Annotated in this window: 56 protein-coding genes and 5 pseudogenes; 27 read left to right on the top strand and 34 right to left on the bottom strand. The window is 59.5% G+C overall.

The genetic code is table 11. The annotated features are described in order from the left end of the window. The first annotated feature begins 238 nt into the window (after window positions 1–238). The gene (locus BSG17_RS20595) at window positions 239–580 is read left to right on the top strand and encodes a hypothetical protein (RefSeq protein WP_244531645.1); all 342 of its coding nucleotides are present in this window, start codon (window positions 239–241) and stop codon (window positions 578–580) included. A gap of 301 nt (window positions 581–881) precedes the next feature. Here BSG17_RS20595 and BSG17_RS20600 read toward each other — a convergent pair whose 3' ends face one another. Further along, window positions 882–1,697 (bottom strand): DUF7839 domain-containing protein, encoded by an 816-nt coding sequence (locus BSG17_RS20600; protein WP_089827282.1) that lies wholly within the window; start codon window positions 1,695–1,697, stop codon window positions 882–884. 146 nt (window positions 1,698–1,843) lie between these two features. On the opposite strand from BSG17_RS20600, the gene cbiT reads away from it, so the two are divergent. From cbiT to BSG17_RS20655, 11 genes are read left to right on the top strand one after another with little or no spacing between them, the layout of a single operon-like run. Beyond that, entirely contained in the window at window positions 1,844–2,416 is a 573-nt protein-coding gene (gene cbiT, locus BSG17_RS20605; protein ID WP_089827283.1) for a precorrin-6Y C5,15-methyltransferase (decarboxylating) subunit CbiT, read from the top strand. Beyond that, window positions 2,413–3,282: a cobalt-factor II C(20)-methyltransferase gene (locus BSG17_RS20610; protein ID WP_089827284.1), complete on the top strand. Its 870-nt coding sequence runs from the start codon at window positions 2,413–2,415 to the stop codon at window positions 3,280–3,282. The genes cbiT and BSG17_RS20610 overlap by 4 nt, the downstream gene beginning before the upstream one ends. Continuing rightward, the gene (locus BSG17_RS20615) at window positions 3,279–4,145 is read left to right on the top strand and encodes a cobalt-precorrin-4/precorrin-4 C(11)-methyltransferase (RefSeq protein ID WP_089827285.1); all 867 of its coding nucleotides are present in this window, start codon (window positions 3,279–3,281) and stop codon (window positions 4,143–4,145) included. Before BSG17_RS20610 ends, BSG17_RS20615 begins: the two co-directional genes overlap by 4 nt. A gap of 3 nt (window positions 4,146–4,148) precedes the next feature. Beyond that, window positions 4,149–5,129: a cobalt-precorrin 5A hydrolase gene (gene cbiG / locus BSG17_RS20620; RefSeq protein ID WP_089827286.1), complete on the top strand. Its 981-nt coding sequence runs from the start codon at window positions 4,149–4,151 to the stop codon at window positions 5,127–5,129. A gap of 1 nt (window position 5,130) precedes the next feature. After that, window positions 5,131–6,036, top strand: coding sequence for a precorrin-3B C(17)-methyltransferase (locus BSG17_RS20625; protein WP_089827287.1), 906 nt, complete (start codon window positions 5,131–5,133; stop codon window positions 6,034–6,036). 2 nt (window positions 6,037–6,038) lie between these two features. Continuing rightward, window positions 6,039–7,010 (top strand): precorrin-3B C(17)-methyltransferase, encoded by a 972-nt coding sequence (gene cobJ / locus BSG17_RS20630; protein WP_089827288.1) that lies wholly within the window; start codon window positions 6,039–6,041, stop codon window positions 7,008–7,010. Next, window positions 7,000–7,251: a ferredoxin gene (locus tag BSG17_RS20635; protein WP_089827289.1), complete on the top strand. Its 252-nt coding sequence runs from the start codon at window positions 7,000–7,002 to the stop codon at window positions 7,249–7,251. The genes cobJ and BSG17_RS20635 overlap by 11 nt, the downstream gene beginning before the upstream one ends. Further along, window positions 7,244–7,960, top strand: a complete 717-nt coding sequence (locus BSG17_RS20640; RefSeq protein WP_089827290.1) for a cobalamin biosynthesis protein — start codon at window positions 7,244–7,246, stop codon at window positions 7,958–7,960. The genes BSG17_RS20635 and BSG17_RS20640 overlap by 8 nt, the downstream gene beginning before the upstream one ends. Further along, window positions 7,957–9,183: a CbiX/SirB N-terminal domain-containing protein gene (locus BSG17_RS20645; RefSeq protein ID WP_089827291.1), complete on the top strand. Its 1,227-nt coding sequence runs from the start codon at window positions 7,957–7,959 to the stop codon at window positions 9,181–9,183. The genes BSG17_RS20640 and BSG17_RS20645 overlap by 4 nt, the downstream gene beginning before the upstream one ends. An 8-nt stretch (window positions 9,184–9,191) precedes the next feature. Further along, the gene (locus tag BSG17_RS20650) at window positions 9,192–9,563 is read left to right on the top strand and encodes a DUF3209 family protein (RefSeq protein ID WP_089827292.1); all 372 of its coding nucleotides are present in this window, start codon (window positions 9,192–9,194) and stop codon (window positions 9,561–9,563) included. Beyond that, window positions 9,556–10,788, top strand: coding sequence for an outer membrane protein assembly factor BamB family protein (locus BSG17_RS20655; RefSeq protein WP_089827293.1), 1,233 nt, complete (start codon window positions 9,556–9,558; stop codon window positions 10,786–10,788). Before BSG17_RS20650 ends, BSG17_RS20655 begins: the two co-directional genes overlap by 8 nt. Window positions 10,789–10,805: 17 nt before the next feature. On the opposite strand, the pseudogene BSG17_RS28000 reads toward BSG17_RS20655, so the two are convergent. The 5 genes and pseudogenes from BSG17_RS28000 to BSG17_RS20675 all read right to left on the bottom strand — a co-directional run. Then, window positions 10,806–11,041, bottom strand: a pseudogene (locus tag BSG17_RS28000) (phosphomethylpyrimidine synthase ThiC); the annotation flags it as partial. 55 nt (window positions 11,042–11,096) lie between these two features. Then, complete coding sequence (locus BSG17_RS20660; RefSeq protein WP_089827294.1) at window positions 11,097–11,474, bottom strand: (2Fe-2S) ferredoxin domain-containing protein; 378 nt, start codon at window positions 11,472–11,474, stop codon at window positions 11,097–11,099. Then, window positions 11,474–12,259: a CbtA family protein gene (locus tag BSG17_RS20665; RefSeq protein WP_089827295.1), complete on the bottom strand. Its 786-nt coding sequence runs from the start codon at window positions 12,257–12,259 to the stop codon at window positions 11,474–11,476. The genes BSG17_RS20660 and BSG17_RS20665 overlap by 1 nt, the downstream gene beginning before the upstream one ends. Window positions 12,260–12,261: 2 nt before the next feature. Continuing rightward, on the bottom strand, window positions 12,262–12,450 hold the full coding sequence (locus BSG17_RS20670; RefSeq protein ID WP_089827296.1) for a CbtB domain-containing protein: 189 nt from the start codon (window positions 12,448–12,450) through the stop codon (window positions 12,262–12,264). A gap of 58 nt (window positions 12,451–12,508) precedes the next feature. Next, on the bottom strand, window positions 12,509–14,659 hold the full coding sequence (locus tag BSG17_RS20675) for an ATP-binding protein (RefSeq protein ID WP_089827297.1): 2,151 nt from the start codon (window positions 14,657–14,659) through the stop codon (window positions 12,509–12,511). Between the two features lie 34 nt (window positions 14,660–14,693). On the opposite strand from BSG17_RS20675, the gene BSG17_RS20680 reads away from it, so the two are divergent. The 7 genes and pseudogenes from BSG17_RS20680 (at window position 14,694) to BSG17_RS20705 (ending at window position 22,378) form a co-directional block, all read left to right on the top strand. Beyond that, window positions 14,694–18,581, top strand: a complete 3,888-nt coding sequence (locus BSG17_RS20680; protein WP_089827298.1) for a cobaltochelatase subunit CobN — start codon at window positions 14,694–14,696, stop codon at window positions 18,579–18,581. Further along, window positions 18,571–19,287 (top strand): precorrin-8X methylmutase, encoded by a 717-nt coding sequence (locus BSG17_RS20685; RefSeq protein ID WP_089827299.1) that lies wholly within the window; start codon window positions 18,571–18,573, stop codon window positions 19,285–19,287. Before BSG17_RS20680 ends, BSG17_RS20685 begins: the two co-directional genes overlap by 11 nt. 5 nt (window positions 19,288–19,292) lie before the next feature. After that, the gene (locus tag BSG17_RS20690; protein WP_089827341.1) at window positions 19,293–20,084 is read left to right on the top strand and encodes a cobalt-precorrin-7 (C(5))-methyltransferase; all 792 of its coding nucleotides are present in this window, start codon (window positions 19,293–19,295) and stop codon (window positions 20,082–20,084) included. Window positions 20,085–20,187: 103 nt separating this feature from the next. Next, window positions 20,188–20,493: pseudogene (locus BSG17_RS28005) on the top strand (CbiX/SirB N-terminal domain-containing protein); the annotation flags it as partial. A gap of 3 nt (window positions 20,494–20,496) precedes the next feature. After that, window positions 20,497–20,973: a sirohydrochlorin chelatase gene (locus tag BSG17_RS28010; protein WP_244531651.1), complete on the top strand. Its 477-nt coding sequence runs from the start codon at window positions 20,497–20,499 to the stop codon at window positions 20,971–20,973. 253 nt (window positions 20,974–21,226) lie between these two features. After that, a pseudogene (locus tag BSG17_RS28020) lies at window positions 21,227–21,432 on the top strand (cobyrinic acid a,c-diamide synthase); the annotation flags it as partial. Between the two features lie 139 nt (window positions 21,433–21,571). Continuing rightward, window positions 21,572–22,378: an SLC13 family permease gene (locus BSG17_RS20705; RefSeq protein ID WP_244531653.1), complete on the top strand. Its 807-nt coding sequence runs from the start codon at window positions 21,572–21,574 to the stop codon at window positions 22,376–22,378. On the opposite strand, the gene BSG17_RS20710 is transcribed toward BSG17_RS20705, so the two are convergent. Further along, complete coding sequence (locus tag BSG17_RS20710; RefSeq protein WP_089827302.1) at window positions 22,350–23,573, bottom strand: RNA-guided endonuclease InsQ/TnpB family protein; 1,224 nt, start codon at window positions 23,571–23,573, stop codon at window positions 22,350–22,352. The two genes, BSG17_RS20705 and BSG17_RS20710, sit on opposite strands and share 29 nt — an antisense overlap. Before the next feature lie 327 nt (window positions 23,574–23,900). Between BSG17_RS20710 and BSG17_RS20715 the strand changes: the two are divergent. Then, window positions 23,901–24,584 (top strand): annotated as a pseudogene (locus BSG17_RS20715) (DUF7282 domain-containing protein); the annotation flags it as partial. Window positions 24,585–24,724: 140 nt separating this feature from the next. Here BSG17_RS20715 and BSG17_RS28745 read toward each other — a convergent pair. Continuing rightward, a pseudogene (locus tag BSG17_RS28745) lies at window positions 24,725–24,892 on the bottom strand (HAD-IC family P-type ATPase); the annotation flags it as partial. Window positions 24,893–24,931: 39 nt separating this feature from the next. Between BSG17_RS28745 and BSG17_RS20720 the strand changes: the two are divergent. Beyond that, entirely contained in the window at window positions 24,932–25,465 is a 534-nt protein-coding gene (locus tag BSG17_RS20720) for an Rrf2 family transcriptional regulator (protein WP_089827304.1), read from the top strand. A gap of 35 nt (window positions 25,466–25,500) precedes the next feature. Here BSG17_RS20720 and BSG17_RS20725 read toward each other — a convergent pair whose 3' ends face one another. After that, window positions 25,501–26,751, bottom strand: a complete 1,251-nt coding sequence (locus BSG17_RS20725; RefSeq protein WP_089827342.1) for a cation:proton antiporter — start codon at window positions 26,749–26,751, stop codon at window positions 25,501–25,503. A gap of 602 nt (window positions 26,752–27,353) precedes the next feature. Here BSG17_RS20725 and BSG17_RS28975 point away from each other — a divergent pair. Further along, complete coding sequence (locus BSG17_RS28975; protein ID WP_449271721.1) at window positions 27,354–27,506, top strand: DUF7563 family protein; 153 nt, start codon at window positions 27,354–27,356, stop codon at window positions 27,504–27,506. 79 nt (window positions 27,507–27,585) lie between these two features. On the opposite strand, the gene BSG17_RS20730 is transcribed toward BSG17_RS28975, so the two are convergent. The 19 genes from BSG17_RS20730 to BSG17_RS20805 all read right to left on the bottom strand — a co-directional run bounded on the left by BSG17_RS20730 (window position 27,586) and on the right by BSG17_RS20805 (window position 46,144). Further along, a complete protein-coding gene (locus BSG17_RS20730) occupies window positions 27,586–27,999 on the bottom strand; it encodes a PIN domain-containing protein (protein WP_089827305.1) in 414 nt (137 codons plus the stop codon). After that, the gene (locus tag BSG17_RS20735; protein ID WP_089827306.1) at window positions 27,989–28,354 is read right to left on the bottom strand and encodes a hypothetical protein; all 366 of its coding nucleotides are present in this window, start codon (window positions 28,352–28,354) and stop codon (window positions 27,989–27,991) included. The genes BSG17_RS20730 and BSG17_RS20735 overlap by 11 nt, the downstream gene beginning before the upstream one ends. A gap of 451 nt (window positions 28,355–28,805) precedes the next feature. Beyond that, window positions 28,806–30,191 carry an FAD-binding oxidoreductase gene (locus BSG17_RS20740; RefSeq protein WP_089827307.1) on the bottom strand — a complete coding sequence of 462 codons (1,386 nt, stop codon included), beginning with the start codon at window positions 30,189–30,191 and terminating at the stop codon, window positions 28,806–28,808. A gap of 800 nt (window positions 30,192–30,991) precedes the next feature. Beyond that, window positions 30,992–31,726: a universal stress protein gene (locus BSG17_RS20745; RefSeq protein ID WP_089827308.1), complete on the bottom strand. Its 735-nt coding sequence runs from the start codon at window positions 31,724–31,726 to the stop codon at window positions 30,992–30,994. 2 nt (window positions 31,727–31,728) lie between these two features. Next, complete coding sequence (locus BSG17_RS20750) at window positions 31,729–33,159, bottom strand: APC family permease (protein ID WP_089827309.1); 1,431 nt, start codon at window positions 33,157–33,159, stop codon at window positions 31,729–31,731. A gap of 65 nt (window positions 33,160–33,224) precedes the next feature. Then, complete coding sequence (locus BSG17_RS28025; RefSeq protein WP_244531647.1) at window positions 33,225–33,347, bottom strand: TrkA C-terminal domain-containing protein; 123 nt, start codon at window positions 33,345–33,347, stop codon at window positions 33,225–33,227. 62 nt (window positions 33,348–33,409) lie between these two features. Next, entirely contained in the window at window positions 33,410–33,853 is a 444-nt protein-coding gene (locus BSG17_RS27615; protein ID WP_211609258.1) for an NAD-binding protein, read from the bottom strand. A gap of 122 nt (window positions 33,854–33,975) precedes the next feature. Further along, window positions 33,976–34,218 (bottom strand): potassium channel family protein, encoded by a 243-nt coding sequence (locus BSG17_RS27620; RefSeq protein WP_211609259.1) that lies wholly within the window; start codon window positions 34,216–34,218, stop codon window positions 33,976–33,978. Window positions 34,219–34,226: 8 nt separating this feature from the next. Next, a complete protein-coding gene (locus tag BSG17_RS27625) occupies window positions 34,227–34,400 on the bottom strand; it encodes a hypothetical protein (protein WP_211609262.1) in 174 nt (57 codons plus the stop codon). Beyond that, window positions 34,381–34,524 carry a hypothetical protein gene (locus BSG17_RS27245; protein WP_170864894.1) on the bottom strand — a complete coding sequence of 48 codons (144 nt, stop codon included), beginning with the start codon at window positions 34,522–34,524 and terminating at the stop codon, window positions 34,381–34,383. The genes BSG17_RS27625 and BSG17_RS27245 overlap by 20 nt, the downstream gene beginning before the upstream one ends. Window positions 34,525–34,597: 73 nt before the next feature. Beyond that, window positions 34,598–36,751: a hypothetical protein gene (locus tag BSG17_RS20760; protein WP_089827310.1), complete on the bottom strand. Its 2,154-nt coding sequence runs from the start codon at window positions 36,749–36,751 to the stop codon at window positions 34,598–34,600. Between the two features lie 107 nt (window positions 36,752–36,858). Then, on the bottom strand, window positions 36,859–37,416 hold the full coding sequence (locus tag BSG17_RS26395) for a PQQ-binding-like beta-propeller repeat protein (protein ID WP_244531648.1): 558 nt from the start codon (window positions 37,414–37,416) through the stop codon (window positions 36,859–36,861). A gap of 65 nt (window positions 37,417–37,481) precedes the next feature. Next, a complete protein-coding gene (locus tag BSG17_RS20770) occupies window positions 37,482–37,973 on the bottom strand; it encodes a DUF7995 family protein (protein ID WP_089827311.1) in 492 nt (163 codons plus the stop codon). Between the two features lie 219 nt (window positions 37,974–38,192). Further along, window positions 38,193–39,101: a cation diffusion facilitator family transporter gene (locus BSG17_RS20775; RefSeq protein WP_089827312.1), complete on the bottom strand. Its 909-nt coding sequence runs from the start codon at window positions 39,099–39,101 to the stop codon at window positions 38,193–38,195. A 443-nt stretch (window positions 39,102–39,544) separates the two neighbouring features. Beyond that, window positions 39,545–40,084 carry a hypothetical protein gene (locus BSG17_RS20780; RefSeq protein WP_211609263.1) on the bottom strand — a complete coding sequence of 180 codons (540 nt, stop codon included), beginning with the start codon at window positions 40,082–40,084 and terminating at the stop codon, window positions 39,545–39,547. A gap of 236 nt (window positions 40,085–40,320) precedes the next feature. Beyond that, window positions 40,321–41,055 (bottom strand): CPBP family intramembrane glutamic endopeptidase, encoded by a 735-nt coding sequence (locus BSG17_RS20785; RefSeq protein WP_244531649.1) that lies wholly within the window; start codon window positions 41,053–41,055, stop codon window positions 40,321–40,323. Between the two features lie 197 nt (window positions 41,056–41,252). Further along, window positions 41,253–43,433, bottom strand: coding sequence for a heavy metal translocating P-type ATPase (locus BSG17_RS20790; protein ID WP_089827314.1), 2,181 nt, complete (start codon window positions 43,431–43,433; stop codon window positions 41,253–41,255). A 125-nt stretch (window positions 43,434–43,558) separates the two neighbouring features. Then, on the bottom strand, window positions 43,559–43,987 hold the full coding sequence (locus BSG17_RS20795; RefSeq protein WP_089827315.1) for a universal stress protein: 429 nt from the start codon (window positions 43,985–43,987) through the stop codon (window positions 43,559–43,561). Between the two features lie 1,182 nt (window positions 43,988–45,169). Further along, complete coding sequence (locus BSG17_RS20805) at window positions 45,170–46,144, bottom strand: polysaccharide deacetylase family protein (protein ID WP_244531650.1); 975 nt, start codon at window positions 46,142–46,144, stop codon at window positions 45,170–45,172. 682 nt (window positions 46,145–46,826) lie between these two features. On the opposite strand from BSG17_RS20805, the gene BSG17_RS28980 reads away from it, so the two are divergent. Further along, on the top strand, window positions 46,827–47,036 hold the full coding sequence (locus BSG17_RS28980) for a DUF7577 domain-containing protein (RefSeq protein ID WP_449271722.1): 210 nt from the start codon (window positions 46,827–46,829) through the stop codon (window positions 47,034–47,036). 65 nt (window positions 47,037–47,101) lie between these two features. Here BSG17_RS28980 and BSG17_RS20810 read toward each other — a convergent pair whose 3' ends face one another. From BSG17_RS20810 to BSG17_RS20830, 6 genes are all read right to left on the bottom strand, one after another. After that, the gene (locus BSG17_RS20810) at window positions 47,102–47,584 is read right to left on the bottom strand and encodes a NosD domain-containing protein (RefSeq protein WP_170864895.1); all 483 of its coding nucleotides are present in this window, start codon (window positions 47,582–47,584) and stop codon (window positions 47,102–47,104) included. A gap of 4 nt (window positions 47,585–47,588) precedes the next feature. After that, window positions 47,589–48,767, bottom strand: a complete 1,179-nt coding sequence (locus BSG17_RS20815) for a twin-arginine translocation signal domain-containing protein (protein WP_342028361.1) — start codon at window positions 48,765–48,767, stop codon at window positions 47,589–47,591. 901 nt (window positions 48,768–49,668) lie between these two features. Continuing rightward, window positions 49,669–49,839, bottom strand: coding sequence for a hypothetical protein (locus BSG17_RS27250; protein ID WP_170864896.1), 171 nt, complete (start codon window positions 49,837–49,839; stop codon window positions 49,669–49,671). Window positions 49,840–49,869: 30 nt separating this feature from the next. Then, window positions 49,870–50,271: a type II toxin-antitoxin system death-on-curing family toxin gene (locus tag BSG17_RS20820; protein WP_089827318.1), complete on the bottom strand. Its 402-nt coding sequence runs from the start codon at window positions 50,269–50,271 to the stop codon at window positions 49,870–49,872. A gap of 456 nt (window positions 50,272–50,727) precedes the next feature. Then, window positions 50,728–51,102, bottom strand: coding sequence for a TRAM domain-containing protein (locus BSG17_RS20825; RefSeq protein ID WP_342028362.1), 375 nt, complete (start codon window positions 51,100–51,102; stop codon window positions 50,728–50,730). A 364-nt stretch (window positions 51,103–51,466) separates the two neighbouring features. After that, complete coding sequence (locus BSG17_RS20830) at window positions 51,467–51,721, bottom strand: hypothetical protein (RefSeq protein ID WP_139246743.1); 255 nt, start codon at window positions 51,719–51,721, stop codon at window positions 51,467–51,469. A 591-nt stretch (window positions 51,722–52,312) separates the two neighbouring features. Here BSG17_RS20830 and BSG17_RS20835 point away from each other — a divergent pair. The 4 genes from BSG17_RS20835 (at window position 52,313) to BSG17_RS20855 (ending at window position 56,850) form a co-directional block, all read left to right on the top strand. Then, entirely contained in the window at window positions 52,313–53,620 is a 1,308-nt protein-coding gene (locus BSG17_RS20835) for a tyrosine-type recombinase/integrase (protein ID WP_089827321.1), read from the top strand. A gap of 250 nt (window positions 53,621–53,870) precedes the next feature. Next, window positions 53,871–54,005, top strand: a complete 135-nt coding sequence (locus BSG17_RS28375; protein WP_280141206.1) for a hypothetical protein — start codon at window positions 53,871–53,873, stop codon at window positions 54,003–54,005. A gap of 268 nt (window positions 54,006–54,273) precedes the next feature. Beyond that, window positions 54,274–55,575 (top strand): TIGR00341 family protein, encoded by a 1,302-nt coding sequence (locus tag BSG17_RS20850; RefSeq protein ID WP_089827322.1) that lies wholly within the window; start codon window positions 54,274–54,276, stop codon window positions 55,573–55,575. Window positions 55,576–56,004: 429 nt separating this feature from the next. Further along, complete coding sequence (locus BSG17_RS20855) at window positions 56,005–56,850, top strand: universal stress protein (protein ID WP_089827323.1); 846 nt, start codon at window positions 56,005–56,007, stop codon at window positions 56,848–56,850. The last annotated feature ends 206 nt before the right edge of the window (window positions 56,851–57,056 follow it).

The following is a 57,056-nucleotide window of genomic DNA, read 5'->3' on the forward strand; positions in this document are numbered from 1 at the left end:
GAGGAACTCGGCTGGAAGGAAAAGCATCGGACGAACGGTGAAGGACTGCCACCAGGATACGAGCACAGACTCGGCTAAGCCGCCTCGCTTCGCCTGAAGCGAGGCTGGCGAACAGCGACAGCTGTCTTCGGAGACCGGTCTGAGCGACGTCCACAGCGGAAACCAACCAGATATGTGACTCTTTCTCGACTCTCCGTGGCGTCAGAAGTGTACTTCGTCTCGTATCGGCGTCCTCACCGTGTCAGACCGGCTCTTGCTGCCACCGCCATCAAGAGAGTGGACAACTAGCGACTTTACACTCGGCCGCTGGCTGTTCGTGGCGCTCGCGGTCGTCGGACTCGCGTTCGCCGCTCCCGTGGTCAGCGCACACGGCAACGAAACGACTGCAGACGACACATCCCCGTACGACGGGATCGCCGACGACTGGGCGGCCCGGATGGGGGCGCACATGACTGACCACATGGGCCCCGGTAGCGTCGAGTGGATGGAGTCGCACACGGGTGTGACCGACGACGAGATGGCCCAGGACATGGCCGACGACGACTACTACGGCGGGGTGTACGGGCAGGGTCACTGCTGACGACCCTGACCGTTTCGACCGCTTCGATAGAAGACTGCGACTCACTAACACACGACAATGACGCGACTCACCACTTACATGGGACGCGCTGCTCGTCGACTCGCGATACTCGCCGACGACGGGTCAGTCAACGACACAGCACGAGTACTGTGTATAGCTGGACTGAGTACTATCTAACGTGTCATTAATATACCAAACCGCGCAGTTCAGCAAGACGATTAACCGACAGTCACAGTATGTCGAGAGTATGAACGGTGGAACTTCACGTAGAGTGTATCTCGATCTCCGTTCGCGCTCCGAACTACGATTCAGCGACGTCTACGACTTCGTAACTGACATTCTGTTCGCGAAGGTTCTCTGCGTGCGAGGGGAGAACGTCCGTCGTGGCGAGAAGCAGGACATCGAGGCCCTTCGTGGCTGCTTCTTGGACGGCGGAGACAGTGCCGAACCGAATGTCTGGATCGAGATCCACGGCATCGGAAGCAGCTAACGCCTCTGTCCCGGCCGCTGCCACCAGATCGTGAGTGTTGGTGAGTTCGACGAGTCTATCCGGATCGACTGCCGAACTTCCGCCGTTTTGGACCTGTGGAACCGAGACGATTGTCACCATTCCCATGTCGTACTCCACGACACCATCAAAGCTGGTGACGCCGACATCTTGACCGACACACGCATCCGTGACTGCAACTGCGGTTGCGTTCCCCGTCGCACCTGACATCGCACGCAGGACACCGTCTCGCATCGTAAGCGAAACCGGCTCACCTTCACTGATGTCCGTCGTTGCAATGGCAGTCTCGATGTCGACCTGTCCGATAACGTTCTGGGAAACGTGTCGGACGAACTCGCGTAGCTCGTCGGTTTGCGAGATGAGCCAGTCGACACCTTCTTTGGTGACTTCGTACCGGCCTCGGCCGTGTTTGGTAACGTAGCCCTGTTCGACCAAATCTCGAAGATAGTCGCTGACGGCCTGTGCGGTGACCCCAATGGCGTCGGCGATCTCTTGCTGACTCACCGCGGGCTGTCGCTCCGCAATCTGTACCAAGATCTGATACCGGGTTGCGTTCCGTTTGCTCTGCAGAACGCTGGTATCGTCGCCCGATTCTACGTTCTTGGGCATACCAGTTCTCTGTACCGCCCGTTCAAGTAGCTTTGCGTCATCTCTAACTGGGTTGTTCTCAGACCTGATACGTCGCTACTTACGAAACTAAGGTTTCTCTAATACAACCAAAATTGTTTTACGGCCCAGTAGAGTTGTATACGGTGATGTCGCGAGTATCGCTCCCACACGACGCGAAGGCCGGTCCGACGAAGCCAGAGGTCAGGGCCGTCCTTCTCAGCAAACTCGATCTCGAACCGACCGATCACTTCGCAGAAGTCGGCTCGTGTACCGGGGCCGTTACTATCCAGGCGGCGCGCCGGGCCGGTCGGGTCACTGCACTCGAACGGAAGTCAGCACGACTATCAGTCACAGAGAAGAACCTCGCTGCCAACGACGTTTCCGCAACCGTCGAACTCCGTGAGGCGGAAGCACCCGATGGGCTCCCGACCGACGTGGATGCCTTGTTCCTCGGTGGCAGTCGAAACTACGAGGCGGTGCTCGATCACGTGGTCGACACTGGTATCGACCGGGTCGTGATGAACGTCTCCCGCCTCGAAGTCGCTGGCGCCGCAATCGAGGCGTTCCGCGAACGGAACCTCCTCGACGAAGTGGTCCAGTTCCAGGTGAGTCACGGCTACGACCTCGCCGGTGCGACGAGTTTTAACTCGGACAACCCGGTGTACATGCTGACCGGCGGTACGACCGACGTCGCAGCTGACGGAGGAGATAGCCGATGACTCTCTACGGCGTCGGCCTCGGACCCGGTGATGCAGACCTCGTGACTGTCCGCGGTAAACACGTTCTCGAAACAGCCGACGTGGTGTACACGCCCGGCCGCCTTTCGCGGTCAGTTGCGACCGAACACGTACCGGAATCGCGCATCGGCGATCTCTCGTTCCCGATGACACGCGACGAAGACGAACTTCGTCGTGCCTGGAAGGAGGCAGCCGAAGAAATCGCACCCAGGGCCCAGACGGGGACAGCTGCCTTCGTCACACTCGGTGACCCGAACGTCTACTCGACGTTCGGCCATCTGCGACGGACACTCTCGGCGTTCCACCCCGACGTCGACGTCGAGACAGTTCCCGGAGTGAGTGCCGTCACGGCGTTCACCACTGCACTCGGTATCGAAGTGGCCGCAGGGTCGAGTCTCACGCTTCACGAGGCTGCTCGCGGTGCTGCCCCTACGGATGCCGACCGGATGGTTCTGTTCAAGGTCACCGACGTTCCGACAACTCACGACCAACTCGTCGCCGCCGACTACGACGTCGTCTACGGTCGACGACTGTACATGGAGCAGGGCGAGACCGTCGTCACAGACGACCCCGAGGAGTTGACCGACCGAGACTACTACACTCTCGCTTACGCCGAGAAACGCGATCTCGACGTGACCCCGGCGACGGCAACGTTCGACAGCATGGAGTCAGAGGGCACATCGGATCGTACCGGGCCCGGGGCAGGAACTGACGACTCGAGCGAGTCTGCCGATGTGACTGACGGGACTCACGCTCAGCCTCATCAGCCAAGCGAGACCGAACGACAGGAACGAGCCGAGAGCGCTTCCTGTGGCGACGAGATTCCAGGGGAGGCAACTCTCAGATGACGGATCCACAAGAGGCCATCGACGCGGAGGCTGCGGTCCGGACGACGAAGCGCGACTCGCGAATCGAGGAGCGGACGGCCGGCGAGAGACAGGACGGCATCCCGTTCATTGGCGCCGGCCCGGGTGACCCGGGACTGCTCACGGTTACGGGGAAGCAACTGGTCGAAGCAGCAGATCTCGTGGTACACGCCGGGTCGCTCGTCAACAGTGAACTGCTCGAAGAGTACTGTGCGGACGCCGAGCAGGTGTCGAGCATCGGTAAGGACTTGGAAGAGCTGATTCCACTGATGCGGGACGCCTACGAGAACGGCCGCACGGTCGTCCGCCTTCACAGCGGTGACCCAGCGATTTACGGCGCCGCCTTAGAGCAGATGGATGCACTCGAACACGAAGGTGTCCCGACGTATCTCGTACCGGGGGTCACCTCGGCGTTCGCTGCCAGTGCGACGCTCCGGACGCAGCTCACCTTGAACGGCGTCTCGAATCACGTTGCCTTCACTCGACCACAGGGGAAGACGCTCGAACCCGAAGACGACCACATCGGAGAGTTCGTCGAGATGGGAGACGTGACGACGTGTGTCTACCTCGGGACCCACGCAGTCGCCGACACGATGGACCGACTGCTGGCGGACGGACACGACCCGGACACTCCGGTGACGGTCGTTTACCACGCCTCGTGGCCGGACGAGGACATCGTCGAGGGAACCGTCGCGACCATCGGTGAGAGACTCGAAGCCGCGGGCTATCGCGCCTCCGCACTGGTCATCATCGGTGCTGCCGCTCAGAAGACGGGGTACGAGCGTTCCTACCTCTACGGTGATTGGGCGAACCGTGGCACGAACGAGAGCGAAGCGGACGACTGATTCATGAGTACTGACACGAACGAGACTGACTCGGACGAATCGACTGGCCACTGTTCGACCCCCGACTCCGACGGGGAGGTGGCCGAAGAGATCGCGATCATCAGCTTCGAGCGAAAGCTCGAGACGGCGCGGGAGATCAGAGCAGGAATCGGCGACGAGTACGACTGCATCGACATCATCGAGTACCACGGAGAGGTGTTCGAAGATCACTGGGGAGAGTACGACTGTTTCGTCGGGCTGATGGCCTCGGGCATCGCGATGCGAAAGACTGCGCCGCTGCTCGACGACAAGTGGGACGACCCGGCTATCGTGGTCGTCGACGAAGCGCTGACGTGGGCCATCCCCATCACGGGCGGTCACCACGGTGCCAACCAGGTCGCCTACGACCTCTCGCAGTTGGGTGCTGTCCCTGCGATGACCACCGCGAGTGAGGCGGCAGGCAAACAGGGTGTCGAGAGCAAAGCGAAGGCTCTGGATACGCACGTCGTCAACGGTGACTCCACAGTTGCGACGAATCTCGCTGTTTTGAACGAGGAGCTCGGTCCAGTCGCCCGTCTCGACGGCCCTCGTGCGGTCCTCGTCGGCGACGACGTCACCGTTCTCGAGCGCAACGCCGACGACGGCGTGGTCCTCGGGACGGGTACCGTCTCGGGGGTGAAGAAAGCACGAGTACTCGACGCCTGGGAGGCCGCTCTGGGTGAGCTGGGACTTGGGTTCTCGGACGTGGACTTCGTCGCCACCGGCACCCGGAAGGAGGGTGAAGAAGGACTATACGAGGCCGCACAGGAGATCGGTGCTGGAGTCGTCCTCTTCGAGAAGGAGACGCTGGAGGAGTTTGAGGGGCCGTCACCGTCGCGGTCGAAGGAGCTGATCGGCTGGCCGGGAATCGCCGAAGCGTCGGCCATCGCCGGCGGTCGCGAACACGAACTCGCTCGGGAGAAAGAGCGGTTCGACGACGCCGTGACCGTGGCGGTGGGGCGATAACATGGGTACGATCGATCCTCCCGTCGACGACCGCGAGATGGGAACGCTCTACGTCGTCGGTATCGGCCCTGGGCTGCCGCACGCGATGACACAGCGAGCCAAGGATGTCGTCGCCACAGCCGACTGCGTCGTCGCGTCGAACCTCTACCAGGAGTTCCTCCGACGCGACGGAACGCTCCCGCCCGAGAGCGCAAAAGTAGAAACCGCACCCGACGGAGGGACGACGGCGGGAGACGAACAGGGTACCGTCCTCGAGCGACCCGGCGGCACCCGGCAGACCCTCGTTCGGTCGACGATGGGGCAACAGGTCGAACTGGCCCGCGAGGCGTTCCAGCGCGTCCGGGCGGGCGAAGACGTCGCCCACGTCTCGGGGGGCGATCCGAACGTCTACGGTAAGAGCGATCTGCTGTTCACGATGGCCGAGGCCGACGAGGCGTACGATATCCCTATCGAGGTCGTCCCTGGCGTGACGGCGGCACTCGGTGGGGCGGCGAATCTCGGGGCACCGCTGTCGAACGACTTCTGCACCGTCTCCCTCTCCGACAAGTGGCGCGGATGGGACGAGATCGAAGAGAAACTGCGCGCCGCAGCCATCAGCGGGTTCGTCATCGTTCTCTACAACTGCTGGCGGGACTACCAGCGGGCCATCGACGTGGTTCGTGAGGAGCGAGCAGACGACGTCCCGGTCGGCATCTTCAACGACGCCGGTCGCAGCGATGCCGGCCGAAATCTGGAGGACGAGACACACACCATCACGACCCTCGGTGAGGCGAACGACCACGACGACGAAGTCGGCGGGATGGGAACCTCCATCCTCATCGGCAACCACGAGACGACGGTCTGGGAGAACGACTACGCCGAACATCTCGTCACCCCGCGCGGCGGGCGTGACGTCGACGATTTCTAACAATGAGCACTGACGACACTACCGAGACGAGTACAGACACCGAAACCAGCTGTGGCGCAAACGGCGCCGAGAACGCGACTGACACCGAACCGGATTCGAACTGCGGGGCTTCCACTTCGTCGTCCCGGTCTGGATGCGGCAGTTCGAAGAAATCGACGACTGATGAGAAGGTCGAGTCGACTGTCGACGATTTCGACGCCGACCCCGGACGACTCGTCGCAGTGGGGTTGGGTCCCGGTCAACCGGACGGAATGACACAACGGGCTCGCGGGGCGCTGCTGGAGGCAGAGCACATCGTCGGCTACACTACGTACGTCGAACTCCTGCCGGAGGAAGTCACGAAGTCGGCCGACGAACTGTACGACACGCCGATGTGTGGCGAAGTCTCCCGCACAGAAGAGGCGATCGACCGCGCGCTCGCAGGAAACGACGTCGCGATCATCGGAAGTGGTGACCCGAACGTCTACGCACTGGCCGGACTCGCGCTGGAGATACTCGAGTCGAAAGGTGCGACCGCGAGCATGGTCGACTTCGAGGTGGTCCCGGGGGTGCCGGCGGCCCAGTCCTGTGGCGCACGACTGGGTGCACCGTTGGTGAACGATACCGTCAGCATTTCGCTGTCGGATCATCTGACGCCGATGCCGACCATCGAGTCGCGACTCCACGCAGCGGCGAAGGAGGGCTTTACCATCGCCATCTACAACCCCTGGAGCCGGAAGCGTCGGGAGAACTTCCAGAAGTGCTGTGAGATTCTCATGGAACACCGCGAGTCGGAGACGCCAGTAGGAATCGTCCACGGCGCGGGTCGCGACGATGAACAGGTCGACATCGTCGAACTCCAAGAGTTAGCTGACCTCGGCGAGACTGAGCTCGTCGATATGACGACGACCATCCTCGTCGGAAACGAGGAGACGTACGTCTGGGACGACCGGATGGTGACACCGCGAGGATACGAGTCCAAGTATGACTACTGACTATCAGATCCGACTCGACCGTGACGCCTGCGAGGGCGTCTTCGCCTGTCTCGTACGAGACGACCGCTTCGCCGAGGCGTCGGACGGTCTGGCGACGATAGGTGGCAGACAAGGAGGCAGCGACGAGGACGACGAGCTAGTCGTCACCTTTACCGACGACCGAGTGGCGGAGGCCAGACAGGCCGCTCGTGCCTGTCCCGTCGACGCAATCGACGTGGTGACGGAGGCAGCCGATGAGTGACACGAACCCTGAGTCCACGACGCGAGAACCAGTCGACGACCTGCTTGCAGCGACGGCGCGAACGGCGTACTTCTGGGGGCGCGTGGTCGGCGACGGTGAGCTGACTCGGGACTGCGTGACCGTGCGGACGGAAGACGAGACGTCTGCCGACGCACTCGCAGCGATTGCCGGTGCCAGCCGGACGTCCCACGACCACCAGATGACTGCACGTGAGTCAGCGCACGACGCCTCGATCGTCCGGTTCGAAGACGAATACGAGCTACAGGTGTTCGGCGCGTCGGCTGACCGCGCCAGCGCCGCGCTTGGGCTCCCGATCGACGGGCAACGAGGAGGGTACCGGTTCGACACGTTCTCGGCCTACCGTCCACAGCTCGTTCGGGGGTTGCTCGAAGCCTGCGGCACTGTCTGTTTCCGAGAGTCATCGGGGTCGGTCGGGGTGTCGTTCGTCCACGACGACGAGGCCCTGCTTCGGACCGTTCAGTCACTCCTCGACGCCGCCGAACCCGACGCTCCCACCGATGCACTCTCAGAAACGTCTTCGGGAGGGCACTGGTTCGGACTGGCCGAGGATGCGGACACCGCGTCGTTTGCACGGTGGGTCTACGCTGGGAGTGACAACTCGAAACTGTACTCGGCGGAGCGACGACAGAAACTCCGACGGAGCGTCGAACGAGCAACCGGCAGCGAGGTGGGAGAACTCTCCCGATGACCGCCAACGCGAAAGCCAGCCCGGCTGCACTCGACGACGAAGCCGTACTACTGGTCGGACACGGCTCCCGTCGTGAGAAGTCCAACGAACAGGTTCGCACGCTCGCAGCGGACCTCGAAGGTCGACTGGGTATCCCGGTCGACGCAGGGTTCCTCGAACTCGCCGAACCGGCGATAGCCGACGCAATCGCCGGTCTCGCGTCGACCGTGTCGCGGGTTACTGTCGTCCAACTGTCGCTGTTCGCAGCGAGCCACGTCAAAAACGACGTCCCCCTGGCGGTCCAGCGAGCCCGGAGTGACCACTCTGAACTCACGATTCACACCGGTTCACATCTCGGCGCCCATCCCGCACTCGTCGACCTGCTCGACGACCGGGCGGCAGCAGTCGAAGCGGAACTGGGCGTCGACCGCGAGGTGGACGACGTCGGGGTCGTTCTCTGTGCTCGCGGCTCCAGCGACCCGGACGCCAACAGCGACGCGCACAAACTCGCCCGATTGCTGTACGAAGGGCGCTCCTTCGACCGAGTCGACACTTCGTTCATCGGTATCACCGAACCGCGGCTCGAGGAAACGCTGCACGCGATGGCCAAACATCGTCCGGACGCTGTCGTCGTCCTGCCGTACATGCTCGGTGACGGCGTGCTCACCGGACGAATTCGGGACGGTGCCGCCGAGTTCGACGAGGCGTACCCGTACGTCGATGCGGCGGCCGGCGACCCCCTCGGAACTGACACGCGGCTGTTAGACGTGCTCGGGGATCGCTGGCAGGAAGCGCGGACGGAGAGCGTGAACATGTCGTGTGACACCTGCAAGTACAAGGTCGAACTCGACGGCTACGAGGAAGACGTCGGCGGTGCGCGGGCGATGCTGCGAGCGCTGACACACCAGGAGTCCCACGCCGACCGCGACGACGTGGACGAGGACCCTCACATGCACGACGCGCCCGAGAAACACGTCGCCGTCTGTACGAACCAGACCTGTGCCGCCGACGGCTCACCGGCCGTGCTCGAACGGCTACGACAGGAGGCACGCGACTCCGACGCCTGCGACGTGCGAATCACGCGTTCGTCGTGTCTCGGGCGCTGTGGTGACGGGCCGATGGTCGCCGTCTACCCCGACGGCGTTTGGTACGGTGGTGTCGACCGGACCGACGCGGAACGAATCGTTTCGTCCCACCTCGATCGGGACCGCATCGTCTCGGATATCGTCGATCAAACACTGTAATCAGAACAATGAGCTGCTACGAAATCGAAGCCCTACGACTCGGACTGATGAACGTTCTCGGAACCGAGGACCGAAGCGCGCGTGAACACGCAGAGAAGGAACTCGACGGTCACCTCGACGGTCCCATCGAAGCCCTTGCACACGCAGAGACGTTGTCGGACGTCCGGCGGCACCTCGATGCGGCGCTCGTCGACCTCGAAGAGGAGATCGCCGCGACCGATGCAGACGATCCGGAGTACGACTACATGCGTGGACGACTCGTCGCTGTCCGTGATGCCGAGCGTGCCGTCCATCGACTGACCGACCAGGGCGAGAGCGTGCTCGGTGGACTGGCGGAGGCACACGACGTCCTTCACGAGACGTTCCCCGTCGATGAATGACGCGCTGGCGCGGCGAACGGTCGAACTCGGGGAGGTGACGCCAGCCCGATCCCGGCATGCCGGTCGACGGTCGGCCGTCACGTTCGTCGACGAGCTCGTGGTTACGGGGAGGGCCACCGGAGACGTCCTCGCTCACGACCGCACGACGCTCGGCGAACGCTGGAGTTCCGGAACGGAGACGGAGGAGACTGCCATCGTCTCGGCCGAGCAGTTCGGCGACGGCGTCGTGGTCGGCGAGCGCGGTCCCGAAGGGTCTCTCCGGTGCTACGACGCCGAGACCGGTTCACTCCGCTGGCAGTACGCTACGGCGACGGACGTCGGCACACACCAGAAGCCGTCTCGGTTCTTCTTCCCGTTCGTTGTCGACATCGTGTCCGACGGTGACCGGTTGTACGTTGCCTCCCGCCGCTACGAGCGTGACGGTGAGCGTCGCTCGTTCACCAGTGTCGTCTACGCTTTCGACGAGGCAGGCGACGTCGTCTGGACGTACGAAACTGACGCCTCTCCGATCAGCGTCGACGCCGACGGCCATCGCCTCGGAGTCGCGTACAACCGCTGTCCCGGCACTCACCAGCGTGGTCTCGTCGTCCTCGACGCGAGAACGGGCGCAGTGCAGTACGAGTGGGACCCCGGTACCGACGGTCAGCGACGCGTTGGTGACGTCTCGCTGGTCGACGACGGAGTCGTGGTAGCCAGCCACGGTGACTACTGCGGCTACCGCCTCCGAGACGGCGGTGTCGAGCAGTGGTGTGTCGACATAGCAACGCCCACGACGGTCGACGGCGAAACGCTGTACGCCTATCCGAACCACGTGCACGCGACGACCGACGGTGTGGTCTTCCTCACGGGGAACACGTACTCGACGGACGGTCGTGAGACTGCGTCGCTGCATCCAGGCGAACACACTGCCTTCGGTTACTCTCCGGACGGTGAGCGGCTCTGGACGGCATCCGTCGGTGGTTTCACGAACGAGCTCGGCGTCGACGGAGACCGCGTGGCTGTTCCCGGAGCGCAGCACTTTCGGACTCGCGATGCGGAGGTCCACGGTCTCCGCACGTTCACGACAGACACCGGTCCCCAGGATGGGTTCGAAACCGACGGCATCGTCACGGCGGTCGCACTCGACGGCGAAACGTTCGTCGCCGTGGAGGAACCCGTCGTCTACCACGACGAAGCGACGGAGCGTGGCAGCTATCGACTGCTGCTCGGGACGGTAGGCTCGTAAGACTCGACGAATCAGGACTCGACACTACACGTCGAACAGAACCGTGGAACTTCGTAGTCGTCACCCGGCGACGGCTGGTCGTGATCGGCTCGTGCTGGTTCGGAATCGCGAGCGAACTCGAACTGGCGACGCCGGTCGAACTCGTATCGCGTCTCGGAGAGCGCATCGTTCCGGTCCCGACTTGGGAAGTCCAGTCGCGGACATCCGTCGCGTGAGCCACGATTCGCGAGGCTGAGAGGCCGTCACGTACGTCCGTAGCCGCCTCGGCCACAGTTACGGGACCGAGAAAAGTGTGCGGAAGGCGTAGCTCAGGGATCGGTGGTATTCTCGCCGTCGTCGACGAGACTGTCGTTCTCCTCGAGACCCAACTGCGAGCCATCGACACCGAATTCGCCTTCGAGTAGTTCCGGAACTTCGTCCGGGAGCACGTCCGAATACCACCGATTGCGTGGCTGAATTACGATCGCCGTTCCCTCGGCGCTACACAGTCCGAGACAGCTCGTCTCTACGACGTGGACGCGCGACCAGAAGACGCCCCGTTCGCGCAGCCACGACTTCACCGCCTCGTAAACGTCTCGACCGTGTGCCTCCGCACAGCAGGCATACTCCGAGTCCCGGTCGTTCGTACAGACCAGTACGTGGTCGGAGAAGCCGTTCTCTTGGACGTCTTTAGTACGGTGTTTCATCAGTCTGCGGTGACAGTCGGATCAGAGCGTGCTCTCGCCGCCTCGGCGGCCTGCTCGTCCATCGAGCGTCGACGGAGTTGGGCGTGGCTCCACGCGAGGCAGAGCCAGAGCAACGCCTGTCCGAATACGACCATCCCCACTAGTCCGGTCGCCAGTTCGGAAGGGAGTGGGCTCTCCACGGAGTTACTCGGCGAGAGAACGGCCGGGATCGCGAGCAGACCGAAGGGAAGCGTCGCGAAGACGGCGGCTGTAAGCCGTCCGCGCACGTCCCAAAGTCGACCGTATACGAATCCCGCCAGCAGGCAGACGAGCGCACCGGCGACCATCATCCCTCCGTAGAGGACGAGACGGGTATCAGTGGGGAGCGCTTGCTCGGCCCCCGGTGGCCGTGGCGGGAGCACGAGCCACGGCGACCCGGAAACGGTGATGAAGCCGGCAGCGGCCAAGAGATAGCTCTTCGTCTCACCGACTCCCGGAATCGCGGGTTCGAGGAAGTAGTAGGCGATTCCGAAGATCACCCCGCCCAGGAGTACGCCCCAGAGAACACCGGAGACGACGCTCACTCCTTTCGTAACTGCCGTCGAGACGGCGCTATCGTGGTGTCCACCACTCTCCTCGTGATGCGCACTAGTCTCCTCGTGGTGTTCATCGACAGCGTGGTCACTGTGCCCGAGTTCGTCGGCAAAGACGACGAGCGGATTAGCGACGAGTGCCGTGAGCAAGCCGAAAACCACCCCGGCAATCACGCCTGCCTTCACTCCCTGTTTTAGATACGTAGTGAGCATAGTCAGTGGCAGGTAATCCCCGCCGCGTGCCGGAAGTTATGCAGCGAATCGTGCACCATCGGGTCCTGAACGAACAGCAGCGCGAACCCGACTGCGGTGACGAGCGCAAGTCCGACGGCTACCTGCGTCGGGGTTAGTTCCGTTCGAGCCTGTTCGATTCGATCGTAAACGGTGTTGTTGGCAGTCGCCATCCTAAACCACACTTGCAAAATAACAAGTTAGGTTGTAAACCTACCGAATGACCGAAACCTAGGTTTCTCGAGCAGTGTCGACGGCTGCGTCGATTCGTCCTGCAGAGAGTGCAGAGAGCGGGATGCGCTCACCGCCCGTCTCGTCGGCTATCACTCCTGTCAATCCAGTTCTGTCGTCGGAACTGGCGTCGACGACGACCACGTGTGTGTCGAACTCGGTCAGTCGTCTCGCGGCCTCGCGCGTCTCACGCACCGGGCTCTCGTCTGCGACGTTTGCCCGACCGTCGGTGACCAGTACGACGACGCTGGCAGCCGGTTCGGCTCGGTCGAGAACGTCGCTGGCGGTTCGAAGTCCGGCAGGGAGCGGCGTCCGGTCGCCGGTCGGCAGGTCCTTCAGGTGGCGAGCGGCGAGGGTAACGCTGTTCGTCGGTGGGAGGAGAACGTCCGCCTCGTCGCCGGCGAACGCAACGAACGCGACTTCGTCCCGCTGCTGGTAGGCGTCTTTCAGGAGTTCGAGCAGGGTTCCCTTCGCTGCACGCATCGCGGGCAACATCGACGCACTCGCATCGACGACGAAAACCACCAGTGCGGAGGCGTCGCTCTGACGGACGGATTGACGTAGGTCGCGTGACTCGACGGACGAAGCCCCTCGAGTGGTTGCGGCTCGCACCGAGGCCGCGGCGTCGATGCGCCGAGTCGAGTCTGTACGCTGACTTCGCACCCGAGACCCCTCGTTGTCGACGTGGGGTCGTGTCCGTGATCGAGTTCCACTACCGGCTTTTCCCTCTTTGATCGCCTCCGATGCAGATAGGTCAGGGGCCAGCGCCTCTCCGACGTCGGCACGGGACTGTCCCGGGACGAGCGGCGTTCCCTCTCTCTGCGTATCGCCTTGCTGACTGTCGCTTCGTTCCGTCTCCTGTGCGCTCTCTACGGCTTGTGCCTCTGCACCGTCGTTCGTCGCACCTCCGCTCGGTGGTGTCGACGAAGCCTCGCTCTCGGCATCGTCGCTTTCACTGGTCTGAGACGACTCAGCCGACGTCGAGTCAGGCCCGTCTGTCCCGTCGATATCGTCGGAGCCGTCTGTCCGGTCGAACTCCTCTCCACGGTCGGACTGGTCACCCTCGTGTCGCTCCTCCTCTCGCTTCTGGTGCTCGTCAGTGTCCCCGTCATCGAAGTGATCGTCGATGAGTTCGCTGGGGTCGGGATCGTCTTCGAAGGGACGCGACTGAAGCCGATGGGGGAGCGCGAGTTCCACCGCTCGCTGAACGTCGGGCTCGATGACTTTCGAACGCTCGTCGAGGGCAGCGAACGTCATGGCGGCGCGCGCTGTGGCGATATCACCGCGATGACCGTCGGCCCCCGAGTTCCGACAGAGCTCGGCAATCTCTCGGGCGAACTGCGTCGAAAGTTCGACCTCGGGGAGCCGTTTGCGGGCCTCCCGTAGCTGGCTTCGGACGTCTTCAGTCTCTCTGGGTCCGTTGTTTGCTCTCTCGGTCACGTCGCTACCCGTCCGTCCGATGGCCTGATCGATGATACTGACCCGTTGCTCGATATCGTCACAGGCCGTGACCGTCGCCTGGAGCGCGAAGCGGTCACGCAACTGCGGTCGGAGATCTCCCTCTTCGGGGTTCATCGTCCCCACGAGCGTGAACTGAGCCGGATGGACGACGCTCACGCCATCACGTTCGACTCTGTTGACCCCGCTCGCCGCCGCGTCCAGTAACACGTCCACGAGATGATCGTCGAGGAGGTTCACCTCGTCGACGTAGAGGATACCGCGGTTCGCGCGGGCGAGTAGCCCAGGGTCGAACTCGTAGTCTCCGGCCAGGGCATCCGCCACAGAGAGCGTCCCGACGACCCGTTCGCGGGTCGCTCCCAGCGGGAGCGTCACGAGCGGGACCGACCGCTCGGTCGTCTGTGGGTTAGTCCGCTCACGACAGTGTTCGCATTGGTGTGCGGTTGCATTCGGCGGACAACCGTAGGGACAGTTCGCGATGACGCTCTGTCTCGGAAGTAACTCCGTGAGCGCTCGCACCGCCGTGGACTTCGCTGTTCCTTTCTCCCCCTGTATGAGAAGTCCGTCCAGATCGGTGTTCGACGCGACAGCTAGTAAAGCTCTTTTGAGTTCCTCTTGACCCACGATCTCCGAGAAGGAGGGTCTCTTCTCCCGAACGTGCGAAGCTTTTTTGCCTCTGCCGAAATCAACCATACTTGTATTAGAGCAATAGAGGTTTAACAACGTTATGCCAACAATCGGCCTATACACTGCGACCGAAAACGAGCTGGGAGCCGTTCAGCGGGCAGCAGCGCAAACAGACGTCGACTTCGTCGTCCGGTCAGAGAGCGATTTCGACGACCAAGCTGATGTCGACGCGTTCGTCGACGAGATCGAAGACGCGACGGCGGCGGTCTTCTGGCTTCACGGTGCTGAAGAGAGTATGCCAGGGTACGACCACGCCGTCGGTCGTCTCGAAGACGCTGGCGTCCCGCTTGTCGTCAAATCGACTGGCGACGCGTACGCCGTCGACGACACGTCTGTCCCCGCCGAAGACCGCGAGCGAGTCTACGAGTACTTGGAGAAGGGTGGTACTAGCAACGTCGTAAACTGCGTTCGGTTCCTCGCCGACGAGTACGGGGCTGGTGACTGCGAGTACGACGACCCCGTGACGCTCCCGACGGAAGGCGTCTACCATCCGGACCACCCAAGTGCAACCTACGACGAACTCGTAGCCACACTCGACCCGGATGCACCGACAGTCGCCGTCTGGTTCTACGAATCTCACTGGACGCACGAGAACACGCGCTACGTCGACGAACAGGTGCGCGCCATCGAGGCTCAAGGCGCAAACGCACTCCCGATCTTCTGTAACCCGGCGACGGACACCAACGAACAGTGGGACGCAGAGCGGGTGACCGACGAGTGGCTCCTCGAGGACGGTGAGCCACTCGTCGACGCTGTGCTCTCGTCGTTCATGTTCTCGCTGTCGATGGACGAGCGGGGACGAGCAGCGGACGACGAGGGGAACAGCGCGGAGGACATTTTCCTCGATCGGCTCGGTGTTCCCATCGTTCAGACCGTGACGACGATGCGGTCACGGTCACGATACGAGCAGAGCGACACCGGGGTGATGGGGTTCGAACTCGCGCTCTCGGTTGCACTCCCCGAGTTCGACGGCAACGTCGTTACGCATCCGATCAGCGGAAAGGAGCGGACTGACGACGAGGCCGGCATCGGAAGCGCACCGAAACAGCACTTCCCCATCGACGACCGTGTAGCCCACGCCGCGCGGCTCGCGGTCAACTGGGCGACGCTGCGGCATACCCCGAACGAGGAGAAGAACGTCGCGGTCGTCCTGCACAACTATCCACCGAGCGACGACGGCATCGGCACCGCCTTCGGACTCGACAGCCCCGAAAGCACCGTCAACCTTCTCGAAGAGCTGGTCGCTCGCGGCTACCAGCTCGACGGTGGAATCCCAGAGAGCGGTCAGGCCTTAGTGGACCAATTGACTGCACAACTGACCCTCGACGACCGCTGGGTCGCACCCGAGGACGTACGTGACCTGAGTGTCGACGTCGTCGCCCCCGACCAGTACTGCGAGTGGTTCGAGGGGACGGACGAACGCTTCCGAGCGAACGTCGTCGAAGAGTGGGGTGAGGTTCCTGATCGTCCCTTCGCCATCCCCGGCGTCGAGTTCGGAAACGTCCTCGTCACGGTCCAGCCGCCGCGCGGATTCGGGATGGACCCCTCGAAGATCTACCACGACTCGAATCTCCAGCCGCCACACGACTATCTGGCGTTCTACGGCTGGCTCCGGTACACGTTCGAGGCCGACGCCGTCGTCCACCTCGGTACACACGGCAGTCTGGAGTGGCTGCCGGGGAAGACCGTCGGGCTGAACGGGGAGAGTGCCCCGGACCAGTTGGTCGACGATCTTCCGAACGTCTATCCGTACATCGTCAACAACCCCGGGGAAGGAACGCAGGCGAAGCGGCGTTCGTACGCGGCTATCGTCGACTACCTCACGCCAGTGATGGGCAATGCCGGGACCTACGACGAGTTGGCCGAACTCGAGGAGCTCGCCGACCAGTATCGCGAAGCCGGCATGGAGGATGCCCGCGCTGACGACGGCGAGCATCTCGAACGCCTCATCCGCGAGACAGTCGACGACCTCGACCTCGCGGTCGAACTCGGTGTCTCGGGCGAGATCAGCGACCGAGTCGACGTCCGTGGTCCTGGGGAGGCTGGCTCGACTCTCGCGCAGGGGGCAGTCGACGGCGACGAGGTCGCTATCGAGGAGCTCGTCGAACGTATACACGAGTACCTCACGGACGTGAAGACGACACAGATACGTCTCGGTCTGCATACGATGGGGGAACCGCCCGTCGACGACCGACTCGTCGAGTACCTCGTCGCGCTCACTCGACTGGAGAACGCAGGTGCACCGAGCCTCCGAGAGAGCGTCGCGGGTGTTCTCGGTATCGACTACCAGCAGATGCTCGACGAACCGGGAACGTACGACGAGACGCTCGGAACGACGCTCTCGGAAGCCGCAGACGAGGTGTACGAGACGAGTCTGGAGCTCGTCGAGACGCTCGCTGAACACGATTTCGAGCTCCCGGCTTCGGAGGTGGAGGCAGGTCCCGACGACGAGACGAACATGAACCTCCTCGTCGTCGACCTCGACCCACTCGGTGATGCCCGAGCCAAATCCGGCGCACATGACGAGCTTCGAGAGGTACTCACGTTTATCTGCGAGGAGGCGACACCGCGCGTTCGAGGCGCCGAAACCGAAATTCCACGTACGGCCGATGCACTGAGCGGCCAGTACATCCCGCCAGGTGGCAGCGGCGCACCAACCCGCGGTGGCGTCGACCTGCTTCCGACAGGCCGGAACTTCTACACGCTCGACCCACGCAAAGTGCCTGCCAAGAGTGCATGGCAGGTAGGGAAAGAAGTTGCCGACGGTGTGGTCGAACGCCATCACGACGAACACGGCGCGTACCCCGAAGAGTTCGGCGTCGTTGCGTGGGGAACGCCGACGGTGCGAACGCGTGGCGAGACTATTGCACAGATACTCGCGCTGATGGGCGTCGAGCCGGAGTGGACCGATGCGGGACGCATCGACGACGTGACACCGATTCCGCTGGCAGAACTCGATCGTCCTCGAATCGACGTGACGACGCGCGTCTCGGGGCTGTTCCGCGATGCGTTCCCGCAGGCAGCGAGTGTCATCCACGATGCCGTCGATGCCGTCGTCGCCCTCGACGAACCGCACGAACTGAACTACGTCAAGAAGCACGTTGAGCAGGACACCGAAGAACTGCAGGCAACCGGGATGGAAGAGTCCAATGCACAGACTGCAGCGACTCGCCGCGTGTTCACGACACGACCGGGTGGCTACGGTGCGGGTACGAACAAGGCCGTCGACGAAGGAAACTGGGCCGACCGATCTGACCTGGCGGACGTGTACGTCCAGTGGGGTGGCTACGCACTCGGGAAGCGAGGTCGCGTCTCCGAGGCACACGACGCGTTCGAACGACGGCTTAGCAACGTCGACGCGACTGTGAAGATCGAAGACACCGCCGAGCAAGACGAGTTCGACAGCTCCGATTGGTACGCCTTCCACGGTGGGTTCATCACTGCCGTCTCAGAGATCGCAGGCGAGGAACCAGCCTCCTACGTCGGCGACAGTTCCGACCCGGACAACGTCGACGTCTACACTAACGAGGAGAAGGTCCGCAAGGCGATGCGCGCCCGGGTGCTCAACCCCGAGTGGCTCGACAGCATGGAAGAGCACGGCTACAAGGGCGCGGGCGACCTCTCGAAGACAGTCGACGTCACTCTCGGTTGGGACGCCACTACGGGCGTCGTGAGCGACACCCTCTGGACGGAGGTCGCCGAAAAGTACGCGTTCGATACCGACCGACAGAATTGGATGCGTGAGGCGAATCCGTGGGCGTTGGAGAGTATCACCGACACCTTGCTAGAAGCGATCGATAGAGGTCTCTGGGATGCTGACGATGCGACCGCAGACCGCCTCCGCGACATCAACCTCCAAGTCGACGGGGACCTGGAAGCGAAGGCCAGTGAGCCGGACGTTTCGGAGGTGATGAGCGATGACGACTGAACAGGACGCGACTGCAAAGAACAATGCCGACTTCGCTGAGTACGCAGACCTCGGTGCGACGACGTCGGAGGCGATGGAGATCGCCGAAACGAGTATGGATCGCGTTCGAGAACTCGTCCCCGACGAGACGTTGGCCGACCGGATTCGACAGAAAGCGGTCCATGCGACCGGCGACCCCGAGTTCCAGCATCTGGTTCGGTTCACCGGTTCGAACGACGCGAAACCGGTCCGCGCCGGGACCCGCGCAGTACTCGACGAACAGCCCATCGTCACAGACATCACGATGGTCAAGGCTGGTATCACTGGGCGCGGTCACGGCTGTCCGGTCCGGAAGGCCATCGGAAACGGTGCCGAACTCGCCGAGCGTACTGGGATGACCCGGACGGCGGCGTCCGTGCTTGAACTCGACCGCAACGGTGTCTACGAAGGTGCTATCGCCGTCATCGGTAACGCACCGACAGCAGCGCTGGCGCTGGCTGACTGTATCGAAGACGGGACACGTCCGGCCGTCATCGTCGCGACTCCAGTCGGGTTCGTGAAGGCTGCAGAGAGTCGGAAGCGAATACGGACGGTCGCACGGGAGTACGGCGTTCCAGCCATCACGAACGTTGGCCGTCGTGGTGGGAGCGGGTTGGCCGCTGGCCTGACGAACGAACTCGTCCACGCCGCGAGCGACGTCCGAAACGGTGACCTCGATATCCCGTGAGCGACATGTACGATCTGGATTCGGGACCAGACCCGGCGACAGTTGCGACAGCCACCCCGGAACCGACCGATTCGTCGAATCGGTTGTACGCAGTCGGCATCGGTCCGGGGGATCTGGAGTATCTGACTCCCCGAGGTGAGCGAGCGATCCGGGAGGCAGACGTCGTCGTCGGGTTCGAGACCGTCGTCGAATACGTAGCCGAGCGAACCGACGCCGACCTGTTGACCTGTGGGTACCGTGACGAGGCGGAGGCCCTCTCGAGGTTTGCTGACCGCGTCGCCGATGGGGATACTGGAACAGCCGTCCTGATGGGAGACCCGAACCACTCGGGCTATCAGTTCGTCGGGAAGGTTCAAGCCGTCGTCGACGCTTCTGTCCGGGTGATTCCGGGAATCTCGTCGCTGCAGGTTGCGGCAAGTCGAGCACGTACGCCGATGGAGGAGACGACATTCGTAACACTCCACAAGAGCGGAGATATCGCGCCCGATCTTCGGCGTCTCCGCGCGGACGTCGGTGAGCGGCATCTACTCGTGCTGCCACGGCCGTACGACTGGATGCCAGAAGACGTGGCCGCCGACCTTATCGAGGCGGGTGCACCGGCATCGCTAGACGCGCTCGTCATGGAACGGTTGACACACGACGACGAAACGGAGACCAGGACTACGCTCGGCGAACTTGCAACCGATGCTGGTGGATCCAGTATCGATGAAACCGCCTTCTCAGATCTCTCCGTACTCGCTGTTCGAACGGGTGAACAGCCCACTAACAGCGAGTCTGAAACGTCGAGACCTCGGTGAAGTGTCGCCACAGTAGCCGAAACTTATTTTATGTCGTCTCTCTACGCATAGTACAAGCCAACTTGAGTTAGATAAAACCAACTTGGCAAACAGGATGCTACCCATGACGACCGAATCACTCCTACTCATCAGTCGTGACACGAGAAGTTCCCGCGAAGTGTTCGAGACACACGCCGACCGGCTCGAACGACGGACCGGCGTTGACACCGTTGAGTTAGCGACCTACGAGAGTGAGCCGGTGTCTGAGCTCCGTGACCAGTTCCGGGCAATGTCCGCCGAAACGGTGTATGCTCTCCCGATGTGCATGGCGCACTCGTACGACACAGTTGATGGCGTTCCCGCTGCTCTCTCGTACATCTCGGGTGAGGTACATTACTGCGAACCTCTCGGTCAGAGTCCAGCTATCACCGATGTGCTTCTAGAAAAAGCGTCTACCCACGTTCCGGCGACCGGAGAGACGTCACTCGTCCTCGTCGGCTTCGGCAGTAGCTCGAAACCGTATCACCGACAGGCTGCTAACTACCACGCGGCACGACTCCGTGAGCAATCAGACTACGGAGAAGTCCTGACGTGCTATCTCATCCAGAATCCGACCGTCGAATGCATCCGGTACAACGTCTCGAACCCCCGTGCGGTGGCGGTTCCCTTGTTCGTGTCACGCACCGAAGCGACCGAACGACGGGTGCCGGAAGAGCTCGAACTCGACCGTGGTGGCATCGAGTACGCAGACCCATTCGGCGACCATCCCCGGATAACAGACGCGATTCACGCGGAGGTCGAAAAGCAGCGAGCCCTCGCTTACGGCGATACGTCCGCCTCTCGCTCGTTCGAAGCACAGCTCACGCGAACGTGTCGCCCAGTCGCAACTGACGGCGAAGGAGTACTGTAACGACGCGTGTCGAGGTTCGTTCTGGTCGCTGGTAACACGGTGACTGCTCGTGTCGATGGGATTAGCGCTGCTGGCGCTGACTCCGACGCGATGGTTTATACTCCGTGCGCCGATCTCGATACTGACCTGACTGTCACTGATCCAGGCTTCGGCAAGCGGGTCATCCGACGATGGACGCCTACATCACCGGTGGGCCAAGGAGGATGTCGGGACGGGTGGAGCAGTAGTACTGGCTGACGCTGCTGACGTCTCGATGGCCGCTGTGCGCGAGAAAGAGGCTAGTTATACCGTCCAACCCAGGAAGCCGAGCCCGACTTCATCGATCCCAGTCATCACGAGCAGGTGGCTGGTCGACCATCTGACTGTCAACGTCTGGCTTCAGAGCGACGAGGGACTACGACGGAACTCTACCAGGGAGAAGGAGACATCTGCGTCGTCGAAGGCGTGATGGGGTTGTACGCGGCTTCTCGCCACGGCGTCACGGCTGGTTCTGGCGATCCGACGCGGCGACGAGGTGATCCGCCAGCGTCTCCGAGAGGTCCGGTTGCAGGCCGGCGACGTCATCCTCGTCCAGGCGCCCGACCAAGTGCTCGATCGCATGGCAAGGGACACGAACGTCGCCATCGCGGGCGAGGACAGGTGGGAGGATTTCGACCGATCGAAGATTCCCATCGCGCTGGGGATCCTCGCCGGCGCCCTCGGACTCGCGGCACTTGAGGTCCTCGGACTCCTGATGAGTGCACTGACCGGCGTCGCGGCGATGTTCTTCACCGGCATCCTCACACCTGAGGAGGCGTACGAAGCCGTGGGCTGGGAGGTGATCTTCATGGTGGCGGGTGTCATCCCGCTCGGCATCGCAGTCGAGGCCTCCGGGACGGCGGACCTCATTGCCGACTTCGTCGTTTCTGTCAGCGTCCTCCTTCCCGTGATCGCGGTCCTGGGGCTGTTCCGGTCCGTACTGTCCACCGATTCGTACGCTGCAGGCCCTCTTCCGAGTCCCTCACGCGACAATGAGAGAGATAGCTCGATCTGCACCCGTTGGTGGGTGACTCCTCGTCATCATGTGCGGGGAATTCGTGGTCGCGGAGTTCGTATTCGTGTACCCGTGAAAACGCACTCGTCAATCGAGGAAAGCTCGGTGCAGAGTAGGTACAGCCAGTACGGAAACTCGTTCACACGCACCTTGGCCGTTTTCTTTATGCGATGTCGAGGTGGCGTTCGAGACATGGGCCACGACCGACGGTCAGTTCTCAGCCTTGTCGCCTCCACAGGTGCACTCGCGCTTATCCCATCTCGCACGGCACGAGGACGGAGCAGACGGGCATCCGCGTCGGAGATTGAGCATCGAAGCGCGGACCGGAGTGAACTACCCCACCCTACCGCTCGCCTAACGGCTCGCGCTTGAGGGTGGGGCTTCCTGCTTCAACGACGCGCTTTGCAGATACCGAGGTATCCACAGGGAGCGCAGTCTCCACAGGCGTTGACTCGGAGCGTCCCGCTCCTAACCGCTTTGTGATACCGCGAGAAAGAATGTTCCACGCTGCATTCGCGTCCCTATCCACCTCAAATCCACACGCCGGATAGGAGTGTTCACGGACCCACAGCGGCTTGTCCGTCGAAACGCCACAGGACGCGCACTCTTTGGTCGTCCCTCTCGGGTTGACCGCTACGAAGTGCGTCCCTTCGCGTTCGCACTTGTGTTCGAGCATCCGCAAGAACGTCCCCCACGCCGCACCTGCTCGGTTCCGGGAGTTCCCCGGTAGTTCGACCAGACCGGCAGCGTCCAAGTCCTCGACCGCCACGAGGTCGTACTCCCGAGCGTAGTAGTTCGAGAGCTTGTGGAGGAAGTCCCGTCGCTTGTTCTTGAGGTCGGCGTGACGTTCGGCTACGACCTTCCGCTGTTCCTCCCAATTCGCGGAACCGTGTTCCTTCCGCGAGAGGTCGCGTTGGGCGCGTTCCAACCGCTCGCGTTCGTCGGACAGGTCGAGCGATTCGACGGCGGTTCCGTCGGTGTCGTGGACGTACTTGAGTATACCAACGTCGATACCGACGCACCGCTCAGGATTCTTGGACTTCGCGGGCGGGTCGTCGGGAGTCTCGACGCCGAGGATGGCGTACCACTTGCCGGTTGGTTCCTGCTTGACCGTGACGGTCTTGATTTCGGAACCGTCGGGCAGGTCGCGGTGGAAGGTAAGCGGGATTTCTCCGAGTTTCGAGAGCCACAGTTTTGTCCGACCGCTCGTGTTCTTGAGCTTGAAGCCGGATTGACTGTAGGTGAAACTACGGTATTCGCCCGGTGCTTTCCACTTGAGCGTGCCGACGCGGTAGCCGTTCTCTTTACGCCCACGTAGCGTCAAGAGGTTGTCGTACAACCGCTGAACGACTTTCTGTAGCACCTTCGAGTGAACGCTCTTCAGGTCGTTCCACCACTTCTTGAGACTCGGCAGGAGTTTCTGTTCGGAGTATGCCGAGGTGTCGTCGGTGCGGTTGAGTCGGTGAAGGAAGTGGTTGTAGACTTGTCTACAGGTATCGACAGTCCACGCTAGCTGTTCTTCGAGAGCGTCGGACGGTCGGAGTCGATACCTGTAGTTGTAGTTCATCTACGAGCGTTCTTCGATGAGTTCGTCGAGTTGCCCGCGAACGAACGACGAGAGGTTGAGGTGGTTCTCCTCGACCCACTCGGCTTGGTCTTCGCGGATGGTGATGTTCTTCCGTCTCACTACATACGCACTATGCGCACCTATGCGTATAGTTGTTGTGATTGCGTGGGCCTGTGGGCCGAGCGTCGGACGTGTTTGATACTCGTGCGGCGCTGTATCCCCTCCCTACTCACTCGCTTCGCTCGTTCGTTGAGGAAGGGGCCTTAGCGCCTCGATTCAGGTAAACAGACCGACCGTGCGTCCCCGCCATCCCCCGCACTCGACTTCCCGGACCAGGAATCAACGGGTGGGAGCGTCACCGTCGCCAGCGCCACACTCTCCGATGGGGGGTTCGTAGTCGTCGTCAGAGACGACGAGATAGTCGGTGTCTCGGCGTACCTCTCTGCCGGAACCCACGAGAACGTCGAGATTGACCTCGACAGGCCGCTGTTTGAGTCTGGAACGCTCACAGCGACCATCCAGACCGACACGAACAGGAACCGAACGTTCGACGCGACGACCGTGAAGCTCTCGTGTAGCCAGCGCGACGAAGCGAGCGCTGTCGTCTCCGATACTGCGACCGTATCGCTACCCACGTTCCAGAACGCGGAGCTTTCTTTCAGGGATCAGGTAATCAATGACACCATCGTCGTCGAATCCGCGACACTTCCGGACGGGGGATGGGTCTCCCTGTTTGCTCCGAACGTTGAGTCCCCGGACTCCAACGAGTACGTCTCGATTGCTACGTCGGACTACCTTGAACCGGGGCGCTACGACGACATCGCGTTCAAGACCGACTTCCCTACTGAACCCGGCGAATGTTCGGCCGACATCATCGCGCTCCTGATCCGTGACGTAGACGACAATCGCAAGTACGAGTTCGACTATCACTTCCCCGGCCCCGACTTCCCGTACTACCCGGGCGGGAGTGCGACGGCGCTCGTGACGAAGAAGGGCTGTTCTTCGGAGTAGCGTCCCAACGCGACGTCGTCCTGAACGGTCTCGATTCCGCCGGACGTGTCACAGAACTCCAGAACAATCATCCCATTGCCTTCTCTATTGTCAGTGTAAACACCAACATCGATAGCGGGATACCGAGACGTGGTCTTCGGTCAATCTGCCGGTCGAGGACGGTCAGACGGAGCGATGCCCGGAAGCGATGGAAGGTCAAGATCGACGCGACGGAGGGACTGGGCGTTGATGGCGACGAGAACTGTACTCAGTGACATCGGGAGTGCTCCGACGGTCGGTGAGAGGAGTATAGTCGTTGGGGGAAACACTGGAACACTGTTTTATCTCCGGGAGAACGATAACGAGATATGTCATCGATTGATCTGACGCCGAGCCAGCAAACGATACTCACCGCACTCGTTAATCTGCATCGCGAGTCCGAACAGGCGGTCAAAGGTGAAACGATTGCTGAGGAGATCGACCGCAACCCTGGAACCGTCCGGAATCAGATGCAGAGTTTGAAAGCACTGCAACTCGTCGAAGGCGTACCTGGTCCGAAGGGTGGTTACAAACCGACGGCACTGGCCTACGACGTGCTCGACATCCAAGAGATGGATGAACCCGCAGTCATTCCGCTCCTCCACAAGGGTGAGCGTGTGTCAGGCGTGAACATCGACAGAATCGATCTCTCGAGCGTCCATCACCCCGAAAAATGCCGCGTCGAAATCCACGTCCAAGGATCCATTAAAGAATTCCACGAGGGTGATACGGTGACGGTTGGTCCAACACCACTCTCGAAGTTGCTTATCGAAGGTATTGTCGATGGGAAGGACGACACGAGCAACATCCTCATTCTCCGCATTGCGGAGATGACCGCCCCTGCAGAAGAACCGGCTCACTGAGACGACCTCAGGTGGATTTTGAGGTTTTGGACAAATCACACCGTCCCTGCGGGTACGTCGTCTGGAAGGTGCGCAAGCGCACGCCGGAGCAGTGGCGGCGTCATGATAGACGTGACAATAGCGACGAACACGACGACGGCATAGATGGTGGGCGTGAGGATTCCGATTGCCAAGCCCAGGGCCGCCACGACAAGCTCCATCGCTCCGCGGGCGTTGAGCCCGATGGCGAGGCAGACAGTTTCTGCTCGAGAGAGGTCCGTAAATGTCGCTCCGAGTACCACGCCAAGTGCCTTTCCCAGCACGGCAACGGCGAGTGTGACGCCTGCGACCAAGAGCGTATCCAACGTGAGCAGGCCACTCAGATCAACCCGCAACCCCGCCGTCGCGAAGAAGATGGGTGCGAACAGTCCGAGTGTCACCATCTGAAATACGCGTTCGGTCTCCGTGCCGAGCCGATTTCTCACGAGAACGCCTGCGAGGAAAGCGCCGAGAACGGCTTCCAACCCGAGTGCGAGCGAGCCACCGGCCATCGCAAGCCCGACGACGATGACGATGGAAAACCCGGTCAACGCCGGCGATCGAACGTATGCAGTGACATCGAAGAGTGTATCGACGATTCGCGGGCCGAAAACGAGAGTGACCCCGACGAATACAGCGAGGACGAGGAGTGTTCGACCGAGCCCGAGCGGATCTATCTGCCCCACACGAGCGATGTCAGACACTATCGTGAGCGCAACCCATCCCGCTGCATCAATAACGACAGCGACGGTCAGGGTGAGTTGGCCCACTGTTCGGTCCATCGCGTCGAGGTCGATAAGCACACGTACGGCGACGGGGACCGCCGAGATGCTCAGTGCCGTCGCCAAGAATAGCGCGAACGGCAGTCGCTGCTCGGGAGTGACGAGGAATCTCGCGGGGAGAACCCATCCCAGGGTGAATCCCAAAAGGAACGGTACGACGGAGGCTCCGGTAGCGAGCGCGATCGTCGGTCGAACATAGCGGCGTACCGTCTGAACGTCAACTTCTGTTCCAGCCAATACGAGGAGGAGAATGAGCCCGAGCGACGCGAGGGCTGCTAGCCGATCGGGAACCGGGACGACGATCGACGTGACGGTCGGAGCTACGACCCCGAGAATCGAGGGGCCAAGCACCAACCCGGTGAGGAGTTCTCCAACGACCGGTGCAAACCCGAGGCGATCAGCGACGGTTCCAAGCGTATGTGCAACTGCCAAGACGAGCGTCATCCCGGCGAGAAACGGAAGGAGCAACTCCGACTCAATGGCCATGAGTGTGTTCACCCTCCGTTGGTCAATCGCTCATCAACGCCGTCGCCGAGAAACTCTCGAATGTCCCGTCCGTAAACCCCGTTATCCGTTCGTCTTCTTCGTGGATCGAGGCTTCCAGCGCGCTCATGTGACGAGCACCCACCTACCCGGCATAGGTGAGGTCGTCGTCAGTGGCGGTCGAAGAATATCTGGAATTGATTCGCTACGTTGGCTTTTCTCCCCGTATCCCCCAACTGCACCAGCCCCGAGCAGGGCACAGTTCATGACTTAGTTTCATAGCCCCAGCTTATCATTCTAATCGTTGCTCCCAACATCTACTCTTTTGACTTATAATAGACGAAAGCGAATACGTTCGAAAGCCAGAGGTCGACGAGAACGTGAAAGAAACGCGCCTGCAAGGACTGAAAGATCGGCTTGCGAGCTCCGAAGAGCCAGAAGCAGCGGACCTGCGAGATGAGATCGAAGAGTGAGAACAACGCATCGAGGACCCTCCGAGTTTCCAGACGGGAACAGAACTCCACTCACCCCGGTACAGATACGGCGACAGTCGCACATCAACTATCGACCCTAGATTAATATTGAATAATTAACATTTAGAAGATATGCCAACATGCCAGAATTGTAGAGCCAATGTTTCAAAGCAATACGTCCGTGTCTTTACCCCGGACAATCTGGATAATCCACGGGCGTGTCCCCACTGTCAAGACATGGTTCGAGCGGGAGCGAGCGTCCGGAAAACCCGTTCCACTCGATAAGAGTGATTCACTCCCGTCTGAAGACAGCAGCCATCGTTGAAACGGGCGCTGAAGGTCTCAGACCATGACGAACTCGTGGTCATTGTTCTTCGCGTGGATTATAGACGGCAAGGTCGTCAACCCACTCGAAATGTCCATCCGTCGCGACGAGCGTTGCATCAGCGCTCCGTGCTGTCGCGGCGTTCAGAACATCGGGGAGTTGAATCCGGTTACCCCGACTCAGAAGGTCGGCGTGGATCCGTGCGGCGTCCTGTGCTGAGTCATTCGTGAGTGGCAGCGGTTCAGCGAACGAAAGGTCATCAGTAACGGTGGGAATGTCTTCGTGTGGGGAGTCCGAGAGCAGCGCGCCCGCGTATAGTTCGAACAGTGCCACCGTCGGTACACGGACGTCTGCCTCCACCTCGAGACTTTTAAAGAATCGTCGGGCGAACGGTTCCCCATTCCAGTAATCGATGATAAACGACGTTTCAAGGGCGTATCGGTTAGCTGTCAAAGAACTCCTCCTGGCGCTCTCGGAAGTCTTCGTCTAACTCCTCACCAACTGTTCGCACAGCCTCGCCGACGTCTGTGTCTGCATACTTCCCGAAGCTCTTGAGGTAATCCGGCCGCTGTTCAGCTTTGTACGCGTCCGAGAGCCACCAGACCTGTCCACGTGCGCCGACATCCATTCGGTTGAGGATGTTTCGCTCTTCGAGATCTTTCAGTCGATTGAGGAGCGCACGCTTCCCGATCGCGACCTCTTCGGCTGCCATTGACGTCGTCAACACAGGTGTGTCGGCGTTCTGGAACACCTCAATGATTTCTTCGTCGGAAACACGGGGGTTTCGCCCCGGTCGCGATTCGCTCATATGTGTACTTCGTATAATGCGCACAAAAGGATTCTGACTATGGGGGTCCAAGTATCTCTACGGAGGGTATGTGGCTCTCATCAGCGGTATTGGACAAATTCGTACTATGGGAATAAATGAGGTAGCTGGACCTTCTCAGACGGTATCGCCGTGCACCACCGTGCACAACAGACGCTCTCGCGGCGTTAGTCGTAGATATTCCATCGGTGGTCGATGTTCTGGCCGATCAGCGCCGCTGGATTTTCGTCGCGCTGCCAGTCGAGGATAACAGATACGGGCTCGGACTCTCGTGCGTCCGACTACAGCGAACAGGAATCAGCAGAAGACTCCAGATATTCACACTGGTTCCTCTCCGCTAGTTGCCAGAAACGCTGTGCTGAATAGAGAGCGCGTCTTCATCAAGCTTTGTCGGATCAACCGGTACTTCGAAGGAATGTCGAAGGAGAACATCTCAGACGGTCGGCTCGATGTTCTGGTTGAGGTGGAACACGTTGTGGGGATCGTATTCAGTCTTGATCTCGGCGAGACGCCGGTAGGTGTACTCACCGTACGATTCGCGGACCCGTTGGGTGCCGTCATCGGCGTCGAGGAAATTCACGTAGACCCCCTCTCGATGGGGTTCGAGCGCGTCGAAGAACCGACGGGTCCACGTCGTTTCCGACTCGGCGTACCTCTCCTCCTCGTCGAGGCGCCATACGCCGTTGATGTTGATGTTGTGAGGCGAGTTCCGACCGGTGTAGGCGGTGGCGTCATCATCGACGCGGCTCACCGCTCCGCCGAGATGGAATAGCACCGAGTACGAGCGAGGTGACTCTGCCGAGAAGGCGTGGTCGACGAACACGTCGATCAGGTCATCGGATAGCTCCGGCAGATCGGTCGACTTCCAGTAGTAGTGCCATCCGTGGAGGACAGTGCTGTCGAGCCCGCCTTGATGTGCCAGATAGGGCTTGGGGGATACCAGATCGAGAAGCGGTGTGCCGTGCCCACGCAACGGTCGGAGGACGCGTTCACCCTCGTCGACCGGGCCGGCGTAGCAGGCGTTGATTGCCACGGCGGATCGCCAGTGGAGCTCCTCGGGGACGGCAGAGAGGGGAGGAATAGTCCCGAACCTGATGACGGTGCCAAGCTCGTCGGGAGCATCCCGCGCAAAGTCGCGATAGAAGCGTAGCACGTCGGCGGTGTCATTTGCCGCCCAGAACATAGGGCCGGCGAGTACAGTGGAACCGACAGAGTGGAGGGCAAACTCGAAGGAAGTCACGATTCCGAAGTTTCCGCCGCCACCTCGTAGTGCCCAGAACAGGTCCGAGTGTTCGTCGTCCGAGGCTCGGATGAACTCGCCATCGGCGGTCACCACATCGGCGGAGAGCAAGTTGTCGGCGGTGAGGCCGTGCTTGCGCATCAGCCAACCGATCCCACCGCCGAGTGTGAGTCCGGCGACGCCGGTGTGGCTGACGATGCCGCCCGTGGTTGCCAAGCTGTGGGCCTGGGTCTCGTGGTCGACATCGCTCCACAGGGAACCGCCCTGTACCCGGGCGGTCCGCGCGCGAGGGTCGACCCATACGGCTCGCATCTCTGAGAGGTCGATGACGATCCCGTCGTCGCAGACAGCGGTGCCAGCAACATTGTGGCCGCCGCCGCGTACCGCGATTTCGAGGTCGTGCTCCCGTGCGAATTTCACAGCCGCAATCACGTCCGCGGTGCCTGCACACTTGGTGATGACCGCAGGATGGCGATCGATCGTCCCGTTCCAGACCGCACGGGCCTCGTGGTAGCCCTTGTCGTGGGGCTGGACCAGGGTGCCTCGAAGCGTTTCTCGGAAGTCGTTAACTGGCACCATGTCTTACTTTCTCCTACCACCCGAATCGAGTTAGCCGTTACCGTAGCACAAGGTCTGCTGAATCCATTCTCTCTATTCAGCACGCTGACTTCAGCAGATTGGAGTTCTGAGACGCTGAAACGTACGATGACTTCCGCTACGCGTCTTCGATTCGACTAATCGCTCGTTGTTCTGCCTCGGGATGCTCCTCAAACAACTCATCGAGGAACATACGGACGTTCTCGAGCGATGCCCCGGTGGTCGTTCTCGGAAAGCCGTCCACGTTTCGTTGTGGGTAGGGGCTGTCACCTCCGTTTCCGTTAGGAGAGCGAACTCTCTGAGTAGGCGGTGATGCAGATTGTGCGGTGCGGAGACGACGCCAGAGGCGCATCCAAGTGACATCCTCCCCGCGGTAAACGAGGGGGCTTCCCACGCCCACCAACGGGCGGTTCGTTGTTCTCTGAGGGTTTGCACACCGACGAGTGTGGGAGTGCCACGCCCCCGTTACTCCTCTCCTGCGGTGGGTTCGAGTGGTTCTGCCCCGCTGATTCAGAGTCATCTTGTTGTTGTGTGTCGGTATCCTCGCCTATCACGCAGAGGATACCTACGTGAATCGGGGTGGAAGGCCGATACTGTCCGATTGTCACGGTATGGGGGCGGGTGTACCGCCTCGGTAATGTACAAGACGTTCTCAATCGGCAGAAAAACGAGGTTGGTCGGATTCACGCCCGCCCTGAAGGGCGGGAGTCTCTCCTTGATTCAAGATAGTCTCATTGGAGAGACAATGATGGCTGAACGGCAGAGTCATGCTATGCGCTCACTTACTCATTCTCCTCGTCCGGGGCGGGTTCGCGCTGTACGACGAGCACAGGGCCGAGGAACCGGTCGGAAACTTGGTCGGCCGGCATACCGAAGACGAACGTCGCTAACGACGGATCAGTTTCACCCATGACGACGACGTCGAACGCTTCAGCTGCGTCGGTGATCGCATCGAACGGATCCTGCGCCCGCTCGACCCGTCTCTCGACCGTCGACGCGTCGATACCGAGGTCTGCCAGTCGGTCGACCATCCCATCGAGGAGGGTCCCGATGTCCTCGTCCGTTTCCTCGTTCTCGGCGACGTGATACAGCGTGATCGAGACGTCCATCGCACCGAACACACCGGCGACGACGTGGGCGAGACGGTCGACTCCTACGGTTCCACGGACGGCGACGAGCACGTCTTCGACCATACCGGTGGCGTTCGGAACAAGGACCGCCACGCAGTCGTGCTCGTGGATCGTTCGGTTGATCGTCTTCTGACCGTCGTGTGTGAAGACGAGCCGCCGCTCGACGGTCGCTCCCGCCTTCTCGAAGATCACCTCGTATTCGTCGAGACGGTTGGTGGCGCGCTCCTCGAACTGCATCCGCGCCTGTCCCGCCGCCGTCTGCTCCGGGATGACGTGATACCCCAGGAGGACGACGTGGGCGTGCGCGAGGAGGTCGGGAACACCTTCCGGGATCGACTCTCCTTCGAGCACGCGAATCGGGACGAGTATCGGTGGTCGGTCCGTCATGGTCAAATGTCTCCTTTGAGTGTGACGTTCTCAGCGTAATAACGATACCAGAGGTACGAGACGAGCATCACGACGATGCCGATGCCGATCGACGCGGGCTGCATGAACGCGATCAGTCCGAAGCTCGCGAGCGCACCCACGGCCGGGACAACCGGATAGCCCGGCACCCGGTAGCTGGGGGAGTACCACTCGGGATTTCGCCGTCGCAACACAATCAACGCAACGCACATCAGTCCGTACATGATTAGGTGGAGGAACGATGCAACCTCGGCGAGGAGTTCGACCTGCCCGGTCGCAACGAGGACCAAGATCGGCCCGCCAGCAGCGAGCAGGGCGACGTGTGGCGTACCGTATCGGAGATTGACCTCGCTCGCCTTTCTGGGAAGCAATGCATCGCGGCTCAGCGCGTACACCGCCCGCGAGGCGCTGAGAATCGACGCGTTCGCACTCGAGAACGTCGCCAGCAGCCCGGCACCCAAGATCGCGACCGCCCCTGGCAAGCCGAGGAAGTCGCGGGCGACTTCGACCATCGCCGTCTCCCCGAACTGCCCCAGCCGGTCCGCACCGAACGCGCTGGTCGCGACGAAGATCGTCACAACGTAAAAGACCGTGACGACGAGAACCGACCCGACCATCGCCAGCGGAAGATTCCTGCCCGGCTGTTTGATCTCGCCGGCAACAGTCGCGACCTGGGCGAACCCCAGATACGACGTGAACACGAGCGCCGCGGTTGTCAGCACCGGGAAATATCCCCGGGAGAAGAACTGCTCTGGAACGGTTCCACCACCGAAAACACCCACGGCGTCGAGGACACCGTACGACAGAAAACCTGTGAGTACCACGAGGAGGATTCCCACCACCACATTCTGGATCTTCGCGGTGTTCTCCGTGCCGGCGATACTCAACGCGGTCAGCGCTGCACCGAACAACAATCCGATTCCGATGACGGGACTGATCGGGAGTCCGATACCGAGTTCGGCGAACACGGCGCTCGCATAGTGACCAAGTCCGACCAGATAGAACGCGGAGGCGAACATCAGACCTAGCCACAGGCCGAGGCCCACGATCGCACCGTAGGCCGTCCCCATCCCCCGCGAAATGAAGTAGTAGCCGCCACCGCTCCGGGGCATCGCCGTGGCGAGTTCGGAGGTCGGTAGCGCTACGAGCAACGCGACGACCCCGCCGATCGCGAACGAGAGGGTGGCCGCGAGGCCCGCGTTGTTCGCCGCCAACCCCGGGAAGACGAAGATCCCCGCCCCGATCATGGTCCCGATTCCGATCGCCAACCCGCCGACCAGCCCGATAGTCCGCTCGAGTTCGACGTCGTCGTCGTGGACGGTCGTGTCGTCGGTGACGGCTTCCGGCTCCGCTGCAGGCGCCTCACCGGCGACGTTCTGACCGCCCGGCTCGACGTCGACAGGCTGTTCGGCCATGTACAGTACTTGTTTCAACAGCCAGATAAGCTCGGCGGTGGTGGGTTGGATCAGACGACTGCTGTCTAGAACCGACTGATGTTCTCGTCGGTCCCAGCGACGACGAGTTCGTCGCCGTGCTCGATCACGAACGAGGCTCCGGGGTTGGTAACGGTGGTATCGTTCCGTCGGCGGCGATCACGGTACACTCCGTCCGATTGCGGATGTCTGCCTCACCGACCGATTTGCCAACAGCGCCTGGAGCTGTCGTTCAAACGAGCTTGAGCTGCGTATCTGGAGAGAGGATCTCTTCGTCGAGAACGATCGACGCGAGCATTCGTCCACTGACGGCCGCGATCGAGAGCACGTAGTCAGCGCCGGCACGGTACACCTTCGACACGTTCTCGCGCTCGTTTGCACGAGCGATGATCTCGATCCGAGGATTCAATTCGCGAATGGCGAACGTCGCGGAGATCGTCGCCGTATCGTCCGGCAACGCGAGAACCATCGTGCCGGCGTCCGTGATGCCAGCCACACGGAGAACCTGCCGTTCGGTCGCGTTGCCGACCCCGTCAGTGGTCGAGTTCTCCACGAGGTCGACGGTCGTGTACTCGAATCCGGCATTGGAGAGTGCGGTTGAGACTTCCCGCCCAACGACGCCCATGCCGGCGATAATGACATCCCCCCGCCGGTGGCGTCCCTCGGAGAGCGTCATCGCCTTCAGTCGGTCGAGTTCCGACTCTCCGCCGGTCACAACGAGGATGCTTCGGGTATCGAATCGGACATCGGGCGGCTGGGGACTCTGGAACGTCCCGCGGGACCACACCCCGATGACGGCTACTCCGTCCGCTCGAGGATATCACTCTCCCCGAGAGTCTGGCCGATCAGTTCGCTCTCGCTTTGAAGTGGGAACTCGGCAATCTCGAAGTCCTCGTCGATCTCCACGGCCTCAATCGCCTCACGGTCGAACGTCCCGACCGCTTTGGCCGCCAGGTGATCTCCCGGTAATTGCTTGGGCGAGAGTACATGATCCGCCCCTGCGTACCGGTGATAGTTCGCTATCTTCGGGTTCTCGGCCAAGCTGACCGTCAGTACGTCGGATTGACCTTCCGGGCGGAGAGAAGGACACTTGGATTCGTTTCGTCGTCAACGTCCGCTTTGCGGACGTATGCATTCTCTTCTTCAAGACGCTCTCCCCGGATCTCATACGACGGTGGCTCACTTTCCTGTTTCCAGCCGAACTTATCGAAGACATCGCGCATAGCGAGAGGTGGTGACGACCAAGACGACGAGGATGAACGCCTTCGTCACCGCCCCCCAGTCGTTCTCGACCGCACGCGTGATGTTGTCGATACCTCGAGCGATTCGCTTGATTCGGCTGGCCATACAGACTAGGTGAGCCAGCCGTCTCTGTGTTGCACCCTCACCACAGCCACGGCGGCCAACCGAAACTCAGCAGTTAAATCGTGGCTTCTTTCTCCGACTCACCCGCTTCGAAGGAGACGACCGTCCGTTTGTTCGCCGTCGCCAGTGTGACCTCAACGGAGTGGGTCGAGTCGACGGTCACGCGAACCGCCTGTGAGGGGTCGATTCCGGCGTCTTCGACCCACACCGTCACCTCGGAGACACCGTCCAGCGTCAGGTCAAGCGCGTTCTCCGCAGGTGGGTTCGCAATTGGGTCCTTCCACACGGTGCCACGCTTGACGTGCGGTGTCGGTTCGGTCCCCTCGCGTTCGTAGTCCGCTTCGATCGGTGGAGCCTCACCGAACGCACGCGACCGAGCATCGATGCGGCCCGACTGCGCGTCGGCGGCGACCGTCGCGTCCGACACCCAGTACGCCCCATCGTGGACGAGTCCGAACTGTTCGGCATCGTACTCGGGGACCAACGGGTAGACGACACGCGTTGGGTGCATCGGAACGGTGGCGTCCCCGAGGAAGTCACGGGCTGGCCCCCACTCGTCGCGGAAGGCGAAGGTGAAGTGGTCGTACTCGGGGAATACGCCGAGTTCGTGGCGATAGCCGAGCTCCCGTAGTCGTTCCTCTGTCGCCGTGAACACTGGCGCGGGAACGAGCTTGTCAGCTCCTCCATTCCACATGCGAAGCGGGAGGTTGCGGAATCCATCGAGGTACTGGGGCGTGCTTCCCTCATACGATTCGGCTTCGAAGGCACCACCGGAGACGGCGAACGCCCGCGCGAACAGATCAGGATACTGCCCGCCGAGCCGGAACGTCCCGAACGCACCCATCGAGTACCCACCGAGGGTCACGTGGTCGGAATCGATTGTGTACCGCGAGCGGACGTCACCCCACGCCTCGAAGACGTCAAGCTCCGCTTCGTTCAGGTACCACCCTGCTGGCCCCCTCCCGTGGGGGGTGAGGATGAGGGAATCACGCTGTTCACCGAGTTGTCGGAGGAGGTTCGGACTCAGGGTGGCGTATTCGCTGTACGTCGACCCGAGTGAGTGCAGGTGGAGATGTATCGGGGTCGGCGTCTCAGAGTCGTAGCTCTTGGGGACGTACAGACCGTACTGCTGGACCCGGCCACGAAGGATGTCGTTCTCTGCGTCGACACCCGACCCGATATCGTAATGCGACGAGTAGAGACGCGTCTGAAAGCCCGTCTCGGGAAGTCGGCGCTCTTCGACGTTCGTCTTGACCTTGGCGAAGTCGATGTCGGCGTAGAACTCGCTGATATCTCGGGCCGCGAGTGCCGTTGCCTGTGCGTGGTCGCGCCAGTGGCCGTACCCGATGCCGCGAGAGCCAGTTTCTGTGGCCTCTTCGAGTTGCTCCTCACCTGTTTCGCGGTCGATGTTCGGTGCGCCGACCGGTTCGTCGAATCGGAACCCGACGTTGAACACCGGCGGAGGTGACGACTCATGGGCCCCACCGGGGTGTGTCTCATCGGGGAGTTCCTGGACGGGAACGAACGATTTCTTGGCGGGGTCGAACAGGCCGACCACGAGGTAGTGGCGCCACGTCTCTTCGTCCGGGGTGAGAGGGACCATCACGTCGATCTGGTTCCGAGCGAGGTCGGCCTGTGAGTCGACTGGTTCACCGTCGAGTTCCGCGCCGTCACCCCACGTCACGACGACGTGGTCGAGCGACAGGTCACCGAGCGTCCCGAGACCGTACCCCCACTCGTCCGTCCCCGTGGTGCCACCGGTGTCGATACCGATGGCCGCGGCAGCGATGCCCGACTGGGTCATCGTGTTGAGGGTCACGCGGTATCGGAGACTGTCACCCTCCGTCGTCGCCCGAAATTCGAGGAGGTCGGCAGCGTTGTGGCGGTACGTCTCGGCGTCCGTCGGGTAGACCACATCACCCGACATCACTCCGTTGTCGCCGTACGCCGAGGCATCGTTCGGTGCGGGTTGTGGCGGTTCAGCCGTTTCCGTCGTGTTCGCGCCGTAGTCGTCGTAGACGTAGTCCTGATACTGATACTCACCCTTGGAGTACCCCTCGGTCCCTGCGACGAGCAGCGGCTCGGCACGCCACGGTGGGCTGTTCTCAAACTGCGGTGCCGTTGCGGGCGGTTCGTAGAGAACGTTTGGCCCCGGTTTCGGGCCGGTTCGGGAACTCGCCGCTGCAGGTTCGGTCAGTGGCCCAGACACACCAATACCGAGCAGCCCCCCTGCGACAGCTGTCTGGAGGAGCCGTCGACGTGAAAGAGTACCTCGGATGTTCGACTGACCAGATTTATCATGGTCATGGTATTCAGTCATGCGAGAGTATCACGGTATGTGGTATGTAATTTCTGTGGCCGACGTTTTGAGTGACCGTTGTGTGTTGTGACGGTGGCCGACCCCTGTGTCACGATGTGTATCGTTCTACTCGTGGATCGCTCGCACTCTCGATTCTGGAGCATCTCAATGTGTCTCTGCTCCTTGCAGAACACCCTCAGTCTCTCGGGCTCGTCACCGCCGACGTAGACAATCCCGTCGGCGACGACTGGGTCGTAGGTACGACTGTCGGTGGTCGTCCGCCAGCGAGACATCCTGCTCTCCGGTTCACGACACGGTGACTCCTCGGGCGTCGCCGTCTGCGTGCTTTTAGCGGTCGGTTCTGCCGTCTGTGTTGGAGTCGGGTTCGCTGTCTTCGGCGTATCGCCGACCGACGTCGTCGGTTCGTCGCTCGTCGTCTCTGTACAACCAGCGATGACGACCGCACCTGCGACGCCGAACTTCTGGAGGATTTTCCGGCGGGGAATTGTTCGAACCACTGTCCGAGAGAACTGAAGCGCAAAAAAGAAACTTGCGACTCTGTAGCTTGGGTACACAGCACAACCCCAGCCGATTCTGTGGGGAAAGAACATGGTGCCCGTTCAGCCGGACGATTTGCGACTTAGTAGTGGACGTCCGCCGGGATGATCCACACCTGTTCGTCGGACTCAAGGACACGATCAAGCTGGTCGCGATGGCGAATTGCCCCGCCATACTCATCGTACAGGAAGAGCGACGGTCCCCGGTACGCCCCGAGGTTGTAGCAAGCGTGTCGAGCAAGTTCTTTGTCGCGCATGAGTTCCTCAGTGCTGAACTCGTCGACGGCGGTTCGCACTCGTTTGAGATTCCGTTCGAACTCTTCGGTCGTTGCGTTCCATCCTCGTTCGAGGAGCTCCGCTCCTTCGTCGGAGTCAACTGATGCCACGACAGGTAATTCACCCCATCGGGCCGTTCCGGCGACAGACGTTGTCTCGTCGTCGAACGTCACATAGTAGTCGAAGACGGCAGCGCTGTCTGGTCCGACGCCGACGAGACGGTCGAACGCTGCGTTACCGCTGGCGAGGGCATCGTCTCGATTCGGTGCTTCAACGAGCGCGTAGATGAGTTGGTGCATTGTGGTTCTCGGGACGCGATGTGTGTGACGCCCCGCACCCTTCGGGGGCAGAAAAACGCTCTCCGGTGAGCTCCAGTTCGGTTGTGTTTCGTCGCTCTCGTGTAACCCTCAATCTGTGATAGGTTTCTGAGGGCGTGCTGAACTCAGCGCGCAGGTCGGTCACAGAGTTCGGTTGACTTCGAGATTCAATGCAGAGTTCGGAGGACTACCGCTAGTAGGTTAGGTGGATAAGGTTGCCGAGTCATCGGCGTCTTTCCATTCTCCGAGTCCTGCCGGATCGAGATGAACGTGAACGTCTGAGACCGGATCAATCTCACGGACACGCTCGCGGAGTTCCGATTCGAGGTCGTGTGCATCAACCAACGTTAGGTCCTGCTCTACTTCGGCGTGAAACTCTACCTCAATTGTATGCCCGGAATAGTATGCCACGAAATCGTGGACACCATGAACTGCTGGGTGGTCACGGATACGTTTTTTAATTTTGGCTTGGTCTGACGCGGGTGGGGCGCTGTCGGCGAGGTATTGAACGTTCTCTCTCGAGATATCCACTCCTTGATGGATGACGAGCAGGCTTACGACGCCGCCCGCAATCGGGTCCAAGATGGGATAGCCGACTGCCATGCCGAGTACACCGATGAGGGCCGCACCGGTCGTGTAGAGGTCGTTGAGGCTGTCGGCAGCAAGAGCCCGGAGACTTGGCAGTTGAAGTTTCTCGTTTATCTTATCCGTGTACCAGTAACACACATACATATCACCAAGTGCGAACAGGAGTCCGATAATTAGCCAAATGCTGTACTCAGCAGTAACTCCGGTGAGAATTGAGTGACTCGCGTCGTACAGTAGTTTGAGGCCGAGTAAGACGAGAACCCCGCCAACAAAAAGCGCGGACAGCGGTTCGAACCGATTGTGGCCGTGTGGATGTGAGTCATCGGCGTCTTCGTAGACGGACCGTCCCCAAACCAGGACAACACCGCTTGCAAGAAGATCAGCAACGGAATGTGCTGCGTCGGCAGTGAGTGCGAGACTCCCGGTGAGGATTCCAAGTGTTCCCTCAACACTGATTTTGAGAGCGTTCAAGAGAACGTTCACCCAAGAGACTTTGAGAAAGGCCTGACGAGGGTCCGACATGATAAAGCGATACTGCTACTCCCCAATAAGCGGTCTCATTAGCCCTGTATAACGGACCTTTTGATTCAGTCTAAATATTTCGAGGGCGACGGACAATATCGGGTAACCGACGAGTTTCACAAGCGTGTTCTTCGCATCTGCCGAGGTCTCGACTTCCCCCTGATGAATTCGCCTGACAGCCCCGCTCTCACTTTGCGTATTAACAGATAGATCAAACTCACTTTTGTTGCTGCATACATCCTCTGTATGTTGCACGCCACTTCTGACAGTGCTCGGTGAGATTTCTGCGGCCGTGCTGAACTCAGCGCGCGAATTGCTCAATCTTTGGCTTTATTGTTAGCCTCAGGAATTGATTACTTCTTCCAAGAGCGAACAAAGAACTGTTATAGTGATTAGGATCGGAGTTTGTGGAATATCTGGTCTAAAAAGAATGGATATGTCTGTTAATTAGATGTAAAGTAGATTTCCGAGAAGGATCCTGGCACTTCGCACGTTTCGTCATTTGTCATATCCACGATCTTAACGTTGGAGTAGGAGACAGACGCGAGAACCTCCTGTTGACCTGGTGGACAATCCCAAGTACTCTCGGGAGGCATGAGCGTCAGACTACCGTTAATCTGACCATTCTTGCCTGACGAGAAGGTTCCTGTTGCTGAGACAGAGCCTTCGAACGATTCTTTGTTTGTCGCTTGTGGATATTTTCCACCGCGGTTGATACACGCATACACAGCAGTTGCGTTCGCGGATGCCTCATAGTCGATGTTCTGGTTGTCACCGAGCCCGGCTTCCTTCCAAACGACTTCGAGATTGCCAGCGTTATCTGGCCCCCGAGCAGAGCAACGGATAAAGTGAGGATTCGCTGCTGCAACTGGTTGACTCGTTGCGAGTAGCCCACCTGCAATAGTGACTGCTCCAGTTGAGTACACGAAGCTCTCAAGTCGTATCTCGTTGAACACGGCATCACCGAGATCACGATCGAACATGCAAACGAACGACCGCACCGAAATCCCGTGAGCGGGAAAATATCGTCACGTTTGGTCAACGATGAATTGTTGAATAACTGTGGATACTCTCTACAATACGGACATTCTCATCCAGTAACGGCCGCGCTGGAATATTCGGGATATTTGTTGGTACAGTCCCCGATAGCCGGCAGAAACGCCGTTTTAGCCGGTGGAATCCGAGTCCCCTCGTATCCGTGTCCGCAGAGATCAGATCGTCAGAGCAGCGCGACCTGGACGAGCGAAAGGACAACGAGCGGGACGTGAAACGAAGCGTGAGCCACCATCGCGGCCTCAAGGCTACGCCGCCAATAGAGCCAGCCAAAGAGAACGCCAGCGACAGCGTTCAAGAGGACCGTCCGCGCGATCAGTGCCGGAGTGAGATCGACCGATTGGGCGAGTGCGGGGAGGTGACCTAGACCGAACAGCACGGCAGCGATGAGGATTGCAGCCCAGACGACGGCCGGTTGCGGGCCATCCGCTCGGCGGCCAGTGATGCGCCACCCGACGAACACGAGTCCGGACATGAGTCCGAACCGCAGCATGAGTTCCTCGGTGATCCCTCCGTAGAGGAATCGGACGGGTACGTACGCGAAGACGTCAAGTACGGTCGGCCTCGTCGCTCCGATTACTGATTGGGGTAGGTCCTGGGCGACAAAGGGCATCATCACCGCATCGAGGACGACGATCAGGACGCCTCCGATGATACCGGTTCCGACGGCCAGTCCGATGTCGCTCCGGAGGCGTTGCCAGATTCCGTTGCCAGTCCCCTTCCGGTCGATGACGTACGACTGCAGGCCCACTCGCGGCGCTGCGTAGGCTCCGAATAGACACGCGACGCCGAGCAGCAGCAATGGATTGATAGCTGAGAGGACGGCGAGGAGCGGGAGTGACAGCCCGGACGGGACAGCTGTCTCTGGCGTCGTGAAGTAAATGTAGCCAACGAGCGCCATGATTCCGGGTATGCCCAACAGCAGAGCTACACCGAACCGCTTGCTAAAGGAAAGCCTGTTCGTAGTCGGGGACATGGGTTCGTTGACTCCCAGCGTTGAGAAAGGAGTTGTGGAACTACCATCTCCCACCGTCATGGAACCTCCGAATTGTAACTAGGAGTCGGGTCGTTACTGCATCTGTCTGGTCCTGAACGTCCTCAGCCGCGAAAGCTGAGCAACCGAAGGCCGTTCAGCGAGACGATGACCGTCGAGCCCTCGTGGCCGACCACTGCGAGTGGGAGCGGGATACCTCGGAGGATGATCGTGCCGACCATGAGTGCAATCGCGCCGAAAGCGATGGCGAGATTGATCGTGAGCGTCCGGCGGGTCCTGCGTCCGAGGCCGAGTACGTAGGGAATCTTGCTGAGGTCGTCGCCCATTAGTACCACGTCGGCAGTGTCGAGCGCGACGTCAGTCCCTGCGCCACCCATCGCTATGCCGAGGGTCGCTGTGGCGAGCGCTGGCGCGTCGTTGACGCCATCGCCAACCATCGCCACGTTCTCGTGTCGTTCGACCAGTTCTTCGATGGTCGCCACCTTTTCTTCTGGCAGCAGTTCTGCCTGGACTTCGTCGATGCCGACCTCGTCGGCGATGCGCTGTGCGACGCGCTCGTTGTCGCCGGTCAGCATGACGATGTGCTCTACGTCGAGCGAGCGGAGGTCGGCGATCATCTCGGCAGCGTCAGGCCGGACCGTGTCGGTGAACGCGAGCCACCCCAAGACGCTGACTTCGCCGTGACTCTCTCTGGCGACGAGGACGCTCGTTTTCCCCTCCGCCTCTAAGGCTTGGAGGCGATCAAGGCCTGGTTCGAGACCATCGATCGCCGCGTCTCCGAGAACGGTTTCGAAGTAAGTACGGTTCCCAATATGGGTCGTTTGCCCTTCGACGTCTGCTTTGACCCCTTTGCCGGCGACTGACTGAAACCGCTCCGCGTCATCGACAGTGAGTGACCGATCTTCTGCCGCCCGCACGGTCGCACGAGCGAGATGGTGTTCCGAACGGGCCTGCACTGCAGCCGCGATGGAGAGTAGCCCGTCCTCGGACAGTGTCTCGTCCGCCGTCCCATCACGGACGAATACGTCGGTCAACTGCGTGTTACCCTGTGTGAGGGTGCCGGTCTTGTCGAACGCGACCGCGTCGATACGTGCTGCGGTCTCGACGTGTTCGCCGCCCTTGAACAGGACGCCCTGTCTCCCACCGGAGGCGATTGCTGAGAGGACTGCTGCGGGCGTCGAGATGATGACTGCACACGGCGAGGCGGCGACCATAAGCGTCATGGCGCGGTAGAACGTCCCCGTGAACTCGCTGCCAAGCGCGAGCGGAATTGCGATCGCTGCGATTGTGAGTGCGAATACGCCGAGGACGTATGGTTGTTCGAGACGATCGATGAGCCGCTGTGTCGGGGCCTTCTCGCTCTGGGCCCGTTCGACCATGTGGATAAGGCGGCTGATCGCTGACTCGTGGGCCTGTCGAGTGACTTCGATTTCGAGGCTTCCGCTCTCGTTGATCGTTCCGCCGAATACTTCGTCGCCAGGTTCCTTTGGTACAGGAACGGATTCACCGGTGAGCGAAGCCTGATCGACTGTTCCCTCGCCGGACGTAACGACGCCGTCGAGTGGTATTCGGTCACCGGGACGGACGACGAACACGTCACCGACGGCGACCTCGTCGATGGGAACGGTAACTTCCTCACCGTCACGCAGGACCTGCGCTTCGTCCGGTCGCATCTCGACGAGAGACTTGATCGCCCGCCGCGAGCGGCCGATCGCGTAGTGTTGGAGCGTGTTCGACAGTGAGAACAGGAAGAGGAGCATCGCGCCCTCGAACGGGGCCCCAATCGAGAGGGCACCGACCGCGGCGACGATCATCAGCAGGTCGATATCGACTGCGCGGTGGCGAAGCGTCTCGATCGCCCCTTTGAGACCGTACCAGCCGCCAAAGACGTACGCAACGCCGTAGCCGCCCCACATCAGGAGTGGCGGTCCGTCGAGCCATCCTGTCGCTAAGCCGGTCACCATACCGAGCAGCGTCAGACCGACGAACGCTGCTTCCTGTCTGAGTTCCGAGCGAGAGGTCACCTCGTCGGCTGCCGTGTCGGACTCATCTTGGATCGAGACGTCACGGTCTTGGACCGCTTCTCGAAGCTGTTCCTCTGAGGTGACGCTCTCATCGTAGGTAATCCGGGCGCTCCCCGTTCGGAACGAGACTTCGACGTCGTGGACGCCGGGTGTATTTCGGAGGTGTTGTTCGAGTGCTCGCGCCCCCGCTTTCCCACGACCGCCTCGTCGTTCGATCTGGACAGTACACGTCGATAGCGGGGGTGATTCAGTAACGGTCACGCGATCTCTCCATACTGTATGTGTTGATTTTGCATTGTCGGTATCTTACTGTGTCCTCGTCTGACCCCATGAGAGCGGGTTCTCGCCTCACTCGAGAGGCCTCCTGTCCTTCTGGCCCGAATCACTCAACTGATGATCGTCACCGGGATCCGTGCTCGACGGATAACTGTCTCCGCAACGCTTCCGAGGAGCGCCCGGTCGATTCCTGAGCGGCCATGGCTGCCCATGACGATCTGGTCGATGTCCTGGTCGTCAGCGTATTCGAGGATCGCTTGTGCTGGTTTTTCGACTTCCGTGACGGTATCGAGTTCAGTATTCCGTTCCGCCGTGAGATCCGTGGCCGTCGTGTGGATTCTGGTTGCTTCTTCTTTTGCGTTCTCGTACCAGTCTTTGGCGACTGGTAAGCCGCCAGCCTCCACGTCGATAACCGAGTCAATAGGATTAATGATGTAAATCGCGGTGATGGGTGCGTCCGGGAAGGTCTCGATAGCGTATGCGAGCGCACGCTCTGAAAGCGGGGAGCCGTCGAAGGCGACGAGAACGTTGGCAGACATAAGAATATAATTAATGGTGAACTGAAATGAACGTACTGCTTAGCGGGTAGCACGACGACGATTCATGGAGGTGGGGCGTTCAGACGGGTCGGGTTGAGGACGTTATTCGTCCTGGTTCGACGGTTGAACGCCAATTGTTTTGGCAACCACCCCCTCGGTTTGGCTGTATCGACCATCGGCTAGCTCACATCGAACGCGACCATCGCCTGAATTCATGCCACTGGCCTCAGCGCACTCAGCGACCTCGCTTGGCGACGTGAGCGTGGTCGTCGAATGGGGATCGCCACACTGGGATACGGGATGTTCGCCGTCTATGGGTTCATCGTGTTTCTCGAGTATCCGCTGCTTCCGTATATCGAGGCGGGGGGACCGACGGCGAATGCGATGAGCGCCAGCACGAACCCATATCGAGTGGGAAACTCCCAGAGTTCACGCCGGGGTTTCCACACCATCCGAACGAGGTCCAAACGCAGTGCGTCTTTGATCTGGTAGGCGATGCCCAGCGACCCGAGGGCCCAGAAAATTCGAGCGCCGAAGCGTCGACCGACCGGAGCGCTCTCGACGGCGACGAAGATGAGTGTGACCGCCCCGTACAGGCCAATGGCAGAATAGACGGCAAGTGCGTACCACTTCGGGAGGTTCCACTCACCAGCCCAGCCTGTGGGGTCGTTGCGTTCTCTCTCGTAATCCGATTATGGCTACAGAAGTGTTGCTCGATACATTTCTACTATTCGTTCATAAGCCTGATAACGGACTCATCTTTGGAGTCCAAAGGAAGTCGTAACTGACAACAGCGAAAATGTCGAGTGCTACCCTGAAACAGGGAAACGACGACGACGGCAGAAACAACACCAGATAACGGCACACCTACCGCAGCGGACACGACAACTGCAGAAGGAACGCCAACCGAGGAAACCACAACTACTGAGGCGTAACTACCCGGAGTCATCGTCCTCCCACTGGGTATCACGTCGCAGTCCATAATCGGTGTTAGAACAACGCATTCAGCAGCGCGACAGGAGGAACTGTTCGCGCTCGCATTGCAGACTCAACAGAGATCTTGGCGACTTGCAAGTCGCCTCGCTACACGAATCGAGAACAAAGACACCGAATCCGAACACGTATTCTTGCTCACTAATCACAAATGCGGAGCAAAGCAAACGCCCTCGCGAGAGGAAGCTCTTAGCCGTCGATAAGCCCCGAGGGGGCAATCACGTCGACGTCTTTCTGTTTGAGGTGATCTAAGACGTTCATGAAGTCCGCAGGCGAGGTTTCGTACTCTTCCCCGTCACCGATCGAGTGCCAGGTGACGACGGCCAGCTGATTGAACTCTTCAGCGAGGTTCAGGATGCGGCGTGTCCCCTGCGGGTCCTTGCCCATCACGCGGGAGATGGCGTGCATGTTACTCGGTTGTTGGGCGTTGTTCGGACAGGCGCCGAACATGAATCCCGTCTCGTGATACTGCTCGACGATCTCCAGTGTCGTCTTGCTCACTCGGTTGTAGGGGGCGACGAAGTGACGCGCACCTTCTGGGAACCCCTTGAGGTCGAGGTAGTTGTGCGCTTGCTGGATGATCCGCTGTTGTTTCGCTTTCGAGTACGCCGGCAACGGCTCTGGGGCCTGTGGATGAGCCATCATATCCCAGCCAGCATCGCGCATCTCACGCATCTGCCCCGTCGTCAGGTTCCCTTCGCTGTTGATGGCGTCAGGAATCACAGCCACCCCACCCGGCCACCCTCGCTTCTGCAGTTCCTTGAACGCAACCTCGTACTGTGAGGTAACGGCGTCGTCGAACTGCAAGACGACCTTCCCTTTATCGGGTTTCGGAATCTTTCGGAGGTCGTCAATGCGCACGTCGATCGGCTTGCCCTCTGGGGTCAAGACCATGAGCCGAAGCTCTTGAATCGCTTTCATTACTGGCTCGCCGGTTTTCCCGGTATACCCCAGATCGATGCGGACCCAGTCGTTGAGTTCCTTGGGGATGAAGCGCTTGCTGGTGAGCATATCGCTGCGTGCTGGAGCGATGAACTCTGCAGCAATCTTCCCCCGCACCGGTTTTTCGAGTTTGACGGCGAGCGACAGGTCGTGCTTGCGAAGATCAAGCCCATCCGGGAACGACTTGTAGATCCCAGCGACGTCCCCATTTTTGTTGGTCATGTGGACCGACTGGGTGCCCGCATACACGTCGTTGGTGTCTGCGTTGATTGTCCCACCAATTGCCCCCCAGCGCGTCTCTTTCGTGCCGATGTCCTCGAAGTCGGCAACGAGTTCACCGCGGGTGAATGGCTGGTCTTGTTGCTGTGTGGATGTCTTAGTTTGATTTCTACTCGAGGTCGCTGAAGTGGTTGCTGTGGTCGTCCCAGTGGGCGTGGTATTCGGGTCGGTTTGACCGGGGTCTCCCAAGCACCCGGCAACACCAGTCACGCCGACGGCACCGAGCGATGCGAGGACACTGCGTCGGGTCGATGAATCATTCATTACGCTTCGTTGGTAACTTCGGTTTGGGGATATATGAGACTGGTGCTAGTAAGCGACACTTACCAGTCTCTTAGCAGATGACGCTTGGTCAACTACGTCCCACGAATTCAAATATCAGCAAAGGGCTCCCCAGTCTTGTGGAAGGAGATTCCGCGCTACCGCCGCAAAAGTAATGCATTGATGCTCCAAGTCGGTATCTCGTGATTTGCGGCCAGTGCGGAGAGTTATCTATCTGGCTTCCAAGGGTCTATCCATGGTATTGGTGGTCGTTCTCTAGACACCCACTTGGATTCAATCTCTGTTTCCGAATCCATCCCCGATCTATGTGACAACCCTTGCTCTCGTGCTGTGTCTTCTCAGTGTGTTCGTACTGTACTCAATTCGTAATCGACATCCCAGCTCTGCGATATCAAATGGTCCACGACATCAATCCAGATCTCCGCTCGATGAGTCTGTAATCGCGTCCTCGTCACTTCAGTGGGCCATAGTATGTCCAGTCTGTCACACAGTGAATGATCCGGACTATCGGTTTTGTCGTCACTGCATTAATGATTTATCCCAATACAGATGACTACCTGTATTTTCAAAGCGAGCGGGGCAGAAGGACAAAGAGTGGCGACCTGGGTGTGACCAGTTTCACTCATGCTGTGATGAGGATCGATAGACGTCGCGACTATTCTTGGTAATGGTATTGTTCCACACAAGGAGAGTGCTGGCAGCGTCTGAGACGGTACCGAGTAAATTGTTTGAAACGATGCTTCCTCGGAGAACGACGAGATCAGTGTCTGCAAATGAGATCCCGTATCCGTTGTTGACGACACGTACATCCCGTATCTGCCCACCAAAGGTGCTCTCAAAGCGAATTCCGTAATCCCACTGCTCAACTGTGACGTTCTTGATTGTCACATTACGAGCATTCGAGACTATGATTCCCGAGGTATCGCTTACCCCATTGCCACCAATCGTGCGACCAGCCCCATCGAGAACGACGTCGTTGGCCTCGATACGTATGCAGGCCTCCGAGAGACGCGTTCCACCACCATTCTGAATGTCTTTGGCTAGTCTATAGGTCCCCGGTTTCGTAATCGTCGTCCGTGAGGTGAGCCGTTTTTCTTCCATCGTCCTACGCCTCTGCCCACTCAGGCCACTCGCTGCGCTCTTCGCCATCGAACGATGCATCTCCGGACATTGCCTTTATCGCTCGTGCATCCTCGCGACTCCAGACCGCCCCGTCCTCGTGAAACAGCCCGTTGATGACACCGTTCTTCCGCTGTGGTTGGACCCACGCGGGCTTGACCATCAGTGACCAAAAGAAATTGCCAATCCCGACGTCGCGGATCAGTGGCGCCAAGCTGGCGTAGTTTGGTGTCTGTTCACTCGGGGTTGGCTCTGCGGCGAAGCCTCGCCCGTGACGAGTCCGCTGCCACTCCGTGAGCCATACTGGGGTCTCCACTGCCTCACGAAGATGATTAACACGCTGTAGCATCGTTCGATACGTCGACTGGTTGTTCACGAAGTTATAATGGAACTGGAGAATCTCGTTGCCCCACTGCTCGTATTCAGCATTGTTGGCCAGACTCGTCGACCCAACAGTCAGTGGGACACGCCCCTTCTGTTCAACCAACGTCGCAAACATCTCTCGTGCAAACGCCGTTTTGCTGGCCATCCACCCCGGTTCGTTCATCGCTTCGATCCCAAGCAACCGATCGTCATCACGGTAGTTGTCCATAAACCAGCGAACAAACCGTCTCGGCCCGTCCCACAGCTGTCGATTGAGAAGTACCTCTTTCGGCGGCGAGCTCAGCCCCGTGGCTGACGCTGGATCGGTATCTTCCAATCGTTCTTCCGTTGGGTAGCTGCCAACAGCGTCGAAGAGTCCCAACAGAACAGAGAGATCACGGTCGTCGGCAGCCTGGAGGAAATGATCGAGCGCCTGTTCATGAGCATCCGGATCTCGCTGCCACGCTTCGTAACTCACCCATGTCCGGATAGCGTTGAGATTGACCTGCGTCGCATACGTCAAATCGCGTTCGATGATTTCGGGCTCGTAGTACTGCCACATTTGATAGATATTGTACGCTCGTGACGGAATGTAGATCGCCCCTCGAACATCGACGACGTCCGTGCTGTTAGACGAGTTGTTGACTACCGCTGGGTCACCAACGTTCGGTGGCCACTCACTCTGCTCTGTAAGTTCGCTGACTGGGGAGCTACAGCCAGCCGTGCCAACCACGCCTCCGACGGCACTCGTTGCCAAGAATCGCCGTCGAGTCAAGTCAGACGTCATAGCACTGGCCCACATAGAAGCCGCTTCACAACGAGATTCACGTGTGTTCTCTGACCAGATATGGAGGTGAATGTTATGGCCCCGCTACAACCTGTTGGTCGACTAGTGCCGATAGGAGTTAGCAAAAGGATTCAGACAGTCGCTCTTTCTAATCTCAGGTAGTTGTCATAAGTGCCGTGCAACACTCAGAGGGTGTGTTCAGCACTTGCCAGACCTTCTATTCCTGAACTTACGTCACAAAACGCGCTGTGAATCGCTGGTGCGAAGTTATCATAACGACAGAATACAAGCCACATGTATGCCGATCAAATGGTCCCGGCGAAAATTCCTCCATAGAAGTGCCCTCCTGTCTGGTGCTTTTCTAGCGGGCTGTACTGGACAACAACTCGGCGAACGAGCAACCTCCGAGACGACCGCTACGACAGCTCAACCGACGACTTCCGAGACGAGTACGATAACAGCCTATCCGATTACCTCCTCGACACCTGCATGGACGAATACTCCGACGACTGTTGAGTCAGTCAGAGAAACACCAACACCCTGTGAAAGCGGCTCATATTTTAACGTGGATGGATTCAATCGAACAGGCAGTTCACAAACCGTCTGGATACAATTATTCCGTGATGACCAGCGGATATTGTCAAAACAGAGTCGGCTGTCTGCCTACAATGAAGGAAACCATGGGTTCTCTGTTTTTCCTGGCGGGTGTGTCGGTAAACCCTATCGCGTTGTAGTCAAGGTAGTCGGTCGTGCAACGGTCGAGAAGACATTTACTCCGAGAGAAAGTGGTGGCTTAGTAGCCTTCATTAGAGAAGACGAGGTTGAGGTAAAATACCAACTTCAAGACTAGCGACCTACATTCAGCACGTTCATCGAAACCTACCGGTTCAGGGGTGGTATAAATTCGACAGGTGATTCACTCGGTTTCGAGGGCCGTATAGATATCCGCATGACGGCGCCTGTCAAGCCGCGCCATTTCAAGTGCAATTTCGCGGCGTTCCTCGTCAGTCTCTGCCGCGTGATACCGTTCGTAGAGCTTACCGACTTCGTCGTCGGCAGAACGCGAGGAATCAGTGCTGGACGCCATCTCTTATTGGTGTGTAGTTTCTGGTGTCGTTTATCTGTTCCGCCGTGAACAGGCACGGAAGTACACGACCGCTGTCTCGATGTCGATACTCTCTGCATCGGTTGCAAAACGCTTCAACAGTGCTCGAACTTCATTGCCGTAATTGAACGTGTACCCGTTGAGCATGTAGAACGTCGCTACTGTGTCGAGTGCAGTTCGTTTGTTGCCGTCGACAAACGGGTGGTCGGCGACCAAGAAGCGCATCAGATGCACAGCTTTGTGGTGAATCGTTTCTGGTGACTCACCGAAGTATCCTTCAGAGATGTAGTGTACCGCGGACGTAATCGGTTTCTTCGAGCGGACGCCTGGCTCGGTGTTGTCACCCTCCTCGACGATCTGTTCGTGAATCTCGAGGATGAGCTCAACCGTAGGATACACCAGTTCGTCGCTCACAGTGACAAATACAGGTCGACTTTGGATAGTCGTTTCTCTCTCTGCCGGACAGTGATGTTCTTTCTCCCTTCTCAGGTGGCTGCCTACAGATACAAATGCGAGATATGCGCTCTCTATTCAGCACGCAGATTTTTGAGGGTGGCAAATCTGTGACGTTAGACAGTACGAAGACTTCCGCTAATCGCTACGAGTATCCTGTTCAGCCTCTCATGGCACGAATCCAGGTGTAGAGTTCAAAACATTCGGCGAGATTGCCGCCGAACGGAAGTGATCTCCACACTACTCTCTTCAAATCGGATTGTGGGAGTGTACCATGGCGATTGATAGAAAAAATCTTGACGCCGAAGAGACAGTTTCAACCAACCAGACGCATGGGACGCATGTATCGGGAATTCGACGAACCGGTTGGAGTCGCCGTGGTTGACGGTGTGTAAAACGAAGAGCGTCAACCGAGCGCTACGAGTCGTCAGCGACGATCTCGGCGAAGGCAACGTTCTGGCGGACCGTATGCACATTGACCGTCACTGTCTCGCCAGGCTGGCCGCCGTCGACGATGATGATGTATCCGCGTTCGACCTTCGCGATGCCGTCACCTTTCTCGCCGAGCGTTTCGATCGTCACCTCACGGACCTCACCTTCGTCGACGGGCGGGACCTGGGGCTCCTGTGGCGTTGCGTTCGGGGCGATGTCGGTGTCCGGGGATTCACTTGGTGACGACGCACCGGTGTGCGTGAGCACGCCAACGCGATAGAACTCGCCGGCGTTGAGTTCGCCGCGCTCGACCTCTTCACGTGGGATCTCGATACGGTACGACCCCGCTTGTTCGGTCACAGACGCAGTCACAAGACACTGCAGTGAGTCAGGAATATCGACCATCGGTGTAGTGGTCACTCCTTTGAGAGACTCGCGTATAACGGTGTGCTTCGGATGCGTCGCGAACCGGCACTCGAGCGGGGCGTTTGCAACCGGGGATCGAGATTGTGAGACCCGAGACGACCACTTCGGGTGTGTGATCGACATCTATTAACCAACAAAGTCGAGTGTGTTGGTTAATAGCACCACGTCGACGCACGGCGGTCGACGAGCCACTGCTGAAGTCCAAGTGACCGTGAGAAGGTCCCGAGCCAGTCGAACGCAGAGACAGGTTGCAACCGGGAGTGCGTGCTAAAAACGACGTAAGAAAACCACGCTCTGGTTACCGACGGATCGATTGGCCGGCAACAACCCGGATGCCACCACAGACACGTTCGAGGTGTGTCTCCTCGGCGACGCTACGGCGTGCGATCGGCGTGAGACAGAGTACCTCGTCGTCTTGTGTTTCGACCCACTCTCTTCCGGTCTCGGTGTTCCAACACTGTGGTGTCCACACCCCGGACTCGAATCGCTCCCAGAGGTCCACATCCCCGTAGTACTCTCCATCACTGCCGCGATAGATTGTCCCAACACCCATGAGAAGTAACCACACGCTTTTAGACAATAATATTTGCCACTGATTTAATATATTCGAATGATAGAACGATAATGGAAAATTGATATCTGCTAAAAAATATATTTGGGCTATCGACACCGTGACGACACCGACGTCGGCGACCGTCTCGTCGAAAGCATCGCTCACGATGAAGACGATTAACGACAATCCGTATGCGTACTGGCAGTGGCGAGAGGGCGACAGTCTCAAAGCGAAGTAGTCGCTCTCTTCGACTCGAATTCGAGGGTTGCGTTAGCTTTCGCTGACAGCTGTGACCCCAATCGCTCGATACTCCTAAGGTACTACGATCGCAATTCTGTTGTTTCTAAAAGCAAAGAATTTGCCTCACATTTGGTGTAGCGATATGCGATTTATTTGTTGGAGGGTGCATTCCAGCAGTTTTATTGGAGTTCACACAGACCTGACGGGACAGTGTGTCCCCAAAACATATAGTAAATCCGAACAAAAGTCTCTCCAACCAGAAAATGACGAGCTTAGAATCAGGAACGCCCTCAGCGAGACGTCTACCCCCGGGTTCGGGACCTGCCCTACTGGGAACGGTGGGGGTCCACCGTGAGTGAGCCAGCACACTCATCACAAAACCGTGAATGGAACGACGTCGACGACGTTTCGTGGACGCTCCTCGAACGCGATGAACTCGTCGACGCGTACTGGGCGGTTGTCGCTCCAGCACTGGAAGCTGACGGCCTTGATTCGACACAGGAGAAGCCAACGCACAGCTGGTTGCGCGAACACGACTTCCGGCCGCTGCTCTACGCCCTTCGAGAGTATCACGACACCACGTTCGGCGACTTCTGGTCCGACGATTTGGGACTCGAACCTGAGGAGACGGGATACGACTGGGCGACTGACCACGAACGAACCATCGAAGCACTCGAGTCGTTCCTCACCTCACGTCGCGAACGGAAAGGTCTCGCCGAGTCGTCGATCGACACCCTCCGCTACCGGCTGAACCGCTACGTCAGCGCCTATCGAGACGAAAACGGGACCGCTGATCTTGTGACGTCCGTTGGTCGCGAGAGTGACGTCCCGGCCTACAAAGCGGTCGATGCCTGCTGGGCAGCGTTCGACCGACTGCACGACGATCTCGACGGCGGACAGACCAAACGCCGAATCCATCTCGCAGTCTCGAACTGGTATGCACACTTAGTCCGGCGAAAATGGGCCGCCGTCAATCCTGCTGACGGTCTCGACGACGAGTTCGACTGGTCGAACGGGAGCGGTGGCAGCGACGCCGATACACCCTGTCTCGACGCAGAGCACGTTCGAGCGCTCTACCACGCAGCAACTGATGCCGAAGAGCGATTGCTCGTGTTAGCGCTCTGTGCGTGGGGACTTCGACCGGGTGAGGTCGCTCGACTCCACACCCGACAGTTCGTTCTCGACCCGAACGACGAGGACGTCCCGTTCATCGCCTTCGAAGAACGGAAGAACGGCCCCGGGGAAGTGTCGCTTCTCTATGGGCGGGGGATCCTCGAAGACCGCCTCGCTGCGACTGCTGACGCTGATGAGTGGAGCGGCTATCTGTTCCCCTCGCCGCATGCGTCGGGAGGACACATTTCCCGTTGGACAGTCTGGAATCGGTTTGGACGGCTCGCCGATCGGGCTGAGTTGCCCGAGACAATCGACGGTGAAACCCCGTCGCCGAAGATGGGACGCCGATTCTGGTACGACGCGTACTCCTCGTCGCTTGACGTCGTCCTCGGGAGCCTCGACGAGATCGCGGCCGAACAGGGAAGTGCGAGCGCCGACGTCGTCCTACAGAACTACCTCTCGGACGCACGGGCGCGGAAGTTGCGGCGAGAGTATATGCGAGAGCAACTCGCCGCTGCGTTCGAGGAGGGTGAGCGAGACCATTGAGCCGTACGCAGCAGATTAGTCGAGAAAAGGAGTATTCAGTAGTACCGTACAAAGAGACACAGACTAAACGATAGTGCCAGCCTGATTTCGATAATAGATCAGACCGCACGATTGTCCAAGCTATTTTGTGTAACGTGCCGATAGATCCGCACTCGAAAAGAGAGACAGATACTAAAACGAAAGCTGGATTCGAGACCCCGACGCTGCTCGACGGGGAAAATAAATCGTACCGAAGGACGCAGCCAACCACATGCACAACGAGACCGCGACTGAATCCACATCGTCCGACACTCATGCCGCTGCAGCAGAGGCGTTCGTCGACCAAATGCGGTCCCAGCATGGCGACGAAATCGCCGAACTGTACATCTCCGGGAAGTTGAGATGACACCGGGTTTAGCAGGGCTGAGAGCAGCACTACACCTCCTCTCGGCCATCGCGATCGCGGCTCTGGGCGTCGACGTTCGGTCAGATATCCAGCTAGATCTGTTAGAAGAACGTGCGACAGAGTTACTCGACGAAGCGGGAACATTCGCGGACGACGCTGGCATCGAACCGACGTCGAAGGCGGTCGAGTACGGGCCGTCGATCCACAAAGTGGTTCTCAACCACCAGACGGGAGACCATTTATCGGGTACGGGTGAGTTTTAGTACCCATGGCTCGGCTCGTTTTTGTGACTGTCCCGGCAGGGAAGCGTGACGCTGTTCTCGATGTTCTGGACGACGAAGGAATCAGTTATACGCTCACTGATGAGACGAGCAACCGCGAATACACCTGTGCCGTTCACTTCCCCCTCCCGACGAACGCTGTCGAGCCTATCCTGGATCGTCTCCGGGAAACGGGGATAAACGACGATGCGATTACAGTGACGGTTGAGACGCAAACCGTCGTTTCACGAAATTACGACCAAATCGAGGAACAATTTGCGGAAGACGAAGACAGTCCAGAGCAAATCGCACGCGAAGAACTCCAAAGCGCTGCTGAGGAACTCGTCCCAGCATCCATGCCGATATATGCTGGCATGACTATCGTGAGTGCGATTATTGCGACGGCAGGACTGCTTCTGGATTCTGCTGCGGTCGTCGTCGGGTCTATGGTGATCGCACCGCTCATTGGCCCCGCAATGGCTACAAGCGTTGGCACGGTCTTCCGGGACCGCGACCTCTTTAGAGACGGTGTCAAGCTGCAGATCATTGGGGCCATACTCACAATAGCGAGTGCCGCTCTTTTCGCGATTCTCATCAGAACAGGGAATCTCGTCCCACCTGGATTAGATATCCTGTCTATCTCGCAAATCCGAGAACGATTTCGGCCGGATGTCCTGTCACTCGTGGTTGCCCTCGGGTCCGGTGCCGCTGGAGTGATTAGCCTTGCTTCGGGACTCTCATCGGCGCTAGTTGGCGTCATGATTGCAGTGGCACTCGTCCCTCCCGCAGCGACGGTCGGTATCGCCATTGCGTGGGGGAATACGGCACTCGCCGTGGGCTCCGGCGTGTTACTCCTTGTTAACGTCCTGTCGATCAACCTCGCCGCACTCCTTGTACTCTGGTATATGGGGTACCGACCTAGCGAATGGTTGCGTGTGGAGCAGACCAGAAAGACATTCGTCAAGCGCATCGGCGTTCTTCTGATTACCATTCTGCTTCTTTCTGCATTCCTCGGAGCTGTTACGTTCTCCTCGTATCAGACTGCCACTGCCGAACAATCGATTCAAAATGATATCCAATCAATTCTCAATGAACCGGTTTACTCGGAGTTCGTTCTACTCGAGGCTCAGTTCGAATATTCGGAGAATCTGCTCGCCCAGCGTCCCTCCAAGGTAACCATCTTGATCGGTGCTCCTCGAGGAGAAGCCCCGCCAGAACTGGGTGATCGTTTGAATACCCGCATTGATCAGATTGCAGGTCGTAACGTAGCTGTACAGGTTCGATACCTAACCGTTCAAGAACCGGGGTAGTGCCGGGGGTAGGGTAACCGTTTATGTAATTGGTAGGTGCTAAAACCCGTCCTTTAGGGCGGAGATACAGCACCGTCTTTGGCTGTAAACACTGCGACCCGAATATACAAGTTCTCACACGACGTTTCTGTGACTGTCGTTGCGATGGTTCCCCATCGTGATTGACTGTCCGAAAACTGACATTTGACTCGGTGTTTGCCTCATCAAAACGTAAGCCTTCGGACGACCCAACCGACACAAAATAATCAGATAACTCTGAGTCCTCGTGGAGAGGATAGGAGTAACGGTAGCGTGGCCCTGCCAGCACTTGTCGGGTGTTAAACCATAAATCTCCCAACTCAGCGGGTCTTTGCTCGTGGGAAGCCCCGCCGTTTACGGTGGGGAGGAGGTAACCTCAACAAAGTCCAATAGCCCAGTTAGATAAAAGTCATGTTCCAACGCATTCTACTACCGACTGACGGCAGTGAAGCCTCGTCGATCGCAGCTGAAGCAGCTGTTTCACTCGCCGATCAGTTTGATGCGGAACTACACGTAATCCACGTCCTCGAACACGACGAAACCTCTACTGATAATGTCGATTCCCCCACCCGATATGGCGAGGAAGCAGTACAAGCGGCTGTCGAATTGGCTACTTCTTCTGGTGTCGAGGCTACGAGGGCGGTCATTGAAAAGAGAAAGTCGATTCATCAAGAGATCCTCACCTACACGGACGAACATAGTATCGACTGTATTGTGATGGGAACCCGGGGCAGGAGTGGACTCAACCGGCTTCTCCTCGGGAGCGTTGCCGAACAGACCCTACGCGAGTCTCCCGTACCAGTCATGACTGTTCACGAGGAGACGGTTATCGATCCAGACATCGGCTCAATACTCGTTCCCACCGATGGCAGCGAGTGTGCACATACGGCCGTTGACCATGCGGGTGAACTGGCGAGATCGGTCGACGCGACACTGCACGTCATCTACGTCGTCGAGACGGGACAGGTAATCAATGGCAATAGAGTCCGGAAACTACGAGAAGCGCTTGAGGAAATCGGTGAGAAGGCGCTGGACCTCGCCCTCGATCAGGTCCAATCGTCGACGTACTTGCCGACTGAAACTTCGATTGTGAATGGCCCGCCCTATATTGAAATTGTCAGATATGCGGAGGAGCACGATGTCGATTGTATCGTAATGGGGACTCACGGCCGAAAGGGCATACGTCGGTTCCTCCTCGGTAGTGTTACCGAACGTGTAATTCGCCGTGCTGATGTTCCTGTGATATCTGTAAAGTAATTTTGTCAATAAATACCCCATCCAAGGCCATAAGCAGGCGAACGTCCATACTAAAAATACTGCACTAGATCGGCTGGATATAATCAGATTTCAGACCTGTACCCCACATCAGGTCCCACGATTCGATCGGCACGTTGTTCTTTCGCGCGTCGGACGAATCGCTGAACCACACAATGAACTTGGTTCGGCTGGTTCTTGTCCCATGC

It is taken from the genome of Halogranum amylolyticum (genome assembly GCF_900110465.1).
In the GTDB taxonomy this organism is placed as follows: Archaea; Halobacteriota; Halobacteria; order Halobacteriales; family Haloferacaceae; genus Halogranum; species Halogranum amylolyticum.

What these genes read in the sequence shown, in the direction of transcription:
- BSG17_RS20600 (WP_089827282.1), bottom strand. Translation starts at nt 1,697, where the DNA reads ATGCCCAAGAACGTAGAATCGGGCGACGATACCAGCGTTCTGCAGAGC.
- cbiT (WP_089827283.1), top strand. Translation starts at nt 1,844, where the DNA reads ATGTCGCGAGTATCGCTCCCACACGACGCGAAGGCCGGTCCGACGAAG.
- BSG17_RS20610 (WP_089827284.1), top strand. Translation starts at nt 2,413, where the DNA reads ATGACTCTCTACGGCGTCGGCCTCGGACCCGGTGATGCAGACCTCGTG.
- BSG17_RS20615 (WP_089827285.1), top strand. Translation starts at nt 3,279, where the DNA reads ATGACGGATCCACAAGAGGCCATCGACGCGGAGGCTGCGGTCCGGACG.
- cbiG (WP_089827286.1), top strand. Translation starts at nt 4,149, where the DNA reads ATGAGTACTGACACGAACGAGACTGACTCGGACGAATCGACTGGCCAC.
- BSG17_RS20625 (WP_089827287.1), top strand. Translation starts at nt 5,131, where the DNA reads ATGGGTACGATCGATCCTCCCGTCGACGACCGCGAGATGGGAACGCTC.
- cobJ (WP_089827288.1), top strand. Translation starts at nt 6,039, where the DNA reads ATGAGCACTGACGACACTACCGAGACGAGTACAGACACCGAAACCAGC.
- BSG17_RS20635 (WP_089827289.1), top strand. Translation starts at nt 7,000, where the DNA reads ATGACTACTGACTATCAGATCCGACTCGACCGTGACGCCTGCGAGGGC.
- BSG17_RS20640 (WP_089827290.1), top strand. Translation starts at nt 7,244, where the DNA reads ATGAGTGACACGAACCCTGAGTCCACGACGCGAGAACCAGTCGACGAC.
- BSG17_RS20645 (WP_089827291.1), top strand. Translation starts at nt 7,957, where the DNA reads ATGACCGCCAACGCGAAAGCCAGCCCGGCTGCACTCGACGACGAAGCC.
- BSG17_RS20650 (WP_089827292.1), top strand. Translation starts at nt 9,192, where the DNA reads ATGAGCTGCTACGAAATCGAAGCCCTACGACTCGGACTGATGAACGTT.
- BSG17_RS20655 (WP_089827293.1), top strand. Translation starts at nt 9,556, where the DNA reads ATGAATGACGCGCTGGCGCGGCGAACGGTCGAACTCGGGGAGGTGACG.
- BSG17_RS20660 (WP_089827294.1), bottom strand. Translation starts at nt 11,474, where the DNA reads ATGAAACACCGTACTAAAGACGTCCAAGAGAACGGCTTCTCCGACCAC.
- BSG17_RS20665 (WP_089827295.1), bottom strand. Translation starts at nt 12,259, where the DNA reads ATGCTCACTACGTATCTAAAACAGGGAGTGAAGGCAGGCGTGATTGCC.
- BSG17_RS20670 (WP_089827296.1), bottom strand. Translation starts at nt 12,450, where the DNA reads ATGGCGACTGCCAACAACACCGTTTACGATCGAATCGAACAGGCTCGA.
- BSG17_RS20675 (WP_089827297.1), bottom strand. Translation starts at nt 14,659, where the DNA reads ATGGTTGATTTCGGCAGAGGCAAAAAAGCTTCGCACGTTCGGGAGAAG.
- BSG17_RS20680 (WP_089827298.1), top strand. Translation starts at nt 14,694, where the DNA reads ATGCCAACAATCGGCCTATACACTGCGACCGAAAACGAGCTGGGAGCC.
- BSG17_RS20685 (WP_089827299.1), top strand. Translation starts at nt 18,571, where the DNA reads ATGACGACTGAACAGGACGCGACTGCAAAGAACAATGCCGACTTCGCT.
- BSG17_RS20690 (WP_089827341.1), top strand. Translation starts at nt 19,293, where the DNA reads ATGTACGATCTGGATTCGGGACCAGACCCGGCGACAGTTGCGACAGCC.
- BSG17_RS20705 (WP_244531653.1), top strand. Translation starts at nt 21,572, where the DNA reads ATGGCAAGGGACACGAACGTCGCCATCGCGGGCGAGGACAGGTGGGAG.
- BSG17_RS20710 (WP_089827302.1), bottom strand. Translation starts at nt 23,573, where the DNA reads ATGAACTACAACTACAGGTATCGACTCCGACCGTCCGACGCTCTCGAA.
- BSG17_RS20720 (WP_089827304.1), top strand. Translation starts at nt 24,932, where the DNA reads ATGTCATCGATTGATCTGACGCCGAGCCAGCAAACGATACTCACCGCA.
- BSG17_RS20725 (WP_089827342.1), bottom strand. Translation starts at nt 26,751, where the DNA reads ATGGCCATTGAGTCGGAGTTGCTCCTTCCGTTTCTCGCCGGGATGACG.
- BSG17_RS28975 (WP_449271721.1), top strand. Translation starts at nt 27,354, where the DNA reads ATGCCAACATGCCAGAATTGTAGAGCCAATGTTTCAAAGCAATACGTC.
- BSG17_RS20735 (WP_089827306.1), bottom strand. Translation starts at nt 28,354, where the DNA reads ATGAGCGAATCGCGACCGGGGCGAAACCCCCGTGTTTCCGACGAAGAA.
- BSG17_RS20740 (WP_089827307.1), bottom strand. Translation starts at nt 30,191, where the DNA reads ATGGTGCCAGTTAACGACTTCCGAGAAACGCTTCGAGGCACCCTGGTC.
- BSG17_RS20745 (WP_089827308.1), bottom strand. Translation starts at nt 31,726, where the DNA reads ATGACGGACCGACCACCGATACTCGTCCCGATTCGCGTGCTCGAAGGA.
- BSG17_RS20750 (WP_089827309.1), bottom strand. Translation starts at nt 33,159, where the DNA reads ATGGCCGAACAGCCTGTCGACGTCGAGCCGGGCGGTCAGAACGTCGCC.
- BSG17_RS27615 (WP_211609258.1), bottom strand. Translation starts at nt 33,853, where the DNA reads ATGACGCTCTCCGAGGGACGCCACCGGCGGGGGGATGTCATTATCGCC.
- BSG17_RS27625 (WP_211609262.1), bottom strand. Translation starts at nt 34,400, where the DNA reads ATGCGCGATGTCTTCGATAAGTTCGGCTGGAAACAGGAAAGTGAGCCA.
- BSG17_RS27245 (WP_170864894.1), bottom strand. Translation starts at nt 34,524, where the DNA reads ATGGCCAGCCGAATCAAGCGAATCGCTCGAGGTATCGACAACATCACG.
- BSG17_RS20770 (WP_089827311.1), bottom strand. Translation starts at nt 37,973, where the DNA reads ATGCACCAACTCATCTACGCGCTCGTTGAAGCACCGAATCGAGACGAT.
- BSG17_RS20775 (WP_089827312.1), bottom strand. Translation starts at nt 39,101, where the DNA reads ATGTCGGACCCTCGTCAGGCCTTTCTCAAAGTCTCTTGGGTGAACGTT.
- BSG17_RS20780 (WP_211609263.1), bottom strand. Translation starts at nt 40,084, where the DNA reads ATGTTCGATCGTGATCTCGGTGATGCCGTGTTCAACGAGATACGACTT.
- BSG17_RS20785 (WP_244531649.1), bottom strand. Translation starts at nt 41,055, where the DNA reads ATGGCGCTCGTTGGCTACATTTACTTCACGACGCCAGAGACAGCTGTC.
- BSG17_RS20795 (WP_089827315.1), bottom strand. Translation starts at nt 43,987, where the DNA reads ATGTCTGCCAACGTTCTCGTCGCCTTCGACGGCTCCCCGCTTTCAGAG.
- BSG17_RS20805 (WP_244531650.1), bottom strand. Translation starts at nt 46,144, where the DNA reads ATGACCAACAAAAATGGGGACGTCGCTGGGATCTACAAGTCGTTCCCG.
- BSG17_RS20810 (WP_170864895.1), bottom strand. Translation starts at nt 47,584, where the DNA reads ATGGAAGAAAAACGGCTCACCTCACGGACGACGATTACGAAACCGGGG.
- BSG17_RS20815 (WP_342028361.1), bottom strand. Translation starts at nt 48,767, where the DNA reads ATGTGGGCCAGTGCTATGACGTCTGACTTGACTCGACGGCGATTCTTG.
- BSG17_RS27250 (WP_170864896.1), bottom strand. Translation starts at nt 49,839, where the DNA reads ATGGCGTCCAGCACTGATTCCTCGCGTTCTGCCGACGACGAAGTCGGT.
- BSG17_RS20830 (WP_139246743.1), bottom strand. Translation starts at nt 51,721, where the DNA reads ATGGGTGTTGGGACAATCTATCGCGGCAGTGATGGAGAGTACTACGGG.
- BSG17_RS28375 (WP_280141206.1), top strand. Translation starts at nt 53,871, where the DNA reads ATGCACAACGAGACCGCGACTGAATCCACATCGTCCGACACTCATGCC.
- BSG17_RS20850 (WP_089827322.1), top strand. Translation starts at nt 54,274, where the DNA reads ATGGCTCGGCTCGTTTTTGTGACTGTCCCGGCAGGGAAGCGTGACGCT.
- BSG17_RS20855 (WP_089827323.1), top strand. Translation starts at nt 56,005, where the DNA reads ATGTTCCAACGCATTCTACTACCGACTGACGGCAGTGAAGCCTCGTCG.